General features: G+C 68.4%; 38 protein-coding genes and 2 pseudogenes. 16 read left to right on the forward strand and 24 right to left on the reverse strand.

The window, feature by feature from the left end; translation table 11 throughout:
• Positions 1-208 precede the first annotated feature (208 nt).
• A pseudogene (locus tag D7V88_RS06370) lies at positions 209-1,302 on the forward strand (IS5 family transposase).
• Between the two features lie 173 nt (positions 1,303-1,475).
• On the opposite strand, the gene D7V88_RS06375 reads toward D7V88_RS06370, so the two are convergent.
• The 5 genes from D7V88_RS06375 to D7V88_RS06395 all read right to left on the reverse strand — a co-directional run bounded on the left by D7V88_RS06375 (position 1,476) and on the right by D7V88_RS06395 (position 7,053).
• Positions 1,476-3,380, reverse strand: coding sequence for a bifunctional metallophosphatase/5'-nucleotidase (locus D7V88_RS06375; RefSeq protein WP_120539707.1), 1,905 nt, complete (start codon positions 3,378-3,380; stop codon positions 1,476-1,478).
• Between the two features lie 130 nt (positions 3,381-3,510).
• Positions 3,511-3,873: a hypothetical protein gene (locus D7V88_RS44285; RefSeq protein WP_244238020.1), complete on the reverse strand. Its 363-nt coding sequence runs from the start codon at positions 3,871-3,873 to the stop codon at positions 3,511-3,513.
• 18 nt (positions 3,874-3,891) lie between these two features.
• Positions 3,892-5,028 (reverse strand): serine hydrolase domain-containing protein, encoded by a 1,137-nt coding sequence (locus tag D7V88_RS06385; RefSeq protein ID WP_120539742.1) that lies wholly within the window; start codon positions 5,026-5,028, stop codon positions 3,892-3,894.
• A gap of 261 nt (positions 5,029-5,289) precedes the next feature.
• Positions 5,290-6,318, reverse strand: a complete 1,029-nt coding sequence (locus D7V88_RS06390; RefSeq protein WP_120539708.1) for a hypothetical protein — start codon at positions 6,316-6,318, stop codon at positions 5,290-5,292.
• Positions 6,319-6,501: 183 nt separating this feature from the next.
• Complete coding sequence (locus D7V88_RS06395) at positions 6,502-7,053, reverse strand: TetR/AcrR family transcriptional regulator (protein WP_120539709.1); 552 nt, start codon at positions 7,051-7,053, stop codon at positions 6,502-6,504.
• Between the two features lie 104 nt (positions 7,054-7,157).
• Here D7V88_RS06395 and D7V88_RS06400 point away from each other — a divergent pair, with 104 nt between their 5' ends.
• Complete coding sequence (locus D7V88_RS06400; RefSeq protein WP_120539710.1) at positions 7,158-8,072, forward strand: NmrA family NAD(P)-binding protein; 915 nt, start codon at positions 7,158-7,160, stop codon at positions 8,070-8,072.
• Positions 8,073-8,178: 106 nt separating this feature from the next.
• Here the strand turns inward: D7V88_RS06400 and D7V88_RS06405 are convergent, their stop codons facing one another.
• The 3 genes from D7V88_RS06405 to D7V88_RS06415 form a co-directional block, all read right to left on the reverse strand.
• Positions 8,179-8,754 carry a class I SAM-dependent DNA methyltransferase gene (locus tag D7V88_RS06405; RefSeq protein ID WP_120539711.1) on the reverse strand — a complete coding sequence of 192 codons (576 nt, stop codon included), beginning with the start codon at positions 8,752-8,754 and terminating at the stop codon, positions 8,179-8,181.
• Positions 8,755-8,809: 55 nt separating this feature from the next.
• Positions 8,810-9,562 carry an RICIN domain-containing protein gene (locus tag D7V88_RS06410; RefSeq protein ID WP_158625015.1) on the reverse strand — a complete coding sequence of 251 codons (753 nt, stop codon included), beginning with the start codon at positions 9,560-9,562 and terminating at the stop codon, positions 8,810-8,812.
• 254 nt (positions 9,563-9,816) lie between these two features.
• Positions 9,817-10,299 (reverse strand): DapH/DapD/GlmU-related protein, encoded by a 483-nt coding sequence (locus D7V88_RS06415; protein WP_244238021.1) that lies wholly within the window; start codon positions 10,297-10,299, stop codon positions 9,817-9,819.
• Positions 10,300-10,715: 416 nt separating this feature from the next.
• Here D7V88_RS06415 and D7V88_RS06420 point away from each other — a divergent pair, with 416 nt between their 5' ends.
• Complete coding sequence (locus tag D7V88_RS06420) at positions 10,716-11,081, forward strand: hypothetical protein (protein WP_167509817.1); 366 nt, start codon at positions 10,716-10,718, stop codon at positions 11,079-11,081.
• A gap of 179 nt (positions 11,082-11,260) precedes the next feature.
• On the opposite strand, the gene D7V88_RS06425 is transcribed toward D7V88_RS06420, so the two are convergent.
• Positions 11,261-12,478, reverse strand: a complete 1,218-nt coding sequence (locus tag D7V88_RS06425) for a serine hydrolase domain-containing protein (protein ID WP_120539715.1) — start codon at positions 12,476-12,478, stop codon at positions 11,261-11,263.
• A gap of 134 nt (positions 12,479-12,612) precedes the next feature.
• On the opposite strand from D7V88_RS06425, the gene D7V88_RS45080 reads away from it, so the two are divergent.
• Together D7V88_RS45080 and D7V88_RS06435 are read left to right on the forward strand one after the other, a co-directional pair.
• Positions 12,613-14,307 carry a histidine kinase gene (locus D7V88_RS45080; protein WP_158625016.1) on the forward strand — a complete coding sequence of 565 codons (1,695 nt, stop codon included), beginning with the start codon at positions 12,613-12,615 and terminating at the stop codon, positions 14,305-14,307.
• A complete protein-coding gene (locus D7V88_RS06435) occupies positions 14,304-14,996 on the forward strand; it encodes a LytR/AlgR family response regulator transcription factor (protein WP_120539717.1) in 693 nt (230 codons plus the stop codon). Before D7V88_RS45080 ends, D7V88_RS06435 begins: the two co-directional genes overlap by 4 nt.
• 89 nt (positions 14,997-15,085) lie before the next feature.
• Here the strand turns inward: D7V88_RS06435 and D7V88_RS06440 are convergent, their stop codons facing one another.
• Positions 15,086-16,492 (reverse strand): alpha/beta fold hydrolase, encoded by a 1,407-nt coding sequence (locus tag D7V88_RS06440; RefSeq protein WP_120539718.1) that lies wholly within the window; start codon positions 16,490-16,492, stop codon positions 15,086-15,088.
• 347 nt (positions 16,493-16,839) lie between these two features.
• Complete coding sequence (locus D7V88_RS06445; RefSeq protein WP_120539719.1) at positions 16,840-17,190, reverse strand: nuclear transport factor 2 family protein; 351 nt, start codon at positions 17,188-17,190, stop codon at positions 16,840-16,842.
• Between the two features lie 168 nt (positions 17,191-17,358).
• On the opposite strand from D7V88_RS06445, the pseudogene D7V88_RS45460 reads away from it, so the two are divergent.
• A pseudogene (locus D7V88_RS45460) lies at positions 17,359-17,841 on the forward strand (DUF418 domain-containing protein); the annotation flags it as partial.
• A 69-nt stretch (positions 17,842-17,910) separates the two neighbouring features.
• Here the strand turns inward: D7V88_RS45460 and D7V88_RS06455 are convergent.
• Positions 17,911-18,282 (reverse strand): hypothetical protein, encoded by a 372-nt coding sequence (locus D7V88_RS06455; protein WP_120539720.1) that lies wholly within the window; start codon positions 18,280-18,282, stop codon positions 17,911-17,913.
• 488 nt (positions 18,283-18,770) lie between these two features.
• Between D7V88_RS06455 and D7V88_RS06460 the strand changes: the two genes are divergently transcribed.
• Positions 18,771-20,249, forward strand: coding sequence for an FAD-dependent monooxygenase (locus tag D7V88_RS06460; RefSeq protein ID WP_120539721.1), 1,479 nt, complete (start codon positions 18,771-18,773; stop codon positions 20,247-20,249).
• Between the two features lie 102 nt (positions 20,250-20,351).
• Here the strand turns inward: D7V88_RS06460 and D7V88_RS06465 are convergent, their stop codons facing one another.
• Both D7V88_RS06465 and D7V88_RS06470 read right to left on the reverse strand, forming a co-directional pair.
• Complete coding sequence (locus tag D7V88_RS06465) at positions 20,352-22,682, reverse strand: FG-GAP-like repeat-containing protein (protein WP_158625017.1); 2,331 nt, start codon at positions 22,680-22,682, stop codon at positions 20,352-20,354.
• A 320-nt stretch (positions 22,683-23,002) separates the two neighbouring features.
• A complete protein-coding gene (locus D7V88_RS06470) occupies positions 23,003-23,923 on the reverse strand; it encodes a LysR family transcriptional regulator (RefSeq protein ID WP_120539723.1) in 921 nt (306 codons plus the stop codon).
• Positions 23,924-23,980: 57 nt separating this feature from the next.
• Between D7V88_RS06470 and D7V88_RS06475 the strand changes: the two genes are divergently transcribed.
• The 3 genes from D7V88_RS06475 (at position 23,981) to D7V88_RS06485 (ending at position 29,352) form a co-directional block, all read left to right on the forward strand.
• Positions 23,981-24,850 (forward strand): aldo/keto reductase family oxidoreductase, encoded by an 870-nt coding sequence (locus D7V88_RS06475; RefSeq protein WP_120539724.1) that lies wholly within the window; start codon positions 23,981-23,983, stop codon positions 24,848-24,850.
• A gap of 247 nt (positions 24,851-25,097) precedes the next feature.
• Positions 25,098-26,240, forward strand: a complete 1,143-nt coding sequence (locus D7V88_RS06480; RefSeq protein ID WP_120539725.1) for a hypothetical protein — start codon at positions 25,098-25,100, stop codon at positions 26,238-26,240.
• A gap of 199 nt (positions 26,241-26,439) precedes the next feature.
• Complete coding sequence (locus tag D7V88_RS06485) at positions 26,440-29,352, forward strand: PQQ-dependent sugar dehydrogenase (RefSeq protein ID WP_244238022.1); 2,913 nt, start codon at positions 26,440-26,442, stop codon at positions 29,350-29,352.
• Positions 29,353-29,482: 130 nt separating this feature from the next.
• Here D7V88_RS06485 and D7V88_RS06490 read toward each other — a convergent pair whose 3' ends face one another.
• A complete protein-coding gene (locus D7V88_RS06490) occupies positions 29,483-30,154 on the reverse strand; it encodes a TetR/AcrR family transcriptional regulator (protein ID WP_120539727.1) in 672 nt (223 codons plus the stop codon).
• Positions 30,155-30,263: 109 nt separating this feature from the next.
• Between D7V88_RS06490 and D7V88_RS06495 the strand changes: the two genes are divergently transcribed.
• Positions 30,264-31,439, forward strand: coding sequence for an FAD-dependent oxidoreductase (locus tag D7V88_RS06495; RefSeq protein WP_120539728.1), 1,176 nt, complete (start codon positions 30,264-30,266; stop codon positions 31,437-31,439).
• A gap of 74 nt (positions 31,440-31,513) precedes the next feature.
• On the opposite strand, the gene D7V88_RS06500 is transcribed toward D7V88_RS06495, so the two are convergent.
• Complete coding sequence (locus D7V88_RS06500; protein ID WP_120539729.1) at positions 31,514-32,257, reverse strand: SDR family oxidoreductase; 744 nt, start codon at positions 32,255-32,257, stop codon at positions 31,514-31,516.
• Entirely contained in the window at positions 32,254-32,418 is a 165-nt protein-coding gene (locus D7V88_RS42925; RefSeq protein ID WP_158625018.1) for a hypothetical protein, read from the reverse strand. Before D7V88_RS42925 ends, D7V88_RS06500 begins: the two co-directional genes overlap by 4 nt.
• Positions 32,419-32,555: 137 nt before the next feature.
• Here D7V88_RS42925 and D7V88_RS06505 point away from each other — a divergent pair, with 137 nt between their 5' ends.
• Positions 32,556-33,452 carry an AraC family transcriptional regulator gene (locus tag D7V88_RS06505; RefSeq protein WP_120539730.1) on the forward strand — a complete coding sequence of 299 codons (897 nt, stop codon included), beginning with the start codon at positions 32,556-32,558 and terminating at the stop codon, positions 33,450-33,452.
• Positions 33,453-33,465: 13 nt separating this feature from the next.
• Here D7V88_RS06505 and D7V88_RS06510 read toward each other — a convergent pair whose 3' ends face one another.
• Positions 33,466-34,263, reverse strand: coding sequence for an alpha/beta hydrolase (locus D7V88_RS06510; RefSeq protein ID WP_120539731.1), 798 nt, complete (start codon positions 34,261-34,263; stop codon positions 33,466-33,468).
• A gap of 139 nt (positions 34,264-34,402) precedes the next feature.
• On the opposite strand from D7V88_RS06510, the gene D7V88_RS06515 reads away from it, so the two are divergent.
• The 3 genes from D7V88_RS06515 to D7V88_RS06525 are packed head-to-tail and all read left to right on the forward strand — an operon-like array spanning position 34,403 to position 37,558.
• Positions 34,403-35,077 carry a response regulator transcription factor gene (locus D7V88_RS06515; protein ID WP_120539732.1) on the forward strand — a complete coding sequence of 225 codons (675 nt, stop codon included), beginning with the start codon at positions 34,403-34,405 and terminating at the stop codon, positions 35,075-35,077.
• Between the two features lie 28 nt (positions 35,078-35,105).
• Positions 35,106-36,272 carry a sensor histidine kinase gene (locus tag D7V88_RS06520; protein WP_120539733.1) on the forward strand — a complete coding sequence of 389 codons (1,167 nt, stop codon included), beginning with the start codon at positions 35,106-35,108 and terminating at the stop codon, positions 36,270-36,272.
• A gap of 32 nt (positions 36,273-36,304) precedes the next feature.
• The gene (locus tag D7V88_RS06525) at positions 36,305-37,558 is read left to right on the forward strand and encodes an MFS transporter (protein WP_147448638.1); all 1,254 of its coding nucleotides are present in this window, start codon (positions 36,305-36,307) and stop codon (positions 37,556-37,558) included.
• A 22-nt stretch (positions 37,559-37,580) separates the two neighbouring features.
• Here the strand turns inward: D7V88_RS06525 and D7V88_RS06530 are convergent, their stop codons facing one another.
• From D7V88_RS06530 to D7V88_RS06555, 6 genes are all read right to left on the reverse strand, one after another.
• The gene (locus tag D7V88_RS06530) at positions 37,581-38,708 is read right to left on the reverse strand and encodes a serine hydrolase domain-containing protein (protein WP_158625019.1); all 1,128 of its coding nucleotides are present in this window, start codon (positions 38,706-38,708) and stop codon (positions 37,581-37,583) included.
• 258 nt (positions 38,709-38,966) lie between these two features.
• On the reverse strand, positions 38,967-39,773 hold the full coding sequence (locus D7V88_RS06535) for a LytR/AlgR family response regulator transcription factor (protein ID WP_120539736.1): 807 nt from the start codon (positions 39,771-39,773) through the stop codon (positions 38,967-38,969).
• On the reverse strand, positions 39,770-40,948 hold the full coding sequence (locus tag D7V88_RS06540; protein WP_120539737.1) for a sensor histidine kinase: 1,179 nt from the start codon (positions 40,946-40,948) through the stop codon (positions 39,770-39,772). Before D7V88_RS06540 ends, D7V88_RS06535 begins: the two co-directional genes overlap by 4 nt.
• Positions 40,949-41,055: 107 nt before the next feature.
• On the reverse strand, positions 41,056-42,120 hold the full coding sequence (locus D7V88_RS06545; protein WP_120539738.1) for a hypothetical protein: 1,065 nt from the start codon (positions 42,118-42,120) through the stop codon (positions 41,056-41,058).
• A gap of 264 nt (positions 42,121-42,384) precedes the next feature.
• Positions 42,385-42,879 (reverse strand): endonuclease V, encoded by a 495-nt coding sequence (locus D7V88_RS06550; RefSeq protein ID WP_120539739.1) that lies wholly within the window; start codon positions 42,877-42,879, stop codon positions 42,385-42,387.
• 105 nt (positions 42,880-42,984) lie between these two features.
• Positions 42,985-45,099 carry a M3 family metallopeptidase gene (locus D7V88_RS06555; protein ID WP_244238023.1) on the reverse strand — a complete coding sequence of 705 codons (2,115 nt, stop codon included), beginning with the start codon at positions 45,097-45,099 and terminating at the stop codon, positions 42,985-42,987.
• A gap of 63 nt (positions 45,100-45,162) precedes the next feature.
• Here D7V88_RS06555 and D7V88_RS06560 point away from each other — a divergent pair, with 63 nt between their 5' ends.
• The gene (locus D7V88_RS06560; protein WP_120539741.1) at positions 45,163-45,630 is read left to right on the forward strand and encodes an Lrp/AsnC family transcriptional regulator; all 468 of its coding nucleotides are present in this window, start codon (positions 45,163-45,165) and stop codon (positions 45,628-45,630) included.
• Positions 45,631-45,990 lie beyond the last annotated feature (360 nt).

Genomic DNA, 45,990 nt, shown 5'->3' on the forward strand with positions numbered 1-45,990 from the left:
CCATCCCCTCCACCATCGACTCCAGGTACTCGCGCAGCTCTCTGTCCAGCTTGCGCATCTGTGCAGGGGTCATGACCTCGACGTAGATCATGCCCCTCGACTCGACGCAACTGACTGAGTAGTACTAGCAGGCTGCTGAAAAACTCCGGTGCGGGGTCGACCTCCCGCACCGGGGCATGATCTCCTCCTGACCTGGAGGGTTGCGGACATGCGTGGAGAGGTCAGGGGTCAGTCGAGCTTCAGCTTGGTGCAGCCGGCGCAGCGGGTGCCCCAGGGCCACCCCATCCGGCGCATCAAGGCGCTCGCGGATGCCCAGCTCAAAGAGCTCTCGCCCGTCTTCGACGCCATGTACTCGGGCACGGGGCGTCCGGGGATTCCGCCGGAAGCGCTGCTCAAGGCGTGCCTGCTCATCGCGCTCTACAGCGTGCGCAGCGAGCGGCAGTTCTGCGAGCGGCTGGAGTACGACCTGCTCTTTCGCTTCTTCTTGGACATGAGCCTGGACGAGCCGAGCTTCGATGCGTCGAGCTTCGCGAAGAACAAGCAGCGGCTGCTGAAGGCCGACGCGGCTCGACGTTTCCTCGACGTTTCTTCGAGGGCGTGGTGGGCCAGGCCAAGGGCCAGGGGCTGATGTCGGCGGAGCACTTCACGGTGGATGGCACGCTCATCGAGGCGTGGGCCGGCGTGAAGTCCTTCAAGAAGAAGGGCGACAAGGATGAGGGGCCTCCGGACGACAAGGGCAACCCTACCGTCAACTTCCACGGGGAGAAGCGCGGCAACGCCACGCACGAGTCGACGACGGACCCGGAGTCGAGGCTGGCGCGCAAAGGAGGCAACGGCGCGAAGCTCTCCTACTCGGCCAGCGTGCTGATGGAGAACCGCACCGGGCTGGTGGCGGACATCACGGTGGAGTTGGCGACGGGCGAAGCGGAGTGGGTGGGAGCGCTGCGGATGCTCGACCGGCAGAAACAGAGGGGGCTGGTGCCCACGACGCTGGGGGCGGATGCCGGATACGACGTGCAGCGCTTCGTGGATGCCACGCGCGAGCGCGGGGTGACACCCCATGTGGCCCAGACGCGCGACGTGCGCCGCGCCAGCCGCGTCGACGGACGCACAACACGCCACGGAGGCTATGCCCTGAGCCAGCGCGCCAGAAAGCGAGTCGAGGAGATATTCGGCTGGATGAAGACGGTGGGCGGCTTCAGGAAGACACGCTACCGAGGCCAGGCGAGGACGGGCCTGTGGGCCTACTTCGTCGCCGCCGCCTACAACCTGACACGCATGGCCCGACTCATGCCCGCCTGACACGCCGCGCGCCTGCCGGGCAGCAGTTCGCCCCGGTGGGCCTGGGGACGGGGCTGCAACCGCCGCAGGGCGCCTCCCTGGTCGTCAGAAAACCGCTCGAAAACCTCTCATTGACGAGCCGGACCCGCGTGGAGCAGCGCGTCCGGCCCGAAACCGACTTCTTCAGCAGCCTGCTAGGGCAGCATGGTGATGCGATTGAGCGCGGGGGCGGGCAAGGGGCTCGCCTGGCTGCTGTGTGCCTTCAGGTATGCCTCCAGCGCGTCGCTGTCCACGGCGCCACCCAGCCGGTTCGTCCCCTCGGCGAACACCTGGAAGCCATCACCCCCACTCGCGAGGTAGTTGTTCGCGGTGACGCGGTAGTTCGCCGCCGGGTCCACCGTCACGCCGTTGATCCGGATGGACGCCGGGTCAACGCGGCTTCCGACGGGCGCCGACGCGCTGAACGCATAGGTGAAGCCCGCCGACGGAAGCTGCATGAGGGTGGCTCCCGACGGCCGCCACTGCCGCTCCAGCAGTTGCTCGATTTGCGCGCCCGTCAGCGTCAGGGTGACCAGGCTGTTGCCGAACGGCTGCGTGGTGAAGGCCTCGCCGTAGGTGACCTCGCCCTGGGCGATGTCCGCGCGCACGCCGCCCGGGTTCATGAAGGCCACCTGCGCCCCACCCAGGTTCGCGGGCTTCGTCGCCTCCAGATGCGAGTCCGCGATGACGAAGCCCAGGGTGGACTGGCCCACGGAGTCCGACTGTGTCCTGAGCGTCTGCGACACCCAGCCGATGACCCGGTTGGCCCTCGGCGTGACGAGCTCCTGGTACTTCGTCACCAGCTCCTTCACCGCGCCGACCTCCTGCACGTCGCGAGTGACGATGATGTTGTTCGCTCGCGCCTCCACGACGTCGCCCGTCACCTTGCTCAACGTCAGGTCGATGTCCGTGACGAGCTGCCCCATCGACGAGGCGCTCGTGACGACCTTGCCATCGATGACGCAGTTGTAGGCCTGATGCGTGTGGCCGCTGACGATGACATCCACCGCGTCGTTGAGGCCCTTGGCCACGCCCACGATGGCACCTGAGATGAGGCCGTCCGCACCCGCGCCCTTGCATTCGTTCACCAGCGAGCCCGAGGTCGGAATTCCGCCCTGGTGCACCACCACGATGATGGCTTCGATGCCCTGCCGCCGCAGCTCCGGCACCAGCGCGTTCACCGTCTGCACTTCGTCCTTGAAGGTGAGCCCCGCCACGCCCGTGGGCGTGACGATTTCCGGCGTGCCCTCCAACGTCATGCCGATGAAGGCCACCTTCACGCCCTCGAACTCGCGCACGTCGTAGCGGGGGAACAGCGTGCGGTCCACGCCCGTGGCCACGTTGGCCGCCAGGAACTTGAACTTCGCGCCCGGGAAGCCATCCCCGTCCAGGCAGCCATCCACCGGGTGGCAGCCGCCCGACTGCATGCGCAACAGCTCCGTGCTGCCCTCGTCGAACTCGTGGTTGCCCACCGCGACCAGGTCCAGGCCAATCAGGTTCATCGCCTCGACGGTGGGCTCGTCGTGGAAGAGCCCCGACAGCAGCGGGGAGGCGCCGATGAGGTCTCCCGCCGCTACCACCACCGTGTTCGGATTGGCGGCCCGCAGGGCCGCGATGTGCCGGGCGAAGTACGTCACGCCGCCCGCGTTCACCCGCACCGGTCCACCGTCGGGGGCCACACCCGTCAGAATCTGGCCCGCGGGCTCCTCGAGCTGCCCGTGGAAGTCATTGAACGCGAGCACCTGCACGCTCACCGTGGTGGGACCCGAGTCGGGAGTCCCCGCGTCGGGTCTCCCCGCGTCGGGCGTCCCCGCGTCCGTGCCGGAATCCGGGGTCGGCACCTGGACGGAATGCTGCTCACAGCGCTTGTCCTCGCAGACCCACTCCGTGTTCGAAGCCGGCGGTCCCTTGTCTTCACGGCAGTCGGCGGCGTCCTGGCACTCGTCACCTCCGCAGCCGCCCTGGGCGAAGAGGAACATGCCGGTGACGAACGCTCCGGCGAGCAGGAAGACGCTGGGACGCGCTTCCAGCAGTGACGAGCGCGGTGTGGCTTGTGGCATCGACGGAACTCCAACGAACAAAGAGGAAGAACCTACTCTGGTTCGTGGACGATGGCGCGACTTCATGGCGGCACGGTGAAGCTCGCGCCCCGACTTCGTCTCGACACGGGTCTGCGGCTGCCGCCCGTACTCATGGCGCGGATGGCGGCGCTTCGTTGCCACACAGCAGCAACTCCGCGGGACCTCCGGTGCGACCCACCAGGACGGCCACCTGACCGTGCGCGCGACCGAAGCGCTCCGCCTCTCCGCGCCAGGCGAAGCCAGTCTCGGACGACACCGCCGGGACAGCTACGGGGCCACGCAGGTAGACGGTGCGCACCGGCAGGCCCTCATGGGCCTCGCGTTGACCTGCCTCTTCGATTCCGACCCGTGAGCCCTCGGCCTCCAAGAGCAAACCGAAGATGACGGCGTAGCGCGCGGCCTCCCTGCTCCACATGCTCTCCGACGACTTGTCGAGCTGAGAGAAGTCTGCGGGGGCTCGACGCGTACTCACTCCCTGTTGTTCGCCATGCTAGCGCCCCTGCATGGATTCGACCCTGTCAAAGAGGGGCGCCAGCGCGCGTTCCATGGCGTTGGCGGTCGCATCGCCGCTCTGGTTGGTGATGATGAACACCCCCAACTGATACTTCGGCACGAGGTAGAGATAGCATTGCGCGCGAGGCACGCCGCCGTGATGCACGTAGTGGGTGCCCAACTGGCTGCTCTGGCCGATGTTCCAGAAATAGCCAATGCTGAAGTCCTCCGCGAAACGCACCAGCGGCTTGTGTGACTCTGTCACCGCGGGATGGTTGCTCAACTGCAAGCGCAAGTACTTCACCATCTCCGGCATCGTCGCCTTCAAGGCTCCCGCCGCGCCCCAGGGCAGGAGTGGCATCGGCGTGGTGCCGACCGGGTTGTCGCTGTGGTAGCCAGGAGCCAAGCGGTTGGCGTCCTGGGCACGCAGGCGCAGCCACGTGTCGTGCATACCGGCTTCCCGCGCCAGGAACTCCGCGAGCAACGACTCGTAGGGAGCCCCGTGGATCTTCTCAAGGGTGTGCGCGACCAACTCGGTGCCGGCGCTCGAGTAAGCATAGTCCTTGCCGAGCGGGCCCTTGATGCTGACGGTGTGCAGGTCCTGCCAGAACCGCGGCTGCCCGTAGTCCGCATAGGCGGCATTGAGCTTTGCCGGGGTGGCATGCGCAGTGAAGTCCCTCAACACCTCATTCACTTGCAGTGGCAACATCCCCGGCATGCCGCTGGTGTGTGTGACCAGATGGCGCAGACGGATCGGCCCGCCGTCTGACTGAAGGTTCGGATAGGCGGACGGCAGATACTTTTGTATCGGGTCGTCGAGGGTCGCCTTGCCTTCGAGGACAGCGTTTGCCAACAGCAGGCCGACGAAGGTCTTGCTGACCGACCCTATCTCATAGAGGGTCGAATCATCGGGCGGATTGGACTTGCCGGTCTCCAGCTCACCCCGATGCAGGATGAACTCCTCACCGCGATAGACCACTGCGATCGACGTTGCGTGCAGCAGTCGTGACTGCAGCAGGGTCGTCGCGGCTTGGTTCATTGCCGTGGGGATATCGCGGGCGGGTGCAGGGCCCGTCGTCTTGCAAGCGGCCAGCACCAGCATCATTCCAGCAATGGCTACGGAGAGTTTGTTCATCAGGCGCATCGTCCAAAGGGGATGGGCACTCTCGCACGCCCCCCAGGTCGGAGCCAGACACGCGAGGCCTGTGCCTACCCCAAATTCGGTCGCTGCGTCATGAAACCGTTGAGGCGGGTGAGCGAGGCGCGCACGGTCGTCGACTTTCGGTGCAGGCGAGGCAGGCGCGGATTCGGGGCCGTGCCGGAAGCAGCGCCGGGCCGAACCGGGTGCTCCGACCTCATCAACTCGACAGCACGACGCTCATCGCATGCGGCAGCGCTACAGGAACTCGTCCCCTCCCCCGGTCTCCGGCTCCTGTGCGGAGAGGAGAACATCCCCGGGCCGCTGCTCCACGCGGAGGCCCAGGCCCATGGCCGTCAACTCCTCGAGCGCGGCGAGGGCCTCCATGACGGGCTGGACATCGGCAACCCGGGCAGGCACGGCGATGCGCTCGAGACGCGAGCCCACCCGCTCCAGCACCGCGTGCGGGGGGAGTGCCTCGATGTATCGGCCATACAGATAGGCGGGCGCGCTCAGATGGGCGACCTCCGAGGGCGAGACGGTCGCGACATACGTATCGAAGCGCGCCCTCACCTCCTCCACCGAAGTGTCCTGCCGCCACAGGCCGAGCAGGGAGCGCAGGAAGTCCATCAACGGTTGCGACCGGGACGAGCCCATCTGGGCCGAGGCGACCGCCAGCGCCCGCTCGGCGCGTGCGGGGTCGGGCTCGACAAAGTACAGCGGCAGCACCTCCTCGATGCCTGGAGTGTAGAGGGGCTCGGCGAGTCGCTCCGGCGCACCCACGAACGAGCGCAGCGTCTCGGGTTCGAGCGGCTCACCCGCCAGCCAGCGGCACCACAGCGCCTCGAGCGAGCCTGCGGCGAGCGACGCGCGGCGCAGCAGATGGGGTCGTGCCTGCTCCACGCCTCCGAACAACAAGACGGTCACCAGGTCCTCGGCGCAAGGCCCCTCGGGGAACTCGAGCGCATCCGCCCCCGTCCAGCGCGCGTACCGTTTGCGCTTCAGGTCGCGCTGGACCTCGCGCGCCACCTCGCTCCATGCGGACCAGGGCACACCGAGCGCCGCGTAGTCCGTCCGGAGGCGCTCGTCCGCGGGGGCCGAGACCACGTTGGGGCGCTTCTTGAAGTCGGCCCGCACGCGCTTGAGTTCCTTCGCGAGCGCGGGCAGCTCCTCCGCCGGACAGCCACCGGTCAGGAGCCGGAGGTGGGAGACGGGAACGCCATGCAACTTGAGCAGCCAGGATTTGAACGCCGACCAGGCGGGTGCGGAGAGGTGTCGGAATTCCACGGTCTGTCCTCGATCAGGCGCCAGGCCCACTCCCCCGCGATGGGTCGTCGGGCCATGTGGCCTGCTCTGTCATGATAACTTCAGCAAGGGACGCATCCCCCGGCCATCCCATCCCCACGCCTGTGCCAGACCCGGCCGCTGCAAGGAGAGCCTGAGACTGGCAGGTGTGCCGCCCAGCGGCGCTCACGGCCGTATGCCATTGAGCGCGAGACGCAGCACCCGGCGCGCGGTGAGCGGATCGTCTTCGTTGGCGACGGCAATCGAATTCGCCAGGGTTATCAGATCCTCCGACGTGGCGCCGGAGTGAAGCACGCCCGCCGATGACGCCCGGACGACCAGGACGTTCAACACGTCGAGCAGCATGTCGGTACAGCAGATCTCTTCGGCGGAGAGGCCATCCGGGCCGGCCAGCAGCGCAGTGGCGAGCCCCCGGTGGGTCGCGGTGTAGACCGTCAATTCCTCGAGCCAGGACGCCAACTCGGCGGCGGGCTCCTTGCCCGGTTGCGCGGCGGCCCGCGCACACAATTGCGCGACACCCTCGCGAAAGACCGCCTCCAGCAGCGCCTGCCGCGACGGGAAGTGCCGGTGCAGGGTCGCCGAGCCGACCCCCGCCCGCCGCGAGATCTCCTCCAGCGACACCTGCGCGCCATCTCTGCCGACCAGCTCCGCGGCGACCGCGACAATCCGCTCCCGGTTGCGTCGCCCATCCGCCCGCAACGGCTTCACCTGCTCCACGGCGCGCTCCTCCTCATGAGCCCCTTGCTTGACAAACGGGGTACCCCTCCGTATCTAACCACGAAAATAAGCGGTGGGGTCCCCCACTTACAAAGGAGCTGCCCATGAGTCGCGGAAATCCCGTCCTCGTCACCGCCGCCACCGGACGCCAGGGCGGCGCTACCGCTCGGGCGCTGCTGGCCGGGGGCAACACTCCGGTGCGCGTGATGGTGCGCAACCCGGAGGCGGCGAACGCCAGGGCCCTCGCGGCGGCTGGCGCCGAGGTCGTCGTCGGGGACCTCGACGATCCGGCCTCGTTGCGCGCCGCCTGCGCCGGAGCGCGGGCGGTCTTCTCGATGCAGGCCCCCATCGTCTCCGCGACCGGTATCGACTTCAGCAAGGAGCGCCAGCAAGGGAGGAACCTCGTCGAGGCCGCGCTTGCCGAGGGCGTCGAGACGTTCGTGCACACGGCGACGACTGGCGTTGGCACCCACCGCAACGTCGAGGGCTGGGCGGAGGGGCGCTGGAGCGCGCACGAGACGTACTGGGAGAACAAGCTCGCCACCTGCGAACTCGTACGCAGCGCGGGCTTCAAGCACTGGACCCTCATCCTGCCCGCCACCTTCATGGATCACGCCATGTTGGATCCCGCCGGGTTCGTCGACGGGCGCCGACTGCTCACGGTGATCAAGACCGAACGGCCCCTCGCGTGGATCGCGCCAGAAGACGTCGGTCAGGCAGCCGCGGCGGCGCTCAACGATCCCGCGACGTTCAGCGGCGTGACGCTAGAGCTCGCGGGTGACGTGCTCACGCTTCCTCAAGTCGCAGAGATCCTCTCGCGCCTCGACGGCAAGGAGTATGAGGTCCAGTCAAGCACGGTCGAGGAGGCCGTCGCGGCCGGCCTGCATCCCGACGTGGCGCGGGGCTTGACCTACATGAACGTCGCCCCGCTGCTGGCACGACCCGAAATCGCACGCGCCTACGGCCTTTCGCCCACGAGCTTCGAGACGTGGGCGCGGCAACGTCGCGAGAGGACCTGACCGCATTCCTCCAATGTCTACCCAAGGCGACCAGCGCCGCGGCACTCGCGGCCAGCGCTTCGCCCCTGGGTCTCCGCGCCCCAGGCCATGATGGCGAGAAGCCGCCTTATCCAGTCTTGCGCGACAGGAAGTAGACGTTCTCGCCTGGGTCCGTGTGCGTCGCGTCCAGCGTGAGCCCGTGCGCGCGCAGCAGGTCGCGATACCCGTCGACGCTGTACGAATGATAGCGGAACGGCACGCCATTCATCGGCTCGCCGTCGAGGGAGCCGTGGACGTCGCCCGAGGTGAAGAGGAACGCGGCGTCAGGTTTCAATGCCCTCGCAATACTGGCGATCGCCTGCTCCTGCTCTTCGTGGCGCAGGTGGAACAGGACTCCCCACGCAATCGCGGCGTCGAACGTCCGCGCCTGAAGCTCACACGACTGGATGGGCGCACAGATCACCGGCACGTGGGGGAAGTTCGCTTGAAATCGCGCCAGCAGCTCGCGGGAGCTATCCACTCCCATCACGTGGCAGCCGTGCTCCAGCAGCACCCGCGTCAGCGGCAGTCCCGTGCCGCAGCCGACGTCCAGCACCAAGGCGCCGGCCGGAAGTGAGGCCGCGAGCGCGGTCACTTCCGGGACGCCCATGAGCCCTGTGCGGTGGGATGCATACCAGTCCGCGATCAAATCGTACTCGTGCACGCGTCAGCCTCCTCCTGGGCGGGCTCGAGGCGCTCGGCCCCCAGGGGTGATGGGGTCAGATGTCCAGCCGCCAGAGCTGGTTGTCCGCCGACCCGTTGCGATGCATGGGGAAGGTGATGAGCCGCCCCGAGCCATCCGTCCTGCCGCCCTCGATATCCAGCACAAGGCCGTTGAGCTTGCTCTGGATGAAGTAGGTGCCGCGGACGCGACCGGGCACGAGCTGCCACACCTGATTGAGTCCGCCGTGGGCCTCCCAGGTGATCACGCGGGTTCCCGCGGCCTCGTTGGCCCCCTCCACGTCGAGCACGAGCCCGTTGAGCCGGCTGCGGATGAGGTAGCCGCCTTGCGTGGGCACCAACTCCCACATCTGGTTGTCATTGCCCTCTCGGTTGGACTTGGCCCGGAAGGCGACGAGCCCCGCGCCGGGCGAGCGGTTGGCACCCTCGATGTCGATGACGAGCCCCGCGAGCTTGCTGCGGATGGAGGTGCTGCGCTGGGGACGCGTCCCTCCCCGGCCAGGCTCCCACCCCGAACGCCCAGGAGGCGGAGGGGGCGGCGCGGGGCGCGCCTCGCCCTGACACCAGCCCGCGGGGCTGCACGTGCGTGCGCCATCGCACTGCGAGGCATCGTGGCAGCGGTTGGGCCCGGAGCGGTTGCGCGACTCGTCCCAGCGGTAGTTCGGGCCCGGCCCCGCCGCCGCCGTCAGCGGCAGGAGCAACAGCGCGAGCGCTGCCCATCCCCTGCCCTTCGCGGACGATCGGTTTTCACGCGCACGACCAGCCTCGGAGCCACTGCGAACCGCGAACATGGGACTTCTCCTTTTCATTGAGGTCTCCAGCGGAGTGTCAGCTCTCGCCGCCCTCTCGCACTGTGTCCTTCATGACGGGGAGCCGGGAATTTCATTCACTTCGCCGGGAGACCCAAGGAACCGGTACGGAGGCCGCCGTCCCCCAGCGCGTCCACCTCCACACGTCCACGTAGGCGCTCCCAGCAGCCACCAGCGCAGTGAGGAGCGCCGTCAACAGCATCCGGGCCAAGGATCGCCTGAAGCGCGCTCGTGCATCACCACCGTCGGCGAACGGTCGCCTTGGGGCCGGTCACCAAACTCGCCGCGGGCACGTCGTCGACGACGACCGCCCCGGCCGCGACCACGGCGTCACGCCCGATACGGACCCCGGGCATGATCGTCGCGCCCGCGCCGATCCACACGTTCTCCGCCACATCGATGGGTGCGCCCGTGAGGTACAGCCGCCGCTCACCCGGGTCGACCGGATGGCTGACGGTGATGAACGTGGCCTTCGGGCCGACCATCACACCTTCGCCCAGCCGAATGCCGGCGTAGTCCAGGAACGTGCAGCCCTGATTGATGAACACACGCTCGGAAAGGTCCAGATGAAGGCCGTGGTCCGTGTAGAAGGGCGGATAGATCGTGACCCTTCTCGGGAGCGGTCGGCCCAGGATCTGCTCGAACAGCGCTGCCTTGCCCACCTCGTCCTCGAAAGGCAGGACGTTGAGGCGCGACGTCAGCTCGGTGACCCGCAGCACCCTCTGACTCATCGCCGTGAACTCAGGGCTCAGAACCCTCTCCCCGCTCGCTTGGGACTCAGGGCTGTGGATGCGCATGAGACGGTCAATGGGCATTCCACGAGCTTCGCGCCCTCCCCACACGCACGTCCAGCGCCTTTGCTCGCCTCTCGGTCGCCGATGACAGTGTCTCGCCCATGCGCCTGCGGCGAGCGCGGCCGCGAGAATTCGGGCTTGGATTGTTCGGATCCGCGGGTTCGAATCCCGTCGGGGACAACCTGGGGAGCCCAGCAACCTCAAGGAGTTGCTGGGCTTTTCTATCGCCCCCGGTCCAGCCGGGAGGGCAGCGGTCGATTTCATGCAACGGTGTCGCCCGGCCTGTCTCTTCCCGTCAGGAGGGGGCGTTCATGCCCCCCGTGACTCCTCGGGATGACGACATGACGGCGACGACGCGGTACCTGGTGCTTCTCTCCATGCTGGCGGTGGGCTGTGGTGGCTCGAACGAAGACGAAGTGGACGAGGACACCAACTCGTTCCCGGAGACCCTTGAGTGTGGCGACATAAGCTGCAAGCGCGCCACCCAATACTGCGCGACCATCGTCACCGATGTGACGAGCCATCTATGTCTGGAGAAGAAGGCGAGCTGCAAGGGCTGCGATTGCGTGAATCTGGACACAGACCTCACCGCCCAGACCGGGCGCCAGGACTGCACCGCGACCGCCAGATTGGATGTGTATTTCTCATGCGCCTACTATGACGATGTGGACTACATCAAGACCTCCTGCACAGTGCGCGCTCGCTGAGAGCATGAGACGGATGGGGACTCTACACGCGGTCCCCCGGCACCGAGCGGCAATTGCTCTTCGTCGCTCGACAGGTCTTCCGCGTTGTCCTTCAGGCGCTCCCACCCGTCGGTTTTCTCGTCGGGTCAAGCAAGGGTGGAAGCTGCGCCGCGCATTCGGGCACCCGGTAGAACGCAACGCTATTTCTTGCAGGTCGTCACCGGGTCGACCCTGGCCACGTCGGCGCCCCACAGGCAGACGACGCGATCCAAAGCCAGACCGCTGCGGGAGTTGCTGAAGAAGACGATGCCGTCGCCGGACTGCGGACGCATCAAGAAATTGGCGCGGAAGCCAGCCTGGTTGCGCCCGTCATGACCGACGGCGGTGCTGCCGTCGCCAAGGCGTTCGATGAAGTGGCCCAGGCCGTAGACCACCTCATCGGGCGCGCGCGGCGTGCTCAGTTCCGCGGGTGTGTACATCTGGGCCAGTCGCGCCTGGGTCAGTGGATGCGCGCCGGCGGTGTTCGCCATGCCGGCAATCATCCAGCGGGCGAAGTCGCGGACGGTGGTGGTCAGGGTCGAAGGCGCCTGCTCGACGTAGTAGCGCATCGGCACCGGCATGCCATCGTCGCCGTGTCCCTGCGCCGCGCCGGCCAGCACCTGCGGCGTCATGGCGACGCTGCTGTGTTTCATGCCCAGCGGCCGGAACACCAGCTCGCGCGCCAGGTCCGAATACTTGCGCCGCGTGGTCCGCTCGATGGCCAACTGCATCAGGGTGTAGCCGCCGCCGGAGTATTGGAACTTCACGCCGACCGGCGCGAACAATTCCACCGCGCCGCGTCCATTCGTCTTGCCGGCCAGCGACTCCTCCAGGCTCGGCAGCTCCTTGAAATCGAGCCAGCCCTGATACCCGCCCAGGGTCGTGCCCGCGGTGTGCGACAGCAGGTGGCGGATCGTGATCAGGCGAGGGTCGAACGGGCTCTGAGCCAGCGGCCACGGCGACAGCACATCGGCCACCGACGCATCCAACTGCACGCGCCCCTGCTCGACCAAACGCATCGTCACCCAACTGGCGATTGGCTTGGCCAGCGAGGCGGCGGCGAACACCGTGCCGGACGTCACTGGCACCTTGCCCGCGTGGTCCGCGAAGCCGAAGCCCTTCGCGTAGACCAGCTTGCCTCCGACAATCAGCCCCACGGCCGCGCCTTGGATACGGGCTTCTTTCATGAGGGCCGGCACTTCGCGCTCGATGACCTGGGCGAACGGCGGTGGCGCGACGGCGGGCACGGAGAGGGGGCGCGGCCTGGCCTGAACGCCGCGATCGTCGCGGGCCTGGAAGGCATGGGGTTGCACCTGGAGGCTCTGGGCCTGGGCGAGGGACAGCGGAAGGATGAGGCAGAGCAGGAGCACGGCACGCATGGGCGTTCCTCCGAAGGGGGACGGAGAAGAGGATGCGGTGGCCGGCGCGGCGCGTAGGGGTGCGCGTCGCCCAACGTCTCGCGGCGTCGCTGGAATGCGCGTGGGGCGGCGCCGCGCTACGTATGCTGAGGCCCATGACGTCGTCCGCCCTCTTCGCGGGATGCCTTGCGCTCTCGCTCGCCGCCTCGGCCGCCCTGCCCTCCGCGCGGCAGGGACAGGTGCAGGTGCACGCGGAGGACCTCCCCGCGGAAGCAGCGCTTGCTGGGGACGCGCGGGGCTGGCGCACGGTGGAGAGCAGTCAGTTGAATGAGGGGACCGGCCCCTTCTGGCTGCGCACGCAGGTGGAGGTGCCCCCGCGTGAAGCCGGAGCCCCGACGCCTGCCCTCTCCCTGTCGGTGCTCGGGTCATGGGAGGCCTGGTGGGACGGCAGGCCCCTGGGGCGCAACGGTCAGGTGGGGCGGACACCCTCGGAGGAGGTACCAGGACGCGTCGATGCCCTGTTCCCGCTTCCGCCCGAATTCAGCGCGCCGGGCCCTCACGTGCTGACGATGCGCATCTCCGCGCACCGGCTCGGCTTCCAGCCCGTGGGCACCCTCCACCACCTGCAGGTGGGCGAGGCCGCGTCCCTCGCTCGGGCGCGGATGCTCGGCCTGGTGCCAGCCCTTTGCATGCTGGGCGCACTGGTGTTGATGGGGCTCTACCACCTCGCGCGCGTGCGGCTCGCTCACGGCGGGCTCGCCACGCTGCTGCTCGGCGTGCTGTGCCTCGCCGCCGCGGCGCTCGTCCTGCTGGAGGCGTGGCGCGGGCTCGCCAACTATCCCTATCCACAGCACGCAGTGCGGCTGCGACTGCAGGCGGCAGCCGTGCTGGCGGTGGCGGCACTGCTGCCAGCGACCGTGCACGCGGCCTTCGGCGAGCCACGCCGCTGGCTGCGGTGGATGGGACTCGGACTGGGGCTGCTCTCGCTCGTCTTCGTTCCGGGCTTCGATGGCAAGAACAGCATCGCGCTCGGGGCCTCGCTCGTCGTCTCCACGGCGCTCGCAGTGCGCGCGTGGCGGAGAGGGGAACCGTGGGGGGCCCTGGGCGCGCTGGTAGGGCTCGGTTTCGCCGGGGCGCTCTACCTGTTGGAACCCTGGGGCTTCTCCGAGCGCGGCTTCTTCCTCGCCTTCGGAGGGCTGTTGCTCTGCCTCACGGCGGTACATGCCCGGCAGCAGCGCCGTCAGCAGGAACGGCTGGAGAGCGCGACGCGCGCCGCGGAGCGCCTGCAACTGGAGCTGCTCAAGCGCAGCCTGCAACCGCACTTCTTGATGAACACGCTGGGCGCGCTGAGTGAGTGGGTGGAGACGGAGCCCGCGCAGGCCGTGCGCTTCATCGAGGCCCTGGGCTCGGTGTACCGGCACCTGCTTGCCGTCTCGGGTGAGCGCACCATTCCGCTCGTCCGCGAGCTCGAGTTGTGCCGCGCCCACCTGGACGTCATGGGCTGCCGGCAGGGCACGGCCTTCCACCTGGAGACCGAGGGCGTGGACCTGGAGGCCCCCGTCCCCCCTGCCCTGCTGCACACGCTGCTGGAGAACGCCTTCAGCCACAACCGCTACATCTCGCCCCACACCTTCCGGCTCCAGAGCAGCCTCATCGCCGAGGGCGCCCGGCCGCGGCGGCGCTACGTCTTCCTCGCCCCCCTGGGTACGGGCACACGCCAGGGGGGCGGTGAGGGCACCGGTTCGCGCTACCTGCGCGCGCGCCTGGAGGAGGCCTTCCCCGGTGCGTGGCGGCTCGAGGACGGGCCCACGGAGGATGGGTGGATGACGCGAGTGGAGGTGCCGGCGTGAGGCTGCTCATCGTGGAGGACGAGCCGCTGGCGGCGCGCCGCCTCGCTCGGCTGTGCGAGCAGCGGCTGGGGCCGGGCGCCCCGCCCCCGCGCGTGTGCGCGAGTCTGGACGAGGCGCGCGCGGTGCTGGCCGAGCGCGACGTGGACGTGCTGCTGCTGGACCTGAACCTCTCGGGCGAGGACGGCTTCGCGCTGCTCGCGGAGGCGGCCGCGGGCGCATTCCAGACGGTGGTGGTCTCCGCGAACACCGACCAGGCGCTGCGCGCCTTCGAGCTGGGGGTGCTGGACTTCGTGCCAAAGCCATACACGCCGGAGCGGCTCGCCCTTGCGCTCGCTCGCGTGGGAAGCCGCGCGGCCACTCCCTTGCGCACCCTCGCGGTGAGAAAGGGCGGAGGCGTGGTCCTCGTGCCCCTGGACTCCGTCGCGTACATCCAGGGCGCCGGAGACTACGCGGAGCTGGTCCTGCGCGAAGGCGGCACCGAGCTGAGCGAGAAGAGCCTGGAGCGGCTCGAGCAACTGCTCCCCGCCGACTTCCTCCGCATCCACCGCTCCTATCTCGTCCGCGTGACGGACATCCGCGAGCTCGTCGCCTCGGAGGGCTCGCGCACCGCGGTGGAGCTGCGGGACGGCACCCGGCTGCCGGTGGGCCGCAGCCGACTGGGAGCGCTGCGCAAGCGGCTGGAGGCGTAGGCGCCGCCGTTACCGGTGCCCGATACGGACGCCGCGAATGGCATCCGCACCGGAAGCATCTGGGGCTACGCCAGCGGGAGTGATCGGCGTCAGGGCTTCGCTTTGACTTCCAGCCGCTCATCGCGGAGCGCTTCGCCCTTCAGGAAGGCCTTCATCCGCTCAAGGATGCGCGGGTCCGACTGGAAGAGGCCGTCGTGTCCCGCGCCCACCAGCACCAGGTGAGCGGCCTGGGAGAGCCCGGGGCGCAGGGCCTCCGCGTTGTCCGGGCTCGTGCGTCCATCCAGGGTGCCGCTGATGAGGAGCACGGGCACCTCGGCCTTCAACGGACCGCGGAAGGACTCGCCCAGGTCGCCCACGCCGGGCACATCCCCTGCTCGCAGTGCTCCCGGGTTGGCGCTGCCACCAAGCAGTGCCTTCGCCGCCTCCCTCTGGATGAGGGCGTGTCGCGCCGGGCTCACGCCGGAGGCCGCGTCCATGGCGAGCGACATGGGCCCCAGCCACCCTTCGCGCAGTTGGCGCGCGAAGGGCGCCAGCGGCGCATAGTCCCCGGCCTCCAGCGCCGGAAGCAGGGTGAGGAAGCGCCGGAAGGTGGCGGGGTCTCGAAGGGACTCGAAGGTGGCGCGCTGAAGGTCGAAGTGGCTGACCCGCCAGGTGTGGCGCTCACCCTTCGCCGGGTCTGTGAGCGCGACGGTGCGGGGCTCGCGCTTCAGCGACTTCAACAGCTTCGCCAGCCGCGGTCTCAGGCCCGGCCCGCGCTCGCCTTCGGCGCGCAGAACGACCTCCCAGCGCTCGAGCAGGGCCTCCGCGTGGGCAGGCCGCTTCCAGGTGTCGTCCGGCCCCTCGATGCCGGCGAGGATGGCGTGGTCCACCCGCTGTCCGTGGCGCCGCAGGTAGGCGAGGCCCAGGTGGGTGCCGTAGCTGATGCCCCAGAGGTTGAGCTTCGGCGCGCCCAGCGCCTTGCGCAGCACCTCCAGGTCGTCGGCGCTCTCCTCCGTGGTGTAGGCGCCCAGATCCACGCCGGCCGTGGCCCAGGTCCGGCTCGCCTCGGCGGCGGCCTTCTTCACCGTGGTGGTGAGCAGCGCCTCGTCCATGCGCTGCTCGAGCGGGATGGCCCAGCGCTGCTCCAGATCTGGATGGGGGTCCGACTGGCCGGTGCCGCGTTGGTCCAGCGCGATGACGTCGGCCACCTCGCGCAGGGCGAGGAACAGCTCGAAGCGGACGTTGCGTGCGGCCTCGATACCGGAGCCGCCCGGGCCACCGGCCAGGTAGACGATGGGGGCCGCGGGAGAGGGGCTCGTGCTCTTGAAGCGCACGAAGCGCAGGGGCAGCCCCGGGCCCTCGGGGCGGGCGTGGCGCAGGGGCACGGTGACAGTGCCCAGCTCGGCTTGAACGCTGCGACCGTCGCGGGCCTGGAAGGCGTAGGGCTGCAATTGGAGGCTCTGGGCCTGGGCGAGGGACAGCGGAAGGATGAGGCAGAGCAGGAGCACGGCACGCATGGGCGTTCCTCCGGGAGAGGGGCTACCGCGAGGAGAATGCGGTGGCCGGCGCGGCGCGTGGGGTGCCGGTCGCCCAACGTCTCGCGGCGTCGCCGGAGTGCGCGTGGGGTGTGGTGTAGCCCCCTGAAGAGTCGGACAGGCTCGTTCGTCTAGAAGCGAGCCTGACGATGGAGAAGGAGCGGCATGAGGGTGCGCGGCGGGCGGGGAAGCGCGGACAGGCCGTCGTCACTCGTGGCCCCCGCGCGGCTTCCGAGCTCCAGGACGAGTCAGCGCTGATCGCCAGACTCGGATGCGCACACAGCGCACCCGCTCTTCCATGAACACCAGGAAAGCTCGCCCGGGGTCCGTCAGCGCTTCTCCAGGAGCGAGCGCGGGTCGAAGGTGACGCGAATGCGGGTGATGCGGCCGTTCTCGACGTGACTCCAGTTGGCCACCGGCACCGGAGCCTGTTCGGAGGGATGGATTTCAAACCAGGTCAGCACCTCGTCCCCATCCACGAAGCGGTGCAGCACCGTCACCTGGGGCGACACCTTCCACATGCCGTTGAGAAGTCCCTTCACGCAGGCCTCAGCGCCCTCCGCCGTGCCGAGCGCGCCCACGAAGCTCACATCGGGTGCGAGCGTGCTGCGCAACAGCGACTCGTCCTTCAGGCCCCACGCATCGAAGTACGCCTTCACCACTTCCACGGGACTCTTCACGTTCGACCTCCTGGGTGCTCGAGGGTGCGACCCTGCCCCCGAACGATGACAGCCCTGTGTCAGGTTTGCGCGGCCGCCGCCCTTCGGCCTGACGTCGAAGGGGCCATGGCCCCTGCCCCCGACAGGGTGATGGAGCGCCAGGGTCTCCGTCGGTGTATCTCTTCAAGCATGACCCCAGCCCCTTCCGAGGTCTCGCCCCCCAGCGCCGAGGCCCGTCCCGTGGAGTCCAGCGAGCGGCTGGCGCTTCTCGACACGCTGCGCGGCTTCGCCCTGTGCGGCGTGTTCATCTCCAATGTGATGGTGTGGTTCAGCGGCAGGGTGTTCCTGCCGCGAGAGCAGGTCCTCACGGCGATGAACAACGCGTCGCTCGCCGACACCGTCACGTAGCAGGCGTTCTCGGTACTGGTGGGCGGGAAGTTCATCACCCTCTTCTCGTTCCTCTTCGGCTTCGGCTTCGCGGTGCAGATGGGCCGCGCCGAGGCGCGAGGGGCCTCCATCACGCCGCTCTATGTCCGGCGGCTGGCGGTGATGCTGGTGATGGGGCTCGCCCACCTGTTCCTCCTCTGGTATGGCGACATCCTCAGCACGTACGCGGTGCTGGGATTGGGCCTGCTCCTGTTCCGGGGGCTCTCGAACCGGACGCTGCTCATCAATACATGGGCACACCCACGCCCCTCCGGCGCTGCGACTCGTCGGAGGAGCGCGACAGCCCGTCCGCCGTCAGTTGCCGCGGTAGGTGGTGTCGAGGATGCCGACGCCCGCGCCTTCCACGTACAGGCCGACGCGCGTGCCCTGCGTGGCGGCCTGGGTGGCGCGCTCGAACAGGCCCAGGCGCTCGGCCTCGCTGTACTGGTAGCCGGCGGACGAGGCGCCCGAGCCCAGGTAGTAGTAGTTGCCGACGACGCTCCCTGTGCAGTTCGCCCCCGTGTTCACCTGCATGACCACGTAGCCCTGGCCGTAGAAGACGTTGGGTTGCCGGGTGTACGTCGCCGCGCAGACGTAGCCATTCACGGTGATGGGTGCCGCCAGGGCCGTGCTGGCAAACCCTACCGACATCATCACCGCCGAAACAAAGATGGCCGCTCGCGTCATGGTGTTATCCCCTTGTGCTTGTTGGTTGAGGTTGAGGCCTCCGCGCCCAGGAGGGGCGTGGGGCTCCGGAAATCGCTTCTGCATTTCCGCACGCAATAACGTGCGAAACGGTATTTCCTCCTCACCGCCTGTTCGCTTTCGAGGGTGGGAAGGAGTGAGCGAGGCGCGCGGTCGTCGGTTTCCTATGCCAGCGAGGCGTAGGCGGGGTCGCCAACGGCACCGGGCAACATCAAGGTTCGGGGTCCTGCTGTCCGCGACCCGCGAGAACTTCCGAGGCTTCGGGGAGGTAGCGGAGGCGAACGCCTGGGCTCGCCACGCGGGGGCTGGCGTGCGCGCTTTCCGGGTCCGCGAAGGGCGATGGAGGCGCCACGGCAGCCCTCTACGCTCTCTGCACTGCCAGCAGATGCCAGACCCCGGGTGTTGCCGCAAGCCCCCCCGGTCGTGCTCCACCATCGCCCGTTTCACTCCAGAAGCAGGAGGACGAAGAAATGCACGCGGACGTGGTGACACAGCACGCGGTGGTGATTGCAGGAGGAGGCCCGACCGGGCTGATGCTGGCGGCGGAGCTGGCGTTGGCGCAGGTGGACGTGGCCATCGTCGAGCGGCGCGCCAGTCAGGTGGTCGCCGGCTCGCGCTCGCGCGGCCTGCACGCGCGCAGCCTGGAGGTCCTCGATCAGCGCGGGGTCGTCGAGCGCTTCGTCTCGCAAGGGCAAGCGGTCCAGAACGTCTCGTTCGGGCAGGCGCCTCTGGACCTCAGCGACTGCCCGACGCGTCACAATCATGGGCTCGCGCTCTTGCAGGAGCGCTTCGAGCGCATCCTGGCGGAGTGGGTGGGCGAGCTGGCGGTGCCCATCTATCGTGGGTGCGAGGTGACGGGCTTCGCGCAGGGCGACACTGGCGTCGACGTCGAGCTGTCCGACGGTCGTGCACTGCGGGCGAAGTACCTCGTCGGGTGCGACGGGGGCCGCAGCCTCGTCCGCAAGGCGGCAGGCATCGAGTTCCCGGGGTGGGACGCGTCCGTCAGCTACCTCATCGCCGAGGTCGAGATGACCGGAGCACCGGCGTTCGGCATCCGCCGGGACGAGAAGGGCACCTACGCCATGGGCAAGCTGGAGGACGGACGCGTGGGCGTCGTGCTGAGAGAGGAGCGGGTCGGCACGGGCGACGCGCCGACCCTCGAGGACCTGCGCGAGGGGCTCGTCGCGCTCTACGGGACGGACTACGGCCTGCGCAGCGCCACGTACCTCTCCAGGTTCACCGACATGACGCGGCAGGCGGCGTCCTACCGCAACCTGCGGGTGCTCCTGGCCGGCGACGCGGCCCACGTGCACTCGCCCATGGGCGGACAGGGGCTCAACCTCGGCGTGCAGGATGCCGTGAACCTGGGGTGGAAGCTGGCCCAGGTCGTGCGCGGCGTCTCGCCGGAGGACCTGCTCGACACGTACCAGGCCGAGCGGCACCCCATCGCGGCCCGTGCGCTGCGCAAGACAATGGCGCAGACCGCGCTCAGCCGCGGTGACGCGCGGATGGACGCCGTACGCGAGACGCTGGCGGAGTTGCTGCGGATGGACGGACCGCGCAAGCAGTACGCGGCGATGATGTCGGGGCTGGACGTCCACTACGACCTGGGCAACGGACACCCGCTGCTCGGGCGCCGCATGCCGGACCTCGACCTGATCACCGCCGACGGCACCCGGCGCGTGTTCCACCTGTTACACGACGCGCGGCCGGTGCTGCTCGACCTGGGCGAGCCCGGCACTCTCGACGTCACGCCCTGGGCGGACCGGGTGCGGAGGGTCGCTGCTCGCTACACGGGGGCGTGGGAGCTCCCGGTGCTCGGCGCGGTCACCGCGCCCGTCGCGGTGCTGATTCGACCAGACGGACACGTCGCGTGGGTCGGGGAGGGCACGGGCCAGGGTCTGCGTGAGGCCCTGACCCGATGGTTCGGGCCGCCGCGCGTGACGTAACGCGCTTGGAGCCCGCTCCATGATTCAGACAAGTGGTGCCTGTGCAGAGCCGCCCGGAGTCGAGACGATGCTCGGCCTCCGGGCGCCCTGGGGCTCAGCGAATCACTTCACATGGAAGGCGAGGTCGTCCACGTCCGTGGTGCTGCCGCCGGGGCATGCGCCCGACAGGGTGGAGGGACGGAGGACCGCCCGGACGGCCTGCGTGGTGCCCGACGGGAGCGTATAGGTCTTCGTCACCCACGCGTACCCGGCGCTGGACAGCGTCGTCGTGCCCAGGCTCACCCAGGCAGGGCTCGAGGCATTCGCCGCGCGGAAGATCTCCAGTTGCTCTCCCGCCGCCGAGGCATACGCGCTGACCTCGACACGCACGCCCTCGCCCACCGCGAGTTCCCGGTCCACCCGCGGCGTCACGACCGGGTTGTCGACCGTGGTGACCCGAACCCGCTCGATGGAGGGCTGGGAGAGGTAGTCGCCGGAGGCACCATCCGCGCAGGTGCCTTGCAGGGTGTTGGGCGGGTTGGCTTCCGGGTGCACCACTCCGCGCCCCTCGTAGAAGCTCCCGGAGTCACAAGCCGTACCCACCGTCGAGCAGTGGCCCACGCGCAGCACCGGGTCGAACTCCGCGAGCCGGGTGGTGGCGGGCATGCAGGTCAGCCCCGCCACGGCACGCGCGCACACGTCCGCGTAGCCGTCTCCATTGACGTCGCCCAGCGCGAGCGTCGCGCCGTACTCCTCGCCCGACCAGTTGGCGGCATCTCCGAAGTTCGTGTTGAGGACGTAGCGGTAGTTCCTGAAGGAAGTGCCCGTGGAGAAGGCGCAGACGATTCCCGTCGAGTGCCGGCCACACACGTCCGCGGAGCCATCCCCATCCACATCGCCCAGCTTGATGGACTTGTAGCGCGACGGGCTCGTGGCCCACCCCGACGCGTCATCGAAGGCCATCTGCGTCCAGAGGGTCGGCGTGCCGAAGCCGCTGCCCGTCGACAACGCGCACGACATTCCGCCAGGGCCCCGGACGCAGAGATCGGCGCGGTTGTCGTTGTTCACCTTCGCGATCTGGAAGGTGGTGGCGTACTCCGGCTGCGACCAGGGCGACGCGGTGAACGCCGAACTCCACGATGTCGCCGCCGCGAAGGTCGTCCCGTTGAAGAGGCTGCAGACGATTTCGCCGCTCGCGTCCCTGCCGCAGATGTCCCCATCTCCGTCCCCATCGATGTCCCCGACGCGAATCGAGCCGTAGCGAGACTCCGCGGCGTTCCAGCCATTCGCATTCGAGAACGACGTCGCGGCCCAGGCCGAGGTCTGGAAGCCCCCCGTGAGCGCCTTGAAGCAGAGGTAGCCCGCGGCGGCGCGAATGCAGGCATCCGCCTTGCCATCGTTGTCGATGTCCGCGAGCTGGAAGGTCGTGCTGTACTCCCCCGGCTTGTAGCCCAGGGTGTCCGACACGATGTCCAGCCAATTGCTCTCCGCCTGCATGGAGCCGTCGGCGTTCGACAGGGCGCAGCGGAGGCCCGCGCTGCCTCGACCGCAGACATCGGCCCGGCCATCCCCGTTGATGTCTCCCAGTCGAACGGTGCCGTGGTAGCCGATGTCGTTGTTCCACAGGTCCGCGTCGGACAGATATCCCGTCGTCCAGTTGGTCGGTGACGGGAAGCTGAGCGTTCCCCGGACGCCCGGAATCGCGTCGAGCGGGACGAAGACATACGGGGTCCCCGACTTGGCCTTCAGCTTGGTGACCAGGGACACCACGAGGTCGTAGGACCAGGTCGTTCCGGCGAGGCCCGCTACCGGGCTTGCGTCGTGCAACTGCAGGATGCCCCGCTCCCGGGGGCCCGCCACGGAGCCAGCATCCAGGTTGGTGACATACGGGACCTCACCTTGATAAACGTAGTCGTCGGCGCACTCCTCGGGCGTCGCACCTCCGACTTTTGACGCGCAGGCCCAGTCGTGGGCATCCCAGTCGAAGCAGAAGGGGCCGGCCAGCTTGGACAGCAGTGGATCGCTCCGGAGGTTGTTCGCGACCGCCGCCGACCCGTCGCAAGCATTGTAGTCGTTGTGAGGATTCTGACCCCACTTGTCGCCGGGCGCCCGGAAGAAATACATGCCGTCGCTGATGTGGGGATCAAGAAGGACCTGGGTATTGTGAATCGTGGCGGCCTGGGCCCCCGGTGCACCGCCATCGCTCGGATCCAGGCTCGGCAGGTCCTCATGGAGGTAGGTGTGATTGGCGACGCGGTGTCCCATCGCGACGACCTCTTCGGGGAAGTCGGGACGGTCGAAGCACCCACCACCGTCAATCCCGTCAATCCGACAGCCATTGACGAAGAACGTCGCGCGAATGCCCTGCTGCTGAAGGTAGTGGGCGATCATCAGGCTGGTGTTACCGCCGTCGGCGTGGTCGCGATCCGGACCATCGTCGAACGTGAGGGACACCGTCCTGTACGGCAGCGATGAGTTCTTGCCGTAGGGATGTCCGATCTGATCATGCGTCAGGACGCGATCGGTCCGACTTGCCGTCTCGGCCTCCCTGGCCGGGGTGGATTGAATGCATGCAACGCTCAGCAGGAGCGGAGTCAGAAGGAGGATTCTCATGGAGTTTGTGTGGGGCCGTGTTGGAAGAGGGGCCGACACATCTCCTATCACTCACGCCCGACGTCCCCACACCTCATGTTGCGTCATCCATGCGGAGTCCCGCCCTGGCCGTCGAACCGCTCGCGGTTCCCCGCCGCCCCGTCAACACCTACTCCATCTCGTCAAGAAGGAGCGGGCACCTGCCTGGCGATATCGATGATCGCGGAGCGTACGAAGGCGCACGCGTCGTCCTCGTCCAGCGCGGCGGGCCAGAGCAGGTCCATGCCGCCCGCGCGGTGCGCGAAGGGGAAGGGCGCGCTGCGAAGGTGCGGCCGCTGCCGCAGGAGCTGCGCCGCGAAGACTTCGGGCAAGGTCGCCACCAACTGGCTGCCGTCGACGATGGCGCCAATCGCGCTGAAGCTCGCGACCGAGCAGCGGACGCGCCGCTCGACGCCATACCTGTCCTCGACCGTGCCGCGGAGGTCGCCGTTGTAGGAGACGATGACGTGCTCCTGCGCGAGGTACGTGCGCTTGCTGGGTCGCGCGCCGAGGCGCACGTGGCGCGGGTCGAAAAGACAGACGAAGTGGCCACGGATGAGCGGCGTGCGCAGGATTGTCTGGGGCAGCTTGTCGATGACCGTGGCCGCGAGGTCGACGCGACGGGTCGCCAGCGCATCGACCACCGTGCGGAACTGGACCGGCGTGCAGACGAGCCGCATCCTGGGCGCGTCGCGTCCGAGCCGGCGCAGCAGCGGCGGCAGCAGCCACTCGTCCGAGAAGTCGGAGAGCCCGAGGCGGATGATCCGCTCGCTCGTGGTCGGATCGAAGCGCGCCGGTGCGAGCGCCGCCTGGAGCATCGCCTCGAGCAGCGGACGGACCTCGGTCACGAGGCGTGCTGCCCGGCTCGTCAAGATCACGCCGCGGCCGTGGCGCACGAGCATCGGCGTGTCCAGCGACTCGCTGAGCCGGGCGAGCGCCGCGCTCACCGCCGACTGCGTGAGGTAGAGCCCCGCGGCCGCCTTCGTGACCGAGCCCGTGTCGGCGACGGCGACGAGCACGCGCAGCAGGTTGAGGTCGAGATCCCTGGCACGAACAACGTTCATGATTGGCATGCATCCTATTTGCTGGTGTGAAGTGTGGCCATCGTTAGATTCGAGCACATGACGAACACAGACAAACTCGGCGGCCGATTCACGTTCCCTGGCACATCGCTCACGGTGCACCGCATGGGCTACGGCGCCATGCAGCTCGCGGGCCCGCACGTCTGGGGACCGCCGCGCGATCCCGAAGCGGCTGCAGCGGTGCTGCGCGAGGCGATCGCGCTCGGCATCGACCACTTCGACACGAGCGAGGCCTACGGGCCCCACGTCACGAACCAGCTCATCCGCGCCACGCTGCATCCGTATCTCAAGAACGTCGTGATCGTGTCGAAGCTGGGTGGGCGGCGTGGCGCGGACAAGTCGTGGCTCCCGGCGCTATCGCCCGCCGAAATCCGCTCGGACCTCCAGGACAACCTGCGCCACCTCGGGCTCGACGCGATCGACGTCGTGAACCTGCGCATGATGAGCATGACGCCCACGGAAGGCCCGCTCGACAAGGAGCTCGCCGTCCTCATCGAGCTCAAGCGCGAAGGGCTCGTTCGCCACATCGGCCTCAGCAACGTGACGGCGCGTCAGGTCGAGCAGGCGCAAGCGCTCACCGACATCGTGTGCGTGCAGAACCACTACAACCTGGCGCATCGCGGAGACGACGCGCTCATCGACACGCTGGCGAAGCAGCGCATCGCCTACGTGCCGTTCTTCCCGCTCGGCGGCTTCACGCCACTCCAGTCCTCGACGCTGTCGGAAGTCGCGAACGAGCTGGGCGCGACGCCGATGCAGGTCGCGCTCGCGTGGCTGCTGCACCGCGCGCCGAACATCCTGCTCATCCCGGGCACGTCGTCGGTCGCGCACCTGCGCGAGAACGTGGCCGCAGCGTCACTCGTGCTGCCAGCAAGGAGCATCGCCGCGCTCGACGCAATCGCGCGCTAAAGGCACCAGGTTGTTCGTGTCGCTGCCGCTGCGCGCAGAGGGATTCGCGGCGATGACTGCTGTCCCAGCGCTGATGACCGCAGTCACCAGGGCCCTCCCATCGCCTTCGGGGCCCCCTCCCGCCAACCCTCTGAAACCAGGGAGGCGCCTTGTCCACATCGTGTGACTTGAGCATGGCATGTCGGATGCAGTCGGACAGGACGTCGCTGCACCGACCCCCTCCGCCGCACCTCTTGAGGAGCCTGCCATGCGTGCCTCCCGCCTCGGTTCGACCTTGTCCCGCTCCGCGACCCTCCCCTCCTCCGCGGGGTCCAGGCCCCAGCCGCCAGCGCGCGCCGCCACGCTCCCCGCTTCGGCGCCCTCCTCGCAGACCCTCAGGCCCGCGGCGACCCGGCCCGCCGCGAGCGCGCCGACGGCCCCGGAGTCCAAGCCCCTGAAGCACCCGGGCATGCCCGAGGGTGGCCCCACCTACAGCCCCTGGGCGAAGACCACGGGCCAGGCCTCGGCCGTGAGGGTGAGCGGCGGTGACAACAAGCTCACGCCGCCCCCGGGAGCCAAGCAGAGCATGCTCGTCGACAGGCCGGGCAACCCCTTCCAGAAGGACACCTTCGCTGGCGGCACGGTGAGCGGCAACGTGGGCTCGATGCAGGCCTCCACCTCCAGCCACAGTGGCGGTGGCGTGCGCCACTACTCGGCCCAGGCCGAGGTGAACGGCCCCCATGCCGCCTACGCGTTGCAGAAGACGCACGCGGGACGGCTGGGCGTGACGAGCGGCCAGCTCGCCGCCGAGGCGAACACCTTCAAGGGACAGGCCCAGGCCGGTGTGTCGCTCGACAGGAACGGGCACGCCTACACGGCCGCGCTGACGGCGAAGGCGGAGACGGGCGTGGGCATCGCGGCGAGCGCGAACCATGACTTCAACCGGCACGTGGGCGGGTACATCAAGGGCGAGGGCAAGGCCTCCGCCACCGCCTACGCCGAGGGCGTGGCCAGCCTGGACCCGAAGACCGCCACGGCGATGCTCTCGGGCAAGGTGGGTGCGGCCGCCACAGCGGGCGCGTACGCCACGGCGGGCGGGCACGTGGGCCGGCTGCACGGCTCGGTCACCGCGGGCGCGGTGGCGGGCGCGGCGGCCCAGGCGGGCGGCAAGGTGGGGCTGGAGAATGGCTTCCTCAGGCACTCCGCGGACATCCATGCCGCCACGGGTGTGGGCACCCACCTGAAGTCCGACCTGGCGGTCGACCTCCGTCACCACATCAAGCCGGGCATCGCGTCGGGCCTGCGTCCCGCAGTCGCCAACGCCACCAGCGTGGCCTCGACCACGAACACACTCGCGCCCGAGAAGTCGCGCCTCGAGAACTTCTTCGCCAAGGCCTTCCACACGGCCTGACATGCCCCTGTGCCTGCCCGGTCAGGCATTCATATCCATATGTTTTCCCGGCCAACGTGCTTTCGGGGTAATACCTGAAAGCACCACCAACGTTCACGCAGCCCACGGGCCGCATGAGCCTGTTCAACCGGGAGAAGCAGCGATGCAATCACAGGTGAGAACGAGTGTACGAGCGTGGTGCCCCAGGCCGCTCTTCGTCATGTGCGCGGTCATCTCCCTCGTCGTGGGCTGCTCGATGCCGTCGACGCCGGAGCCCCTGGAGCTCGCGGTCTCGCGCGCGGGCGCGGTCGTTCTAGACGCCAACTTCGCCGACTCCGTCTTCGTCAGTGGCCTCCAGGGACCGACCACCATGACCTTCGCGCCCGATGGGCGCCTGTTCGTCTCGGAGAAGAACGGCTCGCTGCGCATCGTCGAGAACGGCCAGCTCCTGGCGACTCCGTTCGTGACGCTCGCCGTGGACAACGACAACGAGCGTGGGCTGATGGGCGTTGCGTTCGATCCCAACTTCGCCAGCAACCATTATCTGTATGTCTATTACACGTCGGTCGCTGGCAGCATCCACAATCGAGTCAGCCGCCTCACCGCCAACGGCAATGTGGCGGTCCCCGGAAGCGAGCTGGTGCTCGCCGACCTTCCGACGCTCGACGCCGCCAACCACAACGGTGGCGCGGTCCGCTTCGGACTCGACGGCAAGCTCTACGTTTCGGTCGGGGAAAACGCGGTCTCCTCCAACTCGCAGAGCCTGAACACGCCACTCGGAAAGCTGCTGCGCTTCAACTCGGATGGCAGCATTCCCACGGACAATCCGTTCTACGCGACCGCCACCGGGCTTGCCAAGGCGACCTGGGCGCTGGGCCTGCGCAACCCCTTCACCTTCGACGTTCAGCCCGGCACGGGGACGCTGTTCATCAACGACGTGGGCGAAGGCGGCTGGGAAGAGATCAACCGCGGCCAGGCCGGTGCCAACTACGGCTGGCCGATGACTGAAGGCTATTTCACGAATCGCCCGGAGCTCACGCAGCCGTTCTTCGCGTACCCACATGGCGCTGGCACGGCCGCCGGCAACTGCATCGCCGGTGGTGCCTTCTACAACCCACCTGTCCCTGCGTTTCCCAGCGCGTACGTCGGTCAATACTTCTTCGCGGACTACACCAACAATTGGATCTCGCGCATCGACCCGAACTCCGGCGCGAATTCGCTTTTCGCGACGGCCGCCGCGGGGCCCGTGGACCTCGACGTGGGGCCCGACGGCGCGCTCTACTATCTGGCGCGCGGCGCGGGCCAGGTGGGTCGCATCGCCTACACGGCTTCACTGCCGCCGAGCATCGCGCAGCAACCGGCGAGCACGCTGGTGTCGGTCGGCAATCCGGCGACCTTCACGGTGTCCGCGAGCGGCGAGCCGCCTCTCACCTATCGGTGGCAGCGCAACGGCGTGGACATCACCGGCGCGACCTCTCCGAGCTACACGCTGAACGCCGCGCAGCTCGCCGACAGCGGCGCGCGCTTCCGAGCAGTCGTCACCAACGGGCTTGGCTCGACCACCAGCGCCGAGGCGGTGCTGACGGTGACGTCCAATCAACCGCCGGTGGCCACCATTGTCACGCCGGTCGCGGGAGCGACCTACACCGCGGCCACCAACCTGATGTTCTCCGGCTCGGCCAGCGACGTGGAGGATGGCGCGCTGCCGCCGAGCGCGATGACCTGGAGCATCACCTTTCATCACGATACCCACACGCATCCAGCCATGTCCGATACCACCGGCATCGCGAGCGGGAGCTGGCCGATTCCGAGCATCGGCGAGAGCTCGGCCAACGTCTGGTATCGCTTGCGGCTCACGGTGCGAGACTCGATTGGCCTCACCCACACGACGTATCGCGATGTCCTCCCGGTCACCGTCCCCCTCAAGGTGACCAGCCTGCCGAGCGGGCTGCAAGTGCTGATGGACGGGCGGCCGTTCGCGGCACCGCATGACACGACCGGCGTGGTCGGCGTCGTCCGCTCCGTGGGCGTCGACTCGCCGCAGTACGCGAACGGAAGATTCTGGGCGTTCTCGTCGTGGTCGGACGGCGGCGCGCAATCGCATACCTTCACCACGCCTGGCAGCGCAGCCACCTACACCGCCACGTTCGTCGAGACCTCGGGCGGGAGCTGCTACCAGATTCAAAGCGAGCGCAGCGACAAGTGGCTCATCGTCGACACCGCGGGCAAGGTCGTCGCTGGCAGCGCGACGCAAGCAGGAGGACAGGTCTTCCAGCTCGTTCCGAACGGTACCCGGTACAAGCTCAAGGGCTCGGGCGACGTGTTCCTGACGGTGGTGACAAACCAACTCGCGATGAGCGCCAACTTCGCCAGCGGGGAGTCGTTCACGCAGCTTGCCTGCGGCCATGGCGGCCGTACCCGTGTCGGCTTCCAGTCTTCATCGGGGAGCGCGCCCCATTGGAAGGAAACCACGCCGGACGGTCCCATCCAGAGCGGTGACGGCGGCAATGGCGGCGCCTGCAACCCGACCGATGCCGGCGCCTGGGAGGGCTTCTACCTCGAACCGGTGGCCTGCTCGGGTGGTAGCTCCGGCCCCGTGTGCGGCAACGGCACCGTCGAGAGTGGCGAGCAATGCGACGATGGCAACACCCAGTCGGGCGATGGCTGCGATGCGACGTGCCACAGCGAGACGGGCGGCGGCGCGGGCTGCTTCCGCGTCCAGAGCGAGCGCAGCGACCAGTGGCTCACCGTCGACGGCGCGGGCAAGGTGGCCGCCATCAGCACGACGCAGACCGGCGGCGCGATCTTCGAGCTCGTCACGAGCGGCGCGAAGTACAAGCTCAAGGCAGCGAGCGGTGCCTACCTGGCGGTGGTCGCGGACCAGCTCACCGTGAGCGCCACGCTCAACACGGCGGAGCCGTTCACCCGCTACGACTGCGGCATCCACGGCGGCCGCAATCGCTATGGCTTCGAATCGTCGACGGGCAACGCGCGCAACTGGAAGGAGGCCACCTCCGGCGCACCCATCCAGAGCGGAAATGGCGGCAACGTGGGCATCTGCAATCCCACCGACGTTGGTGCGTGGGAAGCCTTCTACCTCGAGCCCGCGACCTGCCCGGCGGCGCAACCCTGAGGAGCTGTGCCTGGTCCTAGCCAGAACCCGGTGGCTGCGTCATGCGCGCGGCAAAGACGGGGCCGCGACCTGCCCCGTCGCGGGTACCTGGCCCACGCGGACCTGGATGCGGTCGCCGCTTGAGCACTGGCTACAGCGGCGCCGCGATCCCGGCGAGGATGAGGTCGATGCCGGCGAGGAACTCGGCGCGGTCGTCGTGCTCGCGCAGTTGGGCAGCGACGTTCCGGGTGAACGGATACTCGTGGGCGTCGAGCTCCTGCCACTGGGCCGACACCGTCTCTAGAAAGTCAGCGCGGTCCACGGGCGGATCGAGCAGGCGGCCGTTCGCGGCATTCTGGACGCTCACGCCGATGATGTAGCTCACCAGCGCTGACGCCGCCGTGAACCGGGCGCCGCCTGGAACTCCCAGCGCTTGGACCTGACGCCCGATGCGCTCGAAGATCTGCAGCATCGCGGTCCGCCACGGAGCGCGAGAAAGCTGCGCGCCCACCCACGGATGCGCATCGATTGCCTCGAACACGACGACGGCGATCCCGCGGATCGCTTCGTGCGGCGTGGCGCAGGCGAGGACTTCGCCCATCGCGCGCGCGACGACAGCGTCACTGGCGGCGACGAGCAGCTCGCCCTTGTTCGCGATGTGCCAATAGATCGCGCCGGGTCCAGTGGCGAGCCGGGTGGCAAGCGCTCGGAAGGTCAACCCGTCCTCGCCCTCCTCGTCGAGCAGTTCGATCGCCACGTCGACGATCCGCTCACGTGAGAGCGCATCCTCACGTCGTTCCGACCCGCGCGTCGCCTTTGCCATGGCTCCATCTTGACAGACCTGGAACGGCGTTCCAATGTGGCTTATGGAACGCCGTTCCAGAGTCCGGCAGCGGCGTCGCCGAGCGGTCTCCCACTTGAAAGGAAGCACGATGAATCCGGTCACGATCATTGGCGCCGGCCTCGGAGGGCTGACGCTCGCTCGCGTCCTGCACGTCCACGGCATCGCCTCCACCGTCTACGAGGCCGATGCGTCCGCGGACGCGCGCACACAGGGCGGAATGCTCGACATCCATGACCACAACGGACAGCTCGCGCTGAAGGCGGCCGGACTCTTCAACGAATTCCGCCGACTCATCCATGAAGGTGGCGAGGCAACGCGGGTGCTCGGCCCGCACGGCAGGGTCCTCTTCGACGAGCCAGACGACGGCAACGGACGGCGCCCCGAGGTGCGTCGCGGTGAGCTGCGGCGCATCCTGCTCGACTCGCTGCCCGAGGGAACCGTCCAATGGGGACGCAAGGTCACCGGCGTCCACCCGCTTGGCGACGGGCGTCATGAGGTGACCTTCGCGGACGGGTCGACTGTCACGACGCGCCTCCTGGTCGGCGCGGACGGCGCCTGGTCGAGGATCCGGCCGCTGCTGTCCGACGCGAAGCCCGAGTACGTCGGCATCTCGTTCATCGAGACCTACCTGCTCGACGCCGACACGCGCCACCCGGCCAGCGCGAAGGCCGTCGGAGGCGGGGCCATGCTCGCCCTCGCGCCCGGCAAGGGCATCCAAGCCCACCGTGAACCCGACGGCGTCCTGCACACCTACGTCGCGATCACCCGGCCGCAGGAGTGGATCGCGGGCATCGACTTCGCCAATCCAAACGAAGCGAAGGCTCGCGTCGCGGCGGAGTTCGACGGCTGGGCGCCAGAGCTCACCGCGCTGATCACCGATGGCGAAACAGACCTCGTCCCCCGAAGGCTCCATTCGCTCCCGACCGCACATCGGTGGGAGCGCGTGCCCGGGGTGACGCTCCTCGGCGACGCCGCGCATCTGATGCCGCCGTCCGGTGAGGGCGCCAACCTCGCGATGTACGACGGCGCCGAGCTCGCCAAAGCCATTGCCGCGCACCGAGGCGACCTCGAAGCCGCGCTCGCCGAGTACGAAGAAACCATGTTCGCCCGGAGCGCGCACGAAGCCGCCGAAGCCACGACCCTCCTCCAGCTCTGCTTCGGCGACAACGCTCCGCACGGACTGATTGACTTCTTCACCGGCTCACAATCGACCGCGGTACCGCCCACCGCGGAGCAAGGTCGTCCTGCCTCCAACAGCAAATAAAGACGCCTCTCTGTGAGCAGTCCTGAGTCACAACTCCGACGGACCCGGCGCAATCACTCCAGCGTCGAGCTTGCTCACGCCGACCGAGCCAGCGCGACCGCGTCGGGACCTGCGGGGAAACGGAGCTTCTCCGACGTGTCGTTCGCGGCGTGCCAGACCGCTTCGGCCACGTCGGACTCGCGCGTCACCGCAGCCGGCTGCCCGAATGAGGCGAAGATGCGCTGTGCGAAGGGCGCATATGCCTCGGGGAACAGCCCTTCCATGCGGGGGCCGCCGTTGCTCGTGAAACGGGTGCCCGGGCAATAGCCCGGCTCGACGAGCTTCACGCGCAGGTTGAAGGCTTCGAGTTCGAACGCGAGCGACGCCGTGAACCCTTCGATGGCGACCTTGCTCGCGGTGTACACAGCCACCAGCGGCATCGGCGCCAGCGTCGCGCTGGACGTCACGTTCACAATCACCCCCGACCTGCGTGCGCGAAACCGGGGCAGCACCGCCTGCGTCATCGCCATCACACCGAAGACGTTGGTCTCGAACACGTCACGCACCGTGGCCATCGGCGTGGCCTCGAAGGCCCCCATGAGCCCGATGCCCGCGTTGTTGACGAGCACGTCGATGGGCCCGCTCGCCTCCAGCGCCGCCGCGATACTCTCGGGCTTCGTCACGTCGAGCGGCACCACGCGCAGCCGGTCCGAACGAGGCAGGACGTCCTCGCGTGGCGTTCGCATGGTAGCGACCACGTTCCAGCCCTGCGCGTGAAAGTGGCGCGCGGTCTCAAGTCCGTAGCCAGAGGAACACCCCGTGATGAGCACCGTCTTCATGACCGCCCTCCCGCGTTGAGCTTGCCGCCGACAGACACTTCGTCCTGATACCGGGCCTCGCCAGTGACGACACCGTGTTCGTGGGTGGCCGGGCCCGTGCCGCTCGCCGCGGAGAGCAACAGGCCCGCCAGTGCGTCGCCTCTTCCCGCAAGAGCAGTCATTGTCGCCCGGAATCCATACGTCGCCTTCATGTCGGCTCCTTGCCGCGATTCGCGCGGCGTCGATGGAACCAAGGTACTTGCGGCTGACAGGACTCTCCACCACGCGCAGTCCATATTTCTTTTGCTAGAGTCCAGCCATGACCGACCCGCTCTCGGAAGTCATCGCCTTGCTTCAGCCACGAGCCGTCTTCTCGAAGGGCATCAGCGGAGCGGGCCGCTGGGGTGTGCGCTACTCGGACTTTGGCCAGCCGAGCTTCTGTGCCGTGCTCGAAGGGCGCTGCCGACTCGCTGTCGACGGCCAGCCCGCCCTCACGCTCGTGGCGGGCGATTTCGTGCTCCTGCCGGCGACGCCGGGCTTCACCCTGTCTGGCTTCGAGCCGGTGACACCCGAGCGCATCGACCCCAAGGTGACGCCCTCTCCGAAGGGTGAGGTGCGTCATGGCACGCGTGGCGGTCCTCCCGACGTGCGCCTGCTCGGCGGCTACTTCGTCTTCGACTCGCCTGACGCGGCCCTGATGGTGTCGCTGCTCCCGGCCCTGGTGCACGTACGCGGCGAGGAGCGGCTCTCGGTGCTGGTACGACTCGTCGGCGGCGAGACGAGCGAACAGCGCTCGGGCCGCGACCTCGTGCTCACGCGTCTCGTGGAGCTGCTGCTCATCGAAGCGCTGCGGTCGACATCGAGCGACGACGCGCCTCCAGGGCTCCTGCGCGGTCTGGCCGATGCGCGGCTCGCACCCGCGATACGGCAGATGCACGGTCACCTCACGCGGCCGTGGACGGTGGCGCAGCTCGCGAAGAGCGCGGCGCTTTCGCGCTCGGCATTCTTCGATCGCTTCACGCGCACCGTGGGTCTGCCCCCGATGGAGTACCTGCTGGACTGGCGGATGGCCGTTGCGCGGGGGCTGCTTCGCCGCCGGGAATTCGCCATCGCGGAGGTCGCCGAGCGCGTCGGCTACAGCTCGGCGAGCACCTTCAGTACGGCGTTCAGCCGACACGTGGGCCAGTCTCCGGGCCGCTATGCACGGGCAAGCTAGACGGCGGACGCGCTCAGGGCACCTTGCGCCCAGGTGCTCGGTGGTCCGAGCGGAGCCAGCGGCGCACCTCTTCCAGGTACTCCCGTGGGAGGGCATGCCCGCTTTCGAAGGTCTTGTGTGTCTTGCTGCGGGACGGGGCGGCATCGAACAAGGCACGGCTGTCCACGACAGGGGCGAAGTCATCCTTGTTCGCAGTCAGGAGCAGCCAGTCCTGGTGAATCGTCGCCATGTGTCGCGAGGGGGCGATCTCCTCCATCGACGGATCGATGTGAGGTGGAACCATCGTGACGAGGTGGGTGACGCGGGGCTCACGCGCCGCCAGCAGGAGTCCCACCTGGGCACCCATGCTGTACCCCGCGACGAGCACCCGAGGCGGCTTGCCTTTCGCGAGCACAGCCGTCAGCAGCGCGTGGGCATCGCGGACGGTGTCGGCAATCATCGCCACGTACCGCGCGGGCTCGCCTTGATGGGCCAATCTGGCGAGCGCTCCCGGTCGGGCCTCGGGTGTCGCCCGCTCTCCGTGCCGTCGTGCATCGAGGAGGTAGACGCGGTACCCGGCCCGCAGCAGTTCGTCCTTCAGCACACCTCCATGGGTCGGTCCCTCGTCCGACAGCCAGTCCTCCTTGCGGCGCGTGAGCCCATGCAGGAGGACGGCGATGGGTGGATTCGCGGTGCCCTTCTCCGGCTCCAGCACCCGAGTGGGGATGCGTTCTCCATCCGCGCCGCGAACGTCCAACGACGGCGCCGGGTCGGCGGCACGGGCCACGGAAGCAGACAGGAGCAGCAGGCACAGCGACAGCAGGCGGGTCATCGCGGGACTCCCAGAAGTGAGAAGCCCCGCCACCCTGCCCGCCTCCGCGTCAGGCACGCGTCAACACACGTTTGACCTTCGGTTGACGTGGCGGATGGCAGCCTGTCACCGTTCTCCTCCAGAGGTTCCCTGCCCGCTCATGCGAGTGCTCGTCGTCGAAGACAACCGTGACCTCCAGGCCAACATCGCGAGGTTCCTGGGGACGGACTTCCAGCTCGACTTCGCCGCCACCGGGCCCCAGGGACTCACGCTCGCGCTGAGCCATGAGTACGACGTCATCGTGTTGGACCTGATGCTGCCAGGCCTGAGCGGCATCGAGCTGTGTCGCCACTACCGACAGCTCGCCCCTCGGCTGGTGCCCATCCTCATGCTGACGGCGCGGGACACGCTCGAAGACAAGGAAGAGGGCTTTCGCGCGGGCGCGGATGACTACCTCGTCAAGCCGTTCTCCTTGAGGGAGCTTCGACTGCGTCTCGAAGCCCTGGCGCGACGGCCCGTTCCTCCGAGCGGGCGACGACTGACGGTCGGGCCACTCACCCTGGAGCCCGACACCGGCCAGGCACGGCGAGGCGAGCGCACCGTCCGCCTCAACAGGACCGAGGCGCTCCTCCTGAGGCTGCTGATGGAGGCCTCGCCCGAGCCTGTGTCGCCGGCCACGCTGGCCCACCACCTCTGGGGGGACGACGCGCCGGAGTCCAGTGCCTTGCGCACCCACGTCTATGCCCTGCGCGGAGCACTCGCCGAACTGGGAATGAACGCCTGCATCACCACCCGCCGCAACAAGGGATACAGCCTGGATGCGCGCGAGGACTAGGTCGGTTCGAGGACTCCTCCTGGGGGCCATGGCGTTGTCCGCGACGCTCGCGCTCGTCCTGATGGGGGCGTTCTTCACGCTCTTCAGCTACGACCTGGAAGACGCCATCTTCGATCGGCTCGTGGCCACCGCGGCGAACGGACGCGCCGACGATGCGGGCGCGGCCCCTCAAGCCGCCCCGCTCGGAATGAAGACCTACATGGGCCACGCGAGCCTGCCGCCCTGGATCGGGGATGCGCTGCCCGTGGACACACCTGGGGGCGAACACGAGGTCTTCACCCTGGGCCATGGCCACTTCCATGTCGCGGTGCGACCGGACGCGTCGGCGGGCCCCACGCGCTACGTGGTCTTCGACACGACGGAGCTGACCAGCACCACCCGCCATCTGCGTCGGACATCCGGACTGCTGCTGGCCAGTGCCCTGCTGGCCCTGCTTGGCGCCGCGGGGCTCTCCCATATCGTCGCAAGGAGGCTCAGCCAGCCCCTGGAACAGCTCGTGGAACAAGTCCGGTCGGACACGCCGCCGCGAACAGAGGGTGTCGTCGTCACCGAGGTGCACGCCCTGGCCGAAGCCCTGAGCGTCCGGGATGCCCGCATCCAGGCGTTGCTGGAGCGGGAGCGCGCCTTCAACCGGGACGCGAGCCATGAGCTGCGCACGCCCCTCGCCGTGGCGCAGGGCGCGGTGGAGATACTGGAGCTGGACCCACCCGCGGACACGGAGACCTTCGGCCGCCTGCGGAAGGCCGTGCACCACATGGGCCTGCTGACGGAGGGCATCCTCTGGCTGGCCCGGGCAGGCCGCTCGGACGAATCGTGCGGGCTGGTAGGCATCTCCCGCGAAATGGTCGCGCTGTACGGCGACCACCTCTCCCACGGCGACGTGAAGCTCGTCATCGAAGCGGAAGCGGAGGTCCTCGCGCCACTTCCAGGGTCCGTGGCGCGAGTGATGTTGGGCAACCTCATCAAGAACGCGCTCGCCTATACGAACCAGGGACGCATCGTCATCCACATCGAGCCCGAGAGCTGGAGCATCTCCGACACAGGCGTGGGCTTCGGCCGGGGCGAGCCCGAGCACACAGGCTTCGGCATCGGCCTGTCGCTCGTGGAGCGGCTGGCGCGTCGGTTCAACTGGAACCTGTCCATCAGCCCCCTTGAGCCACACGGAACGAAGGTGCGGCTCACCTGGACTTCATGACTCGGGCCCCTGCTGGCACGATACTGGTGCCAATGAACTCACGCCGCAATCTCGTACTCCTCGCCATCCCAGTGATCATCCTGCTGGAGCGCATCGGCTACTTCGCGACGCGTCCGATGCTTGTCAGCCTGGCCCTCCAAGACGTTGAAACGGGAGGGATGGGGATGAGCGGGGACAGGGTCTCGACGCTCGTCAGCGCGATGGTGTTGTTCCGTCTCGGTACGCCGTTTGTTGGCGGTGCCTTCGCGGCGATGCTGGGCCCGCGCATCCCCCTCATCTCCGGGCTGATGATGTGTTCGGTGGGTCAAATCATCATCGCACGGACCTCGTCCGCGGGCATGGTCACGCTCGCCTTCATCTTGATTGGCTTGGGCCAGGGGCTCAGCCTTCCTGCGCTCTACACCCTCCTTGCGGAGGAGCTTCGTGGTCCGCAGGAAGTCCTCTGCAGCGCGGCCTTCATCCTGGGCTATGGCGCGATGAACGTCGGAGCGCTTCTCTTGCCCACGATGGTGGATTTCTCACGTGCGTCTGGGTTTCGGCTGGGGTTTGCCGTCATGGCCGGACTCTCACTCACAGCAACGGTGCTTGCCGTGGCGTTGACCCTCCGGCTGCGTCGTCTTCCCGCCTCCGAAGCAGCCCCCTCGCAGGGCACCTCGCTTGCCCGCCCATTCTTTGGAAGCTTGACGCTCATGTTCCTCCTGGCGCTTCCATACCTTGGCACCCTCCTCTCCCAGATTCTTCTCTTCAAAGCGCTCCCAGGGGAGCCAGGGAGCGAGGAGCTTCGGGCCGCCTACGCACTCAATCCAACGCTTGTCATCGCAAGCGTGGCACTTACCGCGAGCGGCCTCATCTGGGCATTCAGGCGACAGCACCCCATCACGGTGCTTCTCGTGCTGGGAGTGGGGCTCTTGCTTGGAGCGCTCACGGCGCTCCCACCCCTTTGGAATGCGCAGGCATCGCTCATGGTGCTGGCGTACTGCTGTGGCGCGGTCGCGGAGCCGCTGCTCATACCGCTTGCCGGGGCTCGGTTCTCGACAGCGCTCTCTCCCCGCATGGCGGCACTGATGCTTGGACTCTGGTTCACCCTCACGAACTTCCTGGCGGATGTCTCCACATACCTCGTGGGGTCTTCCTGGACACTGCCCCTTATGGCGCTCTGTGCACTCGTGGCGGCCACCCTTGGCGTCGCCTTCACCCTCTTTGGGCGCCGACTGGATGGCCTGCTCTTCTCCCCTGGCGCGACACAGAACGGTTCCCCTCGGGACAATGGGCAGCTTCACGCGTGAGTCCTTCTGTATGAAGCGCTGCTCACGGGGGTGTGGGCTTTGAAGCGGCCATGAAGAGCTCTCCGAGCTGGGCGGCCTGCTCCTCGGCGAAATCCGCATACGTGTTGGACAGCAGGGCGACGACGAGCTGGGAGTCAGGAAAAAGCATCAGCATGGTGCGTCCGCCCTCGATGGCTCCCCGGTGGTGAAGAATGCGCCTGCCTTGCGCGGAGACGCCGATTCGCCAGCCAATGCCCACGCCGGTTTCCTTGCCGGACTTGAGTTTCTGCGAGGTGAAGAGGAGGGCCAGGGTCTCCTTGCGAAGGAAGCCGGGCTGGAGGTGGGCGGAGCCGAACACGACCAGATCCTCGGCGGTGGAGAGCAGACCGCCACCGCCCCATTTGTAGCTGTTGTCCACGTGGGGGGCATGTTGGTGGGTGCCCATGGGGCCATTGGCGTAGAAGCGTGTGCGGTGGGCAATCAACTGCTGAGCATGGTCCGCCAGGGTGTGGCGCATGCCCAGCGGCTCGAAGACGGAGCGCTGGAGATAGCGGAGGAACTCCTCCTGGGCGGCGCCTTCCACCACGGCGCTCACCAGGTTCCAGCCATAGCTGGAATAGGTGTACTTCGTTCCGGGCTCATACAGCAGCGGGTCGTCCTGAAAGAGGCTCAGGGCCTGGGTGATGCTGCTGAAGTGCTTCGCCTCCTTGAAGATGACTTCATCCTTGTCCGCGTAGTGACGAACGCCCGCCAGGTGTCCGGCGAGCTGGCGGGTCGTCATGGGCCAGGGCTTCACGGGAAATGAAGGCACGTATTTCTGGATGGGAGCATCCAGGTCCAGGCGCCCGTCTTCCACCAGACGGGCCACGGCGGCGGCGGTGAGGACCTTGGACACGCTGCCCACGCGAAAGCGGGTGAGCGGGGTGACGGGGACGCTCTGCTCCAGGTCCGCGAACCCAAAGCCCTCGGACCAGAGGATCTGCCCGCGATGGGCGACGGCCACGGAGAGTCCCGGCAGTTGCTTGCCTTTGAGCAGCTCTTGAGCAAAGGCGCGTGCTTGCTGGATCCGCGCCTCATGTCGGGATGAGCTGGGAGGCAGCGGATACGACTCGGTCGGCGCGGCGTGCGCGGAGCCCATCATGAGCAACGCCCCCAGGGCGCTTCGACTCAAGGATGAAGCCACTGCGCGCGCGAACCGACCGGGCCTTGCGGATGAGGCGAACATTGCGGATTCCTATTCCAAGGTGTGGCGCCCAGACCGAGCACACCCGAGGGCACAGCGAGCACCCTCGGGAGCCCAGCGTGAGGCAAGGCGCAGCGGGGGGATGGAGGGTTCAGCCGGTGGGGACCGGCGTGCGGCGAACCGGCCACCTCGTGCGGCGAACGGGCCGCGCGGCTGGCACGGTGTCCGTGCCGCGAGCCTCGCGGCTCAGCGCAGGTGCTGGAACTTCTCGCGGTGGCTGCGAGCGACGCGCAACTCCGCTCCGCCGGTGAGCACCACGACGAGTTCCCTGCGGCCCTCGCTGCGCAGCTCGCGGATGCGGCGCGAGTTGACGATGGCCGAGCGGTGGATGCGCATGAAGCGCTCCGGATCCAGGCGTGCCTCCAGGCTCTGCATCGTCTCGCGGTGGAGGTAGGCCTTCCCGCCCGCGTGAATCTGCACGTAGTAGTCGGCGGCCTCGATGTATTCGATTTCGTCCACGTCGAGGAACACCACGCGACCCGTGTCCCGGATGGCGAGCCGGCGCACCCAGGACTCCGTCGGGGTGGAAGGGGTCGCCGGGGCGGGAGTGCCGTCACGCTCGCCGTAGGTGGAGAGCACGGACATCAGCCGCTGGCTGAGGTCGGACATGCGCGTCAGGCGGATCTGCGCCTTGGCGCGGCCGATGGCGTCGTGGAAGCGGTCGTCACGGAAGGGCTTGAGCAGGTAGTCGAGCGCGTGGATGTCGAAGGCGCGCAGGGCGTACTGGTCGTACGCGGTGACGAAGATGATGGCTGGCACCTCGTCAGGGCCCAGGCGGGCGAGCACCTCGAAGCCGTTGAGCTCCGGCATCTGGACATCGAGCAGGACGAGGTCCGGCCGCTGTTCGCGGATGAGGCGCACGGCATCCGGTCCGTTGCCGGCCTCGCCCACCACGAGGATTTCGGGGTCCGTGGCCAGCAGCAGGCGCAGGCCCTCACGGGCCAGGGGCTCGTCATCCACGATGAGCGTGCGGATGGCGGCGGCGGTGTTCATGTCCCGAGCGCCTCCGCCAGGGCGGCCTGGAAGGGCAGCTCCAGGCGGGCGCGCACACCGCCCCCCGCGCGGTTCTCCAGCGTGAAGGCGTGGCGGTCCGCGTAGAGCTGGTGCAGGCGGGCGCGCACATTGGCGACGCCGATGCAGCCGTCACGGCGGTCCCAGCCGGGGACAAGCCCGGGGCCGTCGTCGAGCACCTCCAGCACCAGCCGCGCACCTTCGCGCGAGGCGCGCAGCTCCACGCGTCCCGCGCCGGAGCGGGTGGCCAGGCCGTGCTTGATGGCGTTCTCCACCAGCGGCTGGAGGATGAGGCTGGGCACGAGCGCGCCAAGCGTCGCGGGGTCGATGGCGCGGACCACCTGGAGCCGGTCCTGGAAGCGGGTCTGCTCGATGTCGAGGTAGCGCTCCAGGAAGTCGAGGTCCTCGTGGAAGGGGACGTGCTGGCGGCCGGTGTTGTGGAGGGCCATGCGCAGCAGCTCGCTGACGCCGGTGAGCATCCGGATGGAGCCGACAGTGTCCTGCTTTCGCACGAGGACGGAGATGGCGTTGAGCGTGTTGAAGAGGAAGTGCGGGTGGAGCTGGGCGCGCAGGGCTTCGAGCTGGGCCTGGGCCAGGCGCGTCTCCAACTGGGACTGGGCCAGCTCTCCCTCGCGGTAGCGGCGGTGGTAGTCGACGGCGTAGCCGATGGAGAGGATGCCGCCGTAGATGAGCAGGCTCAGGACGCTGTACTTGGCCATCATCAGGGGCAGCATCTGGCCCAGTGAGTTCTCGCTGAGCCACTGCTCCCCCGTCGCCCGGGCGAGGATGTAGATGAGCGACACGTAGGGAACCATCACCGCGACGAGGGCGGTCAGGTGGGCCGCGAGGCCGCGGGGCCACACGCCGCGCTCCAGGCGAAAGCGCCGTCCAAGCGCGAGGATGAGCGGGGTGGCCAAAGCCCAGTACTGCCAGGGCGGCACCTGCATCAGCAGCGCCCTGGCGAAGGGGTAGGTGGAGTCCTTGGCCTGGGCAAAGAACCAGGTGTGGCTCGCGGTGACGATGCCTGGCACGGCAAAGACGAGCATCAACAACGGCAGGCGGCGCGCCAGCGGAAGCAGCGCTGACGCGAAGGGCTCCGGCCGGAGTGTCGCGGAGGACAGCGGGACGGAGCTCGCGACGGGAGAGGTGGAATCCACGGGCCGTGGACTCTACGCCCGAACCGGGGGCCACTTCCGAACGGGAGCAGCCAAAGGGCCCCGGGGTGCAGCGAACGGGCCTGCCCTCTCCTGCTCCCTCCCTCCGCTCAGCTGAACACCGTGTTCAGGTTCAGCGGGCCAGCGGGGACGCCCACATCACGGCCGGCCGGGTCATCCGACGGCGTCTGCCAGGCATTGGCCTCCGTCACGGTGTGGCCATTGGCCTCGTTCGAGATGGACATCTTGCCATTGTGGCCCGCGGGGCTGATCTGGCTCGTGTCGTAGCCGCTCCAGCCCGTGCCGGCGTTCGCGAACGTCGCCTCACCCCAGGTCTGACCGGAGTTCGCGTTCGGCTTCGCCGAGCCATCCTTCGAGACACACCACGCCACGCTGCTGTTGGTGTCGAACGCCACGACCTTCGACTCGCCGGGCTGCAACGTGAACGTCTTCGGGGTGCTCTTGTCGAAGTGCTGCCCGTCGTTCGGGCCGCCCTTCTCCCCCGTCTTGTTCCAGAGCGTCACGGTCTGCGGCTGGTTCGTCTTGTTGGCGAACGTGTTCGTGTACTTGTAGTCGCCCTTCTTGCTCGGGTCGATGACCAGCATGTTGCTGTTGTACGGCGAGCCGACGTTGTTGCGCGCCAGCCACGGCTCACTCGCGCTCACCTGTTCGGTGGACCCGGCGGACGGCGCGCCGAAACCAGGACCCGCGTCACTGGTGCGGTTGGAGTGCATCGCGTCCACCGCGCCGCTGGCCTTGCTCGCCACGGGCGCCGCGCCCTGGGTCGGGGCCGCGTCGGAGACCGCGGGAGCACCTTGGATGGCGGGGGCCATCCCCTCTTCCGCATCACCCAGGCTGGGCGCCAGTTCCTGTGCCCCGAGGCCCAGGTCGCCACCGCCCTGCCCTCCCGCCCCTTGCGCCTCCAGCGCCTTCGCCAACTGCACGAGCCCGCCAAGCAACTGCGAAAGCGGCCCCTGCGCCTTCTCCAGGCCTCCCAACGCGCTCGGGCCCTGTTCGAAGGAGTCCGTCATCAGCTTGCGCAACAGGTCGTTCCCGGGCTGCGTCGCCTGGGTGCTCTTCACGCTCTCCGCCGGTGAGGTGACCGGCGTGAAGTTGTTGGAGCGGCTCGTGGAGGGAGCGGAGAGCGACGAGCGGTTGAGGAGCGAGATGGACATTTCAGACCCAGGGGAAGGGCGAGCCCTGAAAGCAGCACCAGGACCGCCGTTGCGCGGCTTGCCTGGACCTAGAGCACGGCACATGCCAACGCCCTGCCCCCTCCCCTCGCCGGTCCTCCACGCGGAAGATCAGGCACTTGGGACGAGCGCTCCCGCCCCCGGTGGCGCTTCGCACGATGACGGCGAGCACCACCTGATGACAGCGGTCACCAGTCCCCTCCCGTTGGCGGAGCGCCCGGGAGACACCGTCACAGCGCCCCCGGCTCAGGACTCACGGCTCAGCCGGTCCACCCGGCTCAGCAATGAGGGCATGCGCCAGGCGCCGTGCATCCGCCGGATGTGCTCCGCGGCGGTCGCGGTCTCCATCCCGATGGCGGTGATGAGCAGGGGCCGCAGGCTCTGGCCGCGCACGATGGGCAGGGCCGGCCCGGTGGTGACATAGGGCGTCTTGGCCACGCCGATGACGGGCACCGCGCGACAGAGGGCCTCATACAGGTGGGCGCCCAGGCCCGGCTTGTCCTCCCCGAGCCACACGTAGCCATCCACCACGATGGCCTCCAGCGGCTCCTGCACCCCGGAGAGCACGCGCAGCAGGTGCGGCAGCTCGCGGCGGTAGAACTGGCCGGGCTCGTAGGGCGCCGCCACCGGGCCATGCTCCACCAGGTGCCCAGCCTCCGTGGAGTCCGTCCAGGCACGGAAGAGGACACACGCGGCCACGGTGAGGTCCGGTCGGTAGTCCACATCCACGCAGGCGAGCATCGCTTCTCCTCCGGGCTGGAGCCCGGGTCCTGGGGACCCAGCGTAGGCCATGCGCACCGCCCCCGCGAGACCGGCCGGCCTCCCAGCCCCAGGCCGGGGCCTGCTTCAAGGGGGCGTGGACTTCGCCCCGACGGCCGCGGCACCCAGCGGAAAGCCGCGCTCCCGCATCAGCGCCCCAAGGCCCGCGTCCCGGCCCCGGAAGGCGCGATACCCCTCGAACGGGTCGACGGTGTTGCCCACGGAGAACACGTTCGCGCGCAGCCTCGCCGCCACCTTCGCGTCGTAGGGCCCTCCCGCCTCGGTGAAGGCCTCGAAGGCGTCCGCGGCCAGCATGTCCGCCCACAGGTAGCGGTAGTAGCCCGCCGAGTAGGCATTGCTCGCGAAGACGTGCCCGAAGTGGGGCATGCGAAAGCGCAGGCCCACCGCCTCCGGTGCGCCCAGGCGCTGGAGCGCTTCCCGCTCGAACGCGTCCGGATCCACGGGCTTGTCGCCTTCCAGGTGCAGCTTCATCTCCACCAGGGCCGAGGTCAGGAAGTCCACCGTGTAGAAGCCCTGGTTGAACGTCGCGGCCCTCTGGAGTTTCGCCACGAGCGCCGCGGGCATCGGCCTGCCCGTCTGGTGATGCAGCGCGAAGCGGCCCAGCACCTCGGGCGTCCCCAGCCAATGCTCCATCAGCTTCGAGGGGAACTCGGCGTAATCCGTCACCACCCGCCCCCCGGAGAGCGACGGGTACGCCACATTCGAACCCAGCACATGCAGCGCGTGACCGAACTCGTGGAAGAGCGTCTGGGCGTCACGCCAGCCGAGCAACGCGGGCACTCCGGGGGCCGGCTTCACGAAGGGCGTGTTGTTCGTGACGAGGGCCGTCACCTCGCCCCGGAACCGCTCCTGGATGCGGTACGGGTCCGTCTGCCCTCCGTTGTACTTGCCCGGCCTGGCGTACGGGTCGAAGTACCAGTAGCCCACGTGCCGGCCGCTCGCGCGTTCCTTGACCTCGAAGACCCGCACGTCCGGGTGATACACGGGCACGTCCTTCGCGGGCAGGAAGTCGAAGCCAAACAGCTCGCCCGCCATCCAGAACATGCCCTCGCGCAGCTTTTCGAGCTGCATGTATGGCTTCACCTCGCTGTCGTCCACGTCGTACTTCGCCTTGCGCACCTTCTCCGCGTAGTAGCGGTAGTCCCAGGGGGCGATGTCCTCCTTCTGGCCCGCTCGGCGCGCCAGCTTCCGCATCGCGGCCACCTCCTCGCGCACCCGCGCCACCGCGGGCTTCCACATCTGTTCCATCAACCGCATCGCCCGCTCGGGCGTCTTCACCATCGTGGGCTCGAGCTTGCGGTGCGCGTGGGTGGGGTAGCCCAGGAGCCGTGCCTCCTCGGCGCGCAATGCGAGGATCTCCGTGATGATCCGGTTGTTGTCGTGTGCATCGCCGTGGTCGCCCCGGCTGTCGTAGCTGCGCCACACCTTCTCGCGCAGCTCCCTCCGGTCTGAATACGTGAGGAAGTCCGCCACCGCCGAACGCGTGTTGGCCACGGCGCAGCGCCCCTGCTTCCCCTGGGAGGCCGCCTCGGTGGCCAGCGCCCTTCGCATCGACTCCGGCAGACCTCCCAGGTCCGCTTCGCAGTCGAGCAGGACGGAGCGCGCCTCGTCGGCGAGCACGTTCTGCGCGAACGTCGTGTAGAGCGTGGCGAGCCGCTGGTTGGTCTCCGCCAGCCGCTTGCGCCCCGCTTCCTCCAGCAGCGCTCCGGAGCGCACGAAGCCCTGGTAGGTCACCCAGACGAGGCGCCGCTGCTCCGGCGTCCACTTCGACGCCTCTGGCGAAGCCTGGACGGCCTGGATGCGCTGGAAGAGCACCGGGTTCTGGGGCGCCTCGTCCCAGAACGCCGCCAGCCGTGGCGCCATCTCGCGCTCCACCGCCTGGAAGTCCGGCGTGTTCATCACCGAGGACCAGGCGTTGTAGACCTCATGGACCTGGGTGAACGCGCGCCCCGCGTCCTCCAGCGCAACCACGGTGTTCTCCAGGGTCGGCGCCTCCTTCGAAGCGACGATGGCGGCGACCTGCTGCCGGTACCGGGTCATCCCCTCCTCCAGTGCCGGCTGGAACTGTTCGACCTTCACCCGGTCGAAGGGGGGCACCCCTCCGTGCGGCCCGGACCAGGGCTCGAGCAGCGGATTCGACATCACGAGCGCGACGACCGTCGGGATTCCGTAGAATGTCATCCAGACAGAATAGAAGTCGGCTGTTTCCCACTCCATCGAATGAAATTCGCAACGGAGCCCTGGATGCCCTCCCTCGACCGAATCGATCGCGCCATCCTGGGCGCGCTCCAGAACAATGCGCGGCTGTCCAACAAGGAACTCGCGGCTCGGGTGGGGCTCGCGCCCTCGTCGTGCCTCACGCGCGTGCGGAAGCTGGAGTCGGAGGGCATCATCAAGGGCTACGGCGCGGACCTGGATGCGCGCGCGCTGGGACTCGGTCTCCAGGCGCTCATCGCGGTGCAGCTCCGGCTCCACGTCGGCGAGGCCTTCGGCAGCATTGGCGACCACCTGCGCTCACTGCCTGAGACGGTGGCCGTCTACTGCCTGGGGGGCACCACGGACTTCCTCGTGCACGTGGTGTGTCGGGACACCGAACACCTCCGGATCCTCACGAACCGCTCCTTCACCAACCGTCCCGAGGTCAGCCGCATCGAGACGTCGCTGGTCTTCTCGTTCGCCCGCTCGGGACTGCCGGTCGACGCGGCGGAATAGGCGCCCACCGCGGGCCCCAGCCGGGTGAAGCCGTCCGTCCTCCTGGAAAAACATACGCGAATGTGGGCCTCTCCTCCTGAACCCATACACGCCAGGCGGACCGCCTGCACCCGGAGTCATCCCCGGGCTGACTGTCCGCCCGGGCGTGCGACAGGGCCCTCCAGTTTCCGCTGGACAATTCCTCGCACTTGATACCCAACCCGTGAGGTAGCAAAAAAATCGCATTTTCAAGAGCGCAAACCCGGGGCGGTTCGGCTAGACGGCTGCGCAATCCCTGACACGGCTGCGCAACCAGCGCTCTTGAGTGCCCACGATGCATGCCTCGCCCTCTGCCCCGTCCCCTGAAGTGCCCCTCTCCGC

The organism is Corallococcus terminator (assembly GCF_003611635.1).
GTDB classification, from domain to species: domain Bacteria; phylum Myxococcota; class Myxococcia; order Myxococcales; family Myxococcaceae; genus Corallococcus; species Corallococcus terminator.

Coding starts and splice junctions, on each gene's coding strand:
- D7V88_RS06375 (WP_120539707.1), bottom strand. CDS start 3,380: ATGCCACAAGCCACACCGCGCTCGTCACTGCTGGAAGCGCGTCCCAGC.
- D7V88_RS06385 (WP_120539742.1), bottom strand. CDS start 5,028: ATGAACAAACTCTCCGTAGCCATTGCTGGAATGATGCTGGTGCTGGCC.
- D7V88_RS06400 (WP_120539710.1), top strand. CDS start 7,158: ATGAGTCGCGGAAATCCCGTCCTCGTCACCGCCGCCACCGGACGCCAG.
- D7V88_RS06410 (WP_158625015.1), bottom strand. CDS start 9,562: ATGTTCGCGGTTCGCAGTGGCTCCGAGGCTGGTCGTGCGCGTGAAAAC.
- D7V88_RS06420 (WP_167509817.1), top strand. CDS start 10,716: ATGACGGCGACGACGCGGTACCTGGTGCTTCTCTCCATGCTGGCGGTG.
- D7V88_RS06425 (WP_120539715.1), bottom strand. CDS start 12,478: ATGCGTGCCGTGCTCCTGCTCTGCCTCATCCTTCCGCTGTCCCTCGCC.
- D7V88_RS45080 (WP_158625016.1), top strand. CDS start 12,613: ATGACGTCGTCCGCCCTCTTCGCGGGATGCCTTGCGCTCTCGCTCGCC.
- D7V88_RS06440 (WP_120539718.1), bottom strand. CDS start 16,492: ATGCGTGCCGTGCTCCTGCTCTGCCTCATCCTTCCGCTGTCCCTCGCC.
- D7V88_RS06455 (WP_120539720.1), bottom strand. CDS start 18,282: ATGACGCGAGCGGCCATCTTTGTTTCGGCGGTGATGATGTCGGTAGGG.
- D7V88_RS06460 (WP_120539721.1), top strand. CDS start 18,771: ATGCACGCGGACGTGGTGACACAGCACGCGGTGGTGATTGCAGGAGGA.
- D7V88_RS06470 (WP_120539723.1), bottom strand. CDS start 23,923: ATGAACGTTGTTCGTGCCAGGGATCTCGACCTCAACCTGCTGCGCGTG.
- D7V88_RS06475 (WP_120539724.1), top strand. CDS start 23,981: ATGACGAACACAGACAAACTCGGCGGCCGATTCACGTTCCCTGGCACA.
- D7V88_RS06480 (WP_120539725.1), top strand. CDS start 25,098: ATGCGTGCCTCCCGCCTCGGTTCGACCTTGTCCCGCTCCGCGACCCTC.
- D7V88_RS06485 (WP_244238022.1), top strand. CDS start 26,440: ATGTGCGCGGTCATCTCCCTCGTCGTGGGCTGCTCGATGCCGTCGACG.
- D7V88_RS06490 (WP_120539727.1), bottom strand. CDS start 30,154: ATGGCAAAGGCGACGCGCGGGTCGGAACGACGTGAGGATGCGCTCTCA.
- D7V88_RS06495 (WP_120539728.1), top strand. CDS start 30,264: ATGAATCCGGTCACGATCATTGGCGCCGGCCTCGGAGGGCTGACGCTC.
- D7V88_RS06500 (WP_120539729.1), bottom strand. CDS start 32,257: ATGAAGACGGTGCTCATCACGGGGTGTTCCTCTGGCTACGGACTTGAG.
- D7V88_RS42925 (WP_158625018.1), bottom strand. CDS start 32,418: ATGACTGCTCTTGCGGGAAGAGGCGACGCACTGGCGGGCCTGTTGCTC.
- D7V88_RS06505 (WP_120539730.1), top strand. CDS start 32,556: ATGACCGACCCGCTCTCGGAAGTCATCGCCTTGCTTCAGCCACGAGCC.
- D7V88_RS06510 (WP_120539731.1), bottom strand. CDS start 34,263: ATGACCCGCCTGCTGTCGCTGTGCCTGCTGCTCCTGTCTGCTTCCGTG.
- D7V88_RS06515 (WP_120539732.1), top strand. CDS start 34,403: ATGCGAGTGCTCGTCGTCGAAGACAACCGTGACCTCCAGGCCAACATC.
- D7V88_RS06520 (WP_120539733.1), top strand. CDS start 35,106: ATGGCGTTGTCCGCGACGCTCGCGCTCGTCCTGATGGGGGCGTTCTTC.
- D7V88_RS06525 (WP_147448638.1), top strand. CDS start 36,305: ATGAACTCACGCCGCAATCTCGTACTCCTCGCCATCCCAGTGATCATC.
- D7V88_RS06535 (WP_120539736.1), bottom strand. CDS start 39,773: ATGAACACCGCCGCCGCCATCCGCACGCTCATCGTGGATGACGAGCCC.
- D7V88_RS06545 (WP_120539738.1), bottom strand. CDS start 42,120: ATGTCCATCTCGCTCCTCAACCGCTCGTCGCTCTCCGCTCCCTCCACG.
- D7V88_RS06550 (WP_120539739.1), bottom strand. CDS start 42,879: ATGCTCGCCTGCGTGGATGTGGACTACCGACCGGACCTCACCGTGGCC.
- D7V88_RS06555 (WP_244238023.1), bottom strand. CDS start 45,099: ATGACATTCTACGGAATCCCGACGGTCGTCGCGCTCGTGATGTCGAAT.
- D7V88_RS06560 (WP_120539741.1), top strand. CDS start 45,163: ATGCCCTCCCTCGACCGAATCGATCGCGCCATCCTGGGCGCGCTCCAG.